Source organism: Halobellus sp. EA9, from assembly GCF_051195055.1.
In the GTDB taxonomy this organism is placed as follows: domain Archaea; phylum Halobacteriota; class Halobacteria; order Halobacteriales; family Haloferacaceae; genus Haloquadratum; species Haloquadratum rubicundus.
In genome coordinates this window covers 220,183-275,196 of the sequence record NZ_JBNTJW010000003.1, presented here as the reverse complement: position 1 = coordinate 275,196, position 55,014 = coordinate 220,183, and the positions used below count along the sequence as shown (strand labels likewise).

Sequence of the window (55,014 nt, the reverse complement as noted above, 5' to 3'; positions counted from 1 at the left end):
ACAGGTTCGCGGCTCGACGCTCCGAGACGAACGTCTTGACTGGGAACATCGTTCGTCGGGTGACGCGGTCGCGTCACCCTTGCCCGCTGTGACTTCCAGCTACTGCTGAGATCTGACCAACAATCGTTTACCCAAGAGCGTGAAGGAAATTGTACAGTTACATTTCGACGAAGAAGACGGTGCTCCGTTCTGGATCGAAAAGAAATCTGAACTATCATTTAATCCTATAGAAGACGTTGAAGAAGTACCTGACTTGCAATTATTTGCCGATGACCCGTCCTACAGTTCTTTCCCCGTAGATAAACTTCGATCTTCTCCCCGTGACCTCATTCCGAAAAAATACGATCCTTCCGAGTACGGCATATACAGCACTGGTGGACGAACTGGTACCCCAAAATGGACTGTCTGGGTAGATGATGGTGTCACCAGTAGAATCCACAGAAAAATGAATCAGATTCTTGATGAACACGGTGTCTCACGGGGTCGAGATCTATTTTATATTGGGCCAACCGGACCCCACGTATTCGGTCACTCAATGAAATCTATTGCAAACGAACGAAATGGATCCTTCCTAACGATTGATCTCGATCCTCGTTGGATCCGTCAAACAAAAACAGATCCAGACTTGCAGGATACCCCTGCAAGTGAAAAATATCTCGACCACTTGCAAAACCAGTCACAGGACGTACTGAGGCAACACGGGGAAGAAATCGGGATTCTCGTCTCAACCCCAACCATCATTCAAATGCTATATCAATCTGATGTGCTGAGTCGACTCCAGCTAGACGCTGTCATCTTTGCAGGACAAGCCATCAAACCCGAAAATTATCAACATCTCTCGCAGGAATTGGACGCCTTCTTCCAAGGGTGGTACGGAAACACCCTCATCGGTGCTCAACCACAGGTGGATTACTCTGCTGAACACGATGCTGTCGTGTATCAACCGCAAGAGGGTCACGTTATCTTCGAGGTTATTGATCCGAAAGCTGCCAACAACGACGAATACACGCAGGTCGAATACGGTGAAACAGGTCGTACAATGGCTCACGTCGTTCGTGAGGGGCTCCTTGCACCGTATTTAATAGAAGACGACGCCGCTATCAGACTCCCACCTAAATCGGATCATATCTCAGATTGTCTCGGCAACCCCGACATCCCACAAAACAAAGCAGATGACATCGAATCCGGCGTCTACTGAGGACAACCGAGTGATTCAGTCAGTTACCGGTGAGTCCCGAGAGCCATACGTCACAGAGCCCGTGACCGACTATCGTGAACAAGCAATCGCAGAAGTCGAACGCTTCCCAAGTATTCAACTTTCGTCTGTCATCGAAGGGAATCGGACGGCTGGACACCAAGAACTCAACAGCGTTAGTATTCACGAACTGACGGCTACGTTACAACGTGCAGGTCAGTATTTTGCCGAAGGGGATGTCGGTCCGAGCAATACTGGCCCAGAAGAATACATCAGGAACGTCGTAAGAGTCACCGGACTACCGATTACGACAGTACGATCTGCCGTTGAAACGATTCGCCAGACGTTCGAGAACGTCGAAAGCGCAATCCGAGCCCAGACTCCCTCGACCAATCTCCGCATTCTCGACGATCTGTACTACGAGTCGCCTGAGAAGACCACTATTGGCTATGTACCGAAAGGGCACAACCTTGGATTACTGGCCCCGAGTAACCACCCAGCAGTTCTCTCGTTAGCTTTGGTTGCGTACGCGATGAAGTATCCGCTGGCTATCCGTCCGTCGGATGGGGATCCTTTCACACCCGCTCGTATCGTTCACGCGCTTCATGAAGCGGGAGTACCAGAGGAATCGGCCATTCTGCTCCCCGGTGACCGAGAGGTCGGTACAAAGATCTTGGAGCAATCGGACCTGGCAATGGGATTCGGTGGTGAGCAGCTTCAACGGAAATACGCTTCGTCGCCCGGGGTGAAAATCCACGGCCCCGGAAACAGCAAAGTGTTCGTCGACGCCGACTACGCGGAACAGGTGGAGACCATCGATCGGCTCGAAGAGGCGATGATGGCAGACGGCGGTCGCGGTTGCATCAATATGAGCCAGATCGTTACCACTGGGGATGCAGAGACCATCGCCAACCGCCTTGCACAGCGGATTAAGGACGTTCCAGTTCGATCCCCACTTGATGAGGACTCCAGAATTCCAGCACTCTCAGATCCAGATCAGGCACACCGACTCGACCAGCTGCTCACGACGAACCTCTCCTCTCCTGGTGCAGAGGACGTTACTGAACTATACGATTCACGGCCTCGCGTAATCGAACAGGATGGGGCGACGTTTTTGCGACCCACGGTTGTTCTGCTCGATTGGAGCGAGTTCGAAAACGGAACGCACGACCTATTCCAAGAGTTCCCTTTCCAGTACGCTAGCGTCGTTGCCGTACCAGAAAGCGAGGTTGTGACCGCTCTCTCGGATTCGCTGGCTGTGACACTCCTATCAGATAGTCGTGATTTAGAACGGAGAGCCTTGAAAGAGCCGTCTATAGAGAAGTTGTATGCTAACGGTGAATTGACGTGCGACATCGATCTCTTGGAACCACACCAAGGGTATATCTCCGACTTTCTGTACAAGAAGCAAGCCTACCGACCCTCGGTATGATCAACGGTGCTTCAGACATCCACTGTCGCAATATGAGGACGTGTTAGTCCAATCATCCAACTCTTATATTATTTGCAAATAATATCCATAGCATACATAAAATGTACGCCCGGAACACTAACGACCGGCCTCATCCCGTGGCGGCACGCCGCGTCGGCCGGGAAACCCTCGTGTCGGGCGGTCCGTCTGTGGGGCGCGGACGGTCCCTGTGTCGCACACCCGGGTTCGCCGCCGTGTCATCGCTCCCGTGACGGGAGTACTCGGGCGGGGACTGAGGGTGCGCACTCGGGGGAAGGCGGTCGAGGGCAAAGGCCGTTCCGACTCACCGGCCCGATCCGCTACACCGTGTAGTCGGACTCGCCGATCTGGACGTACTTCCCGTTCCGGAAGGAGAACTTCGTCCGCTTGTAGGTCGTGACGAGCTTCGCGGCGCCGAACCCGGCCCTGAGGTTGCTCGTGTCGAAGAGCCCGTAGCCATCGCTGTTTTCGAGGAGCTTGCGGGCCGTAGCGAACGCCCAGTCCCAGTCGTCGGGCTCGTAGTCGTGGACGATGTCGGCCATCGCGACGTTGCGGAGGATCTCGTCGCCGATGGCGTCCTTCCAGCGGGCGTTGTAGGGTGCGAGGTCACCGTCGGCGGCGAGTTCGCCAGCGATCGCGCCCGTGCGGACGGCCGTGTGGTCGCCGCCCTCGTGGAACGCCGAGGTCGCGCCCATCGCGCCGCCGACGACGGCGACGCCCGCGCCCGTGGGAGAGTCGATCGGCCGCGTCGAGGAGATGGCGTAGGTCTCGGTTCCCTTCGACTTCCCGCGGTCCTCCACGAGCGGGAAGTCGTCCTCGATGTCGTACTCGTCGCCGTACTCCTGTTCGAGCAGCCGGCGGATGTACTCCGTCCCCTGGGGGATCCGCTCGTCGTCGGGCCGCAGGAGCGGGTAGTCCTCGCGGTTCTCGACGGCGTCGATGTCCATCCCGATCGGCATCGTCAGCCCGATCCGGGCGACGTTGTCGTCGTTCGGGAAGATCCACGGGTAGGCGGTGTGACCGGGCATATGTCCCCACCAGAACTTGATCGCGCCCGCGACCTCCTCGAAGACCTCCTCGGGGAGCCGGCGGTGCTCCTGGTAGGCGATGTGGTTCGTCTCGCGGGTCGAGAGCCGCTCCGTGACGTCGAACGGGAGGCACTCGTCGAGGACGCGGTTCGTCACCTGGCGCTGGGGGCCGTCCGCGAGGATCAGGAACTCCGCGCCGAGTTCGTCGCCGCTCGCGAGTTCGAGTCGGTGTCGCGGGCCGTCGCCGTCGCGGTCGGTCTCGACGCTTCGGACCGAGACCCCGGCGCGGTACTCGGCGCCGGCCTCTTCCGCGCGGTCGCGGAGGAAGTCGTCGAAGCGGGCCCGCTGCATACAGAACCCGAAGTTGTCGTACGAGGACTCGATCCCCGTCGACCGCAGCGTGAGCGACTCCGAGGGGCCGATGAACTCCGCGCGGTCGAGCGTGCCGAGGACGACGCCCTCGGGCATCTCGTCGGGGTGGATCCCCATGATGTCGACCCAGTAGTCGAGGATGCCCGCGGCGTCCGTCGAGTCCGGTCCCAATCGATCGGGGCGGTCCGCCCGCGGCACCCCTTTCTCCAGGACGACCGCCGACGCGCCGCGGGACGCGGCCGCGTGGCCGGCCGACGAGCCCGCGGGGCCGCCGCCGACGACTGCTACGTCGAATCGCTCCATACCCGTAGGCGATGCCGGCCGAGTATTATACTGTCGCTGTCGGTCACTCGGCGATCCGGTCGGTGTCGGCGGCGGCGACGGAGCCCCCTCGATGCCCTCGCCGTCGGTCTGCGGCCCGAACGCTTCTTGCGGCGGAGAGCCTAACAACGGGTATGTGGCCATCCTCCCGGCTCCGCGACGTCGCCGACGCGGTGCGGCCGCCGACGCGGCTCGTCGACTGGTCGCTCCTCGCGCTCGTCGTCGTCGAGGCCGCTTCGGGACTGCGTTCCTTCACGGTGGGGTCGCCCTCGGGCTGGCCGCTGTTCTGGCTCCACCGGATCGTCGGGCTGACGATCGTCGCGCTCCTCGGATTCAAGCTCGCGCGGGTCCGCCACCGGCTCACGGACCGCTCACGGTGGCGCCCCACGACCGCACTCTCGGTGGCGACGCTCGTCGCGGCCGTCGGCGCGCTCGCGACGGGGATCGCGTGGGTCCTCGGCCTCGACGCCCGGCTGTGGCTCTGGACGCTCCTGAGCGTCCACGTCGGCTTCGGCCTCGTGCTCGTCCCGCTCGTCGCCGCCCACCTCGCGACGCGCTTTCGCCTCCCGCGGCGTCGGGATTTCCACCGTCGGCGGACGACGCTGAAGTACGCGGCGCTCCTCCTCGGCGGGGCCGTCGTCTACCGAGCGCAGGAAGTCGCGAACGACGTCCTGGAGACGCCGGGCGCGGACCGCCGCTTCACCGGGTCACAGCCGCGTCAGGGCGACGGCAACAGCGCGTTTCCGGTGACCTCGTGGGTCGCCGACGACCCCGACCCAATCGACCCCGGCGAGTGGTCGCTGGCGGTTCGCGGCGCGGTCGAGACGCCGCTGTCGCTCGCGTACGACGAGGTCGTCGTCGACGGCGAGGCTCTCAGCGAGCGCGAAGCCCTCCTGGACTGCACGAGCGGCTGGTACACGGTCCAGCGGTGGCGCGGGATCCGCGTCGGCGATCTGCTGGACGCCGCGGGCGTCGACGAAGGCGCGCGGTTCGTCCGCTTCGTCTCCGTCACCGGCTACCGGTGGTCGCTCCCGGTCGAGGAGGCTCGCGACGCGCTCTTGGCCACGCACGTCGCCGACGAGGGGCTGAGCCACGGCCACGGCGGCCCGATGCGGCTCGTCGCGCCCGGCCGGCGCGGCTTCCAGTGGGTCAAGTGGGTCGAGCGCGTCGAGGTCCGTCGCCGCGACGACCCCGCGCAGTGGCTCGCGACTCTCGTCAGCGGGTTCGAGTGACCGCCCGGGACCGACGCCCGGCGGCACCCCGACCGCAGTGAACTTCCCTGTCCGGTCGTAACGGCCGATAATGGCGGATGGCATCCGCGCCAAACTGGCGGTAGACGTAACAGCCGGCTGTCCGATCGCCGAACTATCGGCGCTCGAGGACGGCGATGACAGCGAGCGGCCGCCCGTCCGGGACGTGATCTGGACCCGGGCGACGGACGGATCGGTCACGGAGGAATTCCGCGTCGACGCGGCCGTCGCAGCCGACAATCCGGAAGCCGTGACGAATGCCGAGTCGGTGATGGAGATCGGCGACGACCGCGTCTACCAGTTCACGCGTGACACGTCCTGTGCCTGTGAGGTGGTCGAACGGTTGGGCTGTCCGATCTCGGACGTGTACGCGACCGAGGGCACCCTTATGCTCACGTTGTGTCTGCCCGACACGGACCGGCTCCGGGAGATCGTCGCGGCCCTCGACGACCTCGCCGAGCGCGTCGCCGTCCGGTACTTGGTCCGGTCCACAGCCGAGGGAGACGAGGGACGGGATCCGACCGTCGTCGATCGCGGGTCGCTGACCGAACGGCAGCGCGAGGTGCTCAGGACGGCGCACCGACTGGGCTACTTCGAGTACCGCAGCGGGGCGAACGCGGGCGAGGTGGCCGACTCGCTGGGAATCAACGACTCCACGTTCGCGGAACACCTCTCGAAGGCGCAGTCGAAACTCCTCGAAGAGGTGCTTCGGGCGTCGGGGTGAGGCCGTCGGATCGCACCGTGCGCACGGTTTCCACACTCCCTGGTGCCGAGCTGTACCGCGGACTCCTGTCCGACAGTACGAGGTCCGACTGATCCGGATCGGCGTCCGGACGCCTGTTACGCCGGTTCGACGCTGACCGGCGTGTGCTTGTACTCGGGAATCTTGGCCGTCGGGTCAAGCGCGTCGCCGGTGATGCGGTTGACCGGCGCATCCTCGAAGTGGAATGTCAAGAAAACCGTTCCGGGGCGGACGGCGGGGGTCACATCCGCCGGCACGGTCACTTCTCCGCGCTCGCTCGCGACGCGGACCTCGTCGCCGTCGTCGATCCCGCGCTCGGCGGCGGCGTCGGGATGGATCCGCAGCGCGTCCTGGTCGGCCATCCGGGAGAGCGTCTCCGACCGTCGCGTGAGCGCGCCGCTGTTGAAGTGGGTGATGATGCGGCCGGTGATGAGCGTCAACTCGTCGTCGGCCGTGTCCTCGGCGGGCGGGACGTGCTCGACGGGGACGAGCGGGGCCGTCCGCTCGCCGCTGGCGAACCGGTCTCTGTGGAGGATCTGCGTCCCGGAATCGGCCCCGGCGGGGAAAGGCCAGCGCTGGCCGCCCTCTTCGACGCCGGCGTACGACATCCCACCGTGGATCGGCGAGACGCGCGTCAGTTCGTCGAAAACGGCCTCGGGAGCAGTGCGGAACGAGCGGTCGGTCAGGCGCTCGCCGAGAGCGGTGACGATGTTGAGGTCGCGGCGAGCCTCCCCCGGCGGGTCGGTCATCGGGCGCATCCGGAGGACCTGCCGATCGGTGTTAGTGACGGTGCCACTCTTCTCGGCCCACGCACTACCCGGCAGGACCACGTCCGCGTACTGCGCCGTCTCGGTTTCGAATAGGTCGATGACGACGAGGAAGTCCAGCTCCTCGAACTTCGCGCCCACGCTGTTGCCGTCGGGTTCCGTGAGCGCCGGGTTCTCGCCCAGCACGACGGCCCCACGGATCTCGTCGCCGAAGGCGTGTGTCATCTCCACCTCCGTGAGCCCGGGTTCGGCCGGGGGTTCGACGCCCCACTCGTCGGCGATCGCCTGTCGGTCCTCGGGGTCGGTCACGTCGCGGTAGCCCGGGAGGACGCTCGGGAGCGTCCCCACGTCGGAGGCGCCCTGGACGTTGTTCTGTCCCCGGAGCGGATTGACGCCGGTCCCGCGGCGCCCGACGTTGCCCGTCAGGAGCGCGAGGTTCACGAGCGCGTGGACGTTCTGCGTCCCGCAGCGGTGCTGACTTATGCCCATCCCGGTGAAGGCCGCGGCGCGGTCCGCCTCGCCGTAGGCCCGCGCCGCTTCGCGCAGATCGCTCTCGTCGACGCCCGCGAGGTCGGCGTTCTCGGCGACGTCGACTTCGTCCAGGAAGGTCCGGAGGTCCTCGACACCGGTCGTCCGCCGATCGACGAATCCCTCGTCGACGAGCCCCTCCTCGACGATCACCGCGGCCATCGCGTTGAGCAGCGGAATGTCGTGCCCCGGCCGGACCGGCAGGTGGACGTCCGCGGCGTCGGTGGTGTCGTTGGCCCGCGGATCGATGTGGATCAGCGTCGCGCCGTCGCGGACGGCGGGGAGGAGGTACGACCGGAACGCGACCGGGTGTTGCTCGGCCGGGTTGGCCCCCGTCACGAGGAACGCGTCGGCCTCTCCGAGGTCCGAGAGGGAATTCGTCATCGCGCCCGCCCCGAACCGGTCCTGCATCGCGGCGACGGTCGAGGAGTGGCACAACCGCGCGCAGTTGTCGACGTTGTTGGTCCCGAGGACCCGCGCCAGCTTCTGGAGTACGTAGTTCTCCTCGTTGGTACAGTTCGAAGACGCGAAGAAGCCGACGGCGTCGGGGCCGTGCGCCGACACGATCGTGCCGAGTCGGTCCTCGATCCGCCCCAGGGCCTCCTCCCACGACACCGGGGCGAAGCCGTCGCCATCGCGGAGCAGCGGTTCCGTGAGTCGGTCGTCGTGCTCGACCACGTCGAACGCGGCCGCGCCCTTGGGACAGATCTCTCCCTTCGTATTGATTGGCCCTTCGACACCGGTCGATTTCCCGCTCTGTGCAACGTAGGAGAGACTACACCCGACACCGCAGAACGGGCAGACGCTCTCCCGCGGTTCGACAGCGTGTTCCGCATCACTCATCGTCGGTCGTCACCGACCCAGCCTACGTCGCCGACTCGCCCGAGAGTTACCCCGAACTTTGCGGCGTTTTATCCAACCCGGATCTGTCTCCCAGGGCTGACGGTCGCGAGGCAGGGCGTTCCCGAGCCTCACACTGTCGGACAGGACTATGTGACTCTGATCGGTACCACGGGGCACGTGATGGTTCACCGACTTCTGTCCGACAGTATCACGATCGCGATACTGCACTCCCCCGCCGCGCCGGACGACCGTTCACCGGCATCGAGCCGCCGTCCGGCACCCGGCAGTATATAAAGGGGCACGACATTACGGGGAGGACACACCCGGTGTCCGGGAATATGTAGACCCGTATGCGAACCGCCGTCCGAGGAATCGGACTCCTCCCGCTCAGCATCGCACCCGCAGCATTGCTCGTCGCAGCCGCCTTCGGAGTCACCGGATCCACCGCGTCGATTCCGGCCGCCCTCCCGTGGGTCGCGGCCCTCCTGGCTATCACCTGCATCGGCTACGTCGCGGGCCTGGAAGCGGACTCGGTCCTCCGCCGCGGGACCGAGGAGCCGGAGACGCTCGATCGGACCGACGCGGCGACGGTGCTCGCGGTGGCGGCCGGTGCGCCCCTCACTCGCGTCCTAGCGGTCGACGTCGGGCTGAGCGTCATCGTCGCCGCGGCGCTGATCGGGCTCCTCGCTGACCGCCTGGTCCCGTCGTACGGTGCGGCCGTCTACTGCGGGACGTTCGTCGGGATGGCCTCGCCGGTACTGTTCGCGGACGTGACGACCGTGACGGCTGCGGGGGTCGTCGCCGGGATGGTATTCGTCGCCGCTGACCGGGCCTTCGACGGCTTCGGCGGCAAACTCGGGACCACCGCGTTCGTCGGGTGCGTCGCGCTCGCCGCGGCGACCGGCGCCAGCGGCAGCGCCGGGGGTGCCGTTCCGCTCTCGACCGCGATCGGGTACGTGTTCGCCGGCGCGGCCGCGGCGGGTATGACGTACGTCAGCTCGGTCCACCTGGGTCACGGGCCCGTCCAGGCGTCCGCGCTCGTCGGCCTCGTCGGCGGCCTCGTCTGTCCGCCGCTGTTGCCCGCGGGCGAGGGCCTCGCTGCGGTCGTCTTCTGTGCGTCCTTCGCGGGGATGGCCCAACCGGCGCGAGTCCCTGATGAGTGGACGATGACCGTCACGGGCGCGCTCTGTGGCCTGCTCGTTGCCGCCACCAGCACCGTCTTCGTCGGGTTCGGCGGCAAACTCGGGACGATCGCGTTTGCCGCCTGCTTGATCGTGCGCGCCCTGCTCGCCGCCGGCACGGACGCGGCCCCGATCTCCCTCCCGACGCCGGCCGACGGCCTGCGTTCGTGATGCGTTCGGACGGAAGTTAGTGAACTCCTCGGCTCCCATCGGGCGCCGACGAGAGAAACCGTCCGATGGTGCGAGCCGATCGAGAGGATCGGACCGCCGGCGACGGACGCAGATGACGTCGATCCGCCTCACCAACGCCTGTGACGGTGAAGTAGCTGTGTCGAAGTAACGACTGAGATATAAGTTGCCGAGACTGGTATACCGGGACGATGGAAGGAAGTGACAGATTTATGTTCTATGCATCGTTACTGCTGGGGGCGATCCTCCTGCTCGGAGCCGTTATTGCACTCGTCTTGGGCTAACACTATCGGACAGAACGATGTGAATAGTAGCGTCACCGTGGTGCCGAGACGTTTCACGCAGTTCCGTCCGACAGTATCACTCCCTCTTCGTGAGACGGGACCACTCGTCCCGGCGTCTCCTGGAGGTCGTTTTGGGTCGACGGACCCCACCGTCGCACACACGTCTGTGAAGAATTCCGCCACTAGAGCCGGCGAATATCCTGCAATCGCCGTATTCGGTGGTATCGAATTCGGAGTCTTCGTCCGGTGGACGGCACTCGCCTCCGTAGACACTGTTCCGCCTCTCCATTCGGACTTCGTGACCGTGCTCTCCGTTCTGAAGCGTCATGAGCAGCGACTCCACACGGCCCGTTCGACCGACGGCGCGTCGGGATCCGCACGCTCGTTGCTCGCGGAACTCACGACGCGCTAGTGCCTGACAGTAGATAGTGTGAAGCCTGGTGACGCGACGTCACCACCCGCCTAAGACTCGCTCGTATCGCTTCCGACGGTGAATCCACGGAGGGTTGGAAGTGGGACCGCTGAGAGTCGAACTCAGGTCCTACCGACCCCATCGGCAGAGGATACCACTACCCCACGGTCCCAGGGTGCATTCGGAAGGAGGCAACTGCAACCGTTAAGTCCTTCGTTTCGCCGCGCGGGCCGCCAGTCGATAGCACAGTCGAGCGCCCGACAGAGCGGGTGTCAGACCAGCACGCGTTCGAGCGCGACGACCTCGCCGCGCTCGGCGTCGGGGTCGCCGACGAGCCGCCCCAGACACACCGCGGCGTCGTCGGGGGTGAAGCAGGCCACGAGGGGCGCCTCGTCGCTTTGCCCCACTGCGTCGAGGTCCGAGTCGGCGTCGACGACGCCCGGCGCGTACACCGGCGCGCCCTCCGCGATCTGTTCGGCCGCCGAGACGGCGACGGTCAGCCGCGGGAGGTGCGACAGCGCCCGCTCCGCGGGCGCGACGACGGCTCTGAGTGGCTCTTCGTCGCCCTCCTCGGCGAACGCGAGCGCGTCGGTCAGATCGGCGGTCGAGACGAGGTCCCGGTCGTCGAACGGATCGGTCGCGGTCCGCCTGAGGTCGCCCATATGCGCGCCGGTCCCCGCCGCGAGGCCCAGGTCGTGGCAGAGCTTCCGGATGTAGGTACCGCTCTCACAGCGGATCCGGAGGAGCGCCCGCCGCTCTTCGACCTCCAGGACGTCGAGGTCGTAGATCTCTCGCGTCCGGAGGCGGCGCGCGACGGCGCTCTTGCGCGGCGGCTTCTGGTAGATCTCGCCTTCGAACTCCGCGGCGACGGCCTCCAGGTCGCCGGGCGCGGGCCCGTGGAGTTCCAGGACGGCGACGTACTCCTTCGCGCCCTCCAGGAACACCGGCGCGAGGCGGGTCGCATCGCCCAGGAGGATCGGCAGACAGCCGGTCACCTTCGGGTCGAGCGTCCCGGCGTGGGCGGCGCGGTCGACGCCGGCGGCGTCCCGCGCCCACGCCGACACCTGGTGGGCCGACGGGCCGGCGGGCTTGTCGAGGTTCACGACGCCGAAGGACAGCAGTTCCTCGACGGTGCGGTCCGCCGGAGGCGCGCGAAGTTCAGTCATTGGTCTGTCATCCCGTTCTGCTCAGAAGTCGTAGCTGACGCCCTCGACGGCGTACTTCCCCTCGTCGTCGCCGTGGTCGTACGCCGCGACCGCCGTCGTCAGGATCTCCGGGACGTCCTCCTGGCTCCAGCGGGCGGTGTTCAGCGCGATGTCGTAGATCGAGAGGTCCGAGATGTCGATGCCGTAGTACTCCCGGTAGCGGAGGGCCTCGCTGTCCTCGCGGGTGCGGGTCTCTTCGAGCGCCTGCTCGGCGGACTTGCCCTCGCGCTCGGCGATCCGCGCGGCGCGGACCTCGATCGGGGCGTCGAGCCACAGGCGGAGGTCGGCGGCGTCGCCGGCGAGCCACCCCGCGAGGCGCGATTCGAGCAGGACGTCGTCGCGTTCGAGGGCGATCGTCCGCAGGCGGCGGTCGAGGTCGCGGTCAATCTGGTCGTCGTCCTCGGCGAGCTGATTGAACTCCACGGCGGTCATCCCGCGCTCGGCGGCGAGTTCGCGGAAGATGTCGCCGCCGCTCACGTGCTCCAGATCGAAGGCCTCCGCGAGCGCCGTGACGGTCGTGCTCTTGCCGGCGCCCGGAGGGCCGGAGACGGTTAGCAACATACCTATGCTGGGAGAAGGCGCGTAAAAGAGGTTGTCTTTGCGCCCGACTGGCGGGAGGGGCAGGCCGCTTCGGTCGTCTCAGGCGCTCGTCGGCGAGATGTCGATGTTGAGGCTCTTGCGGATGATCTGGGTGAAGCCCATCGAGCAGAGGAAGTACCAGACGATCCACGCCTGGATCGGCCCGATGACGGACTCGGTCCAGGCGACCTGCCCGCGCAGGGGGAGCACGAGCGGCTCCAAGTCGTGGTGAGCGGTGGCGTTGCCGCCGACGCCGATGGTCCAGTACATCCAGAGGAACACCGGGATGGTGAGGAACATGATCCACACCATCGGCCGGAACTGCTCTTTGAACATCCCGAGCTGGTCGCCCATCGCGTCCATCTGCTCTTCCTGGATGGCGTCCAGCGCCTCGTCGTCGCCGGCCTCTTTGGCCTCTTTCCGGCGCTCCTGGATCTCCTTCATCTTCTCCTGGTACTGCGCCATCTTCTCGGTGTCCATCAGGTTCGCCTGCAACAGCGTCGAGTACAGGCCGGTCGCGAGCGCGAGCACCATCACGACAGCGTAGAACGGCAGGAGCTCCTGAAGCGGGCTCAGCGGGACGTCCATCACGGTGCCGATGACGTCCCGGAGCGGCTTCCAGGAGTAGCCGACGAAGAGCCCGAGCGTGACGACCGCCGCGCCCTTGTCGTAGGTCGACCACGACGAGTCGTCGTCGCTACTGCTCCCGGACGAGGTCGCCGACGCCGAGGCGGAGGCGGGTTCGAGGCCCTCGCGCGTCGCGTCGGCGTCGGCCAGCTCGAACCCCTCCTCGCCCTCGACGAGGACTCCCTTCTCGATGAGGCGGCCCCACTGGCCCGAGGAGATGTCGCCCTTCACGTCGAGCCATTTGACCTCGCCGTCGTCGGCCCGCTCTAAGACCGTCTCGACGGCCGCACGCATCTCGTCGTCGTCGGAGACGAGCGTGCGGACCTTCGATTCGATTCGTGGCATCTACCTACGCGTACCGCCCCATCGGTTATGAACCTTTTACTCTGCGCGCGTCGGGACGCGCCGCTCGCGGCTCGACGCTTCGAGAACGGTCCTCGGTCCTCGGCCCTCGACGGGAGATTACGCGTCGACGACGTCGACGAGCGCCTCGAAGACCTCGTCCGGCGAGCCCTCGCCGTCGACCTCGACGAGGACGCCCTCCTCGCGGTAGTGCTCGACGACCGGCGCGGTGTTCTCCTCGTAGACGCGGAGGCGCTCGCGGACGGTCTCTTCGGTGTCGTCGTCGCGCTGTTCGAGGTCGGCGCCGCACTCGTCGCAGACGCCTTCTTCCTCCGGCGGAGCGAACTCGACGTGGTAGCTCGCGCCGCAGTCCGGACAGACCCGGCGGCCGGTCAGGCGGTCGACGAGCTCCTCGTCGTCGACCGAGAGGTAGATCACGGCGTCTAAGTCCGTGATGTCGGTGAGGAACTCCGCCTGTTCGAGGTTCCGTGGGTAGCCGTCGAGGACGTAGCCGTCGGCGCTCGTGAGCGCCTCCTCGACGATGGCGTTGACGACCTCGTCGGGGACGAGTTCGCCGGCGTCCATGTACTCGCCCGGCGTGTCGTACTCGGTGTCCATGTCGCTGATGTCCATCCCCTTGTTGGACCGGAGCGCGTCGCCGGTCGTCACGTGTTCGAGGTCGAACTCCTCGGCGAGGCGCTTCGACTGCGTGCCCTTGCCGGCCCCCGGCGGGCCCAGAAGCAGGATGTGCTTACCCATACCTGCCAAGATTGGACCCGCCCGTATAACGTTGAAGAAACGCGTCCGAGCGTATGCGCCGTCATATCACGTCGCACGGACGCTCCCGTCGCGTCCTAGTCGGTGCCGATTTGGGGACCGGACGCGTGTGCTCGCCTATGAGTCGCTTCGACGCCGACGACCCCCGCGAGCGGAGGAAACTGTTCGCCGACGCCATCGCCGCCCACCGGACGCGGGCGAGCGCGTTCCTGACGCTGGAGGCCGACCACGACCCCGAGATCGACGGCGAGGACTCGCCCGCGCCGTGGGTCCAGTTCGCCGAGAGTACCTTCAACCTCGACGTCGACGACGAGGAACTGACGGCCCTGAACGACCTCGTCGACGACTTCCCCGCCTTTCGGATCGACCAGCTGGAGTCGCCCGAGGAGGCCGAGGGGACGAACGTCCGGATCACGGCCCGCTCCGACGCCAACCGCCTGGCGGCGTTCGCCGACCGCGTGTTCCTGGAGGTCTACGGTCGCGACGACGGCTACCGGGCGTGGGTGACGGCGATCTGAACCCCGGGAGAGCGTCGCACGCCGTCGTTCGCAGTGGGAACCCCTATACGGGACGGCGCCGTATGCGGGGTGTATGAGTGAACACCGGACCGACGGCGTCTCTCTGTCGGTCGCGCGTCCCGATCGGCGAACCGCACACGCGGCACGGACCGTCGACGGACGTCGTCGCCGCGGTCAGCCCTCGCGAAACCGATCTCCGACACCGCACGCGAATGAGTGAGGTCGACCCCTTGTTCGCCCGCCCGCTGTTTCCCGTCGCCAACGAGGACGACGCCGACCGAACGCTCGCTTCGACCCTCCCGTACGTGCGGGCGGCCGGCGGCCGGGCGACAGTCCTCCACGTGATCGAGAAGGCCGGCGGCGCGCCGGACAAGGCGCCGCTCGAAGCCCGCGAGGAGGCCGCCGAGGAGATCTTCGACCGCGCGCGCGAGGCGGCCGACGCGGCCGACGTCGCGGTCGAGACCGAACTGCGCTACGGCACCGACGTCGCCGAGGCGATCGTCGCGGCCGCACACGAGATCGACGCGACCGCGATCGTGTTCTCGCCCCGCGGCGGCCGGTCGTGGTGGGACCTCTTCAGCGGCGACGTCCGCGAGGCGCTCACCACCGGGAGCGACCTCCCCGTGGTCGTGTTCCCCGAGGCGGAGGCGGAGCCGGAATCGGAATCGGAATCGGAGCCGGAATCGGCTTCCGAATCGGCGGCCGACTCTCCCGACGAACCGACGGACGAGTCGCCCGACGGGAAGGGCGACCCGCCCGGAGGTGACGGCGCGTGAGCGGCCAGGAGGAAGAGCTCGCGAAGGACCTCGGCCCGCTCGCCGCGCTCACCATCGGCGTCGGGACGATGATCGGCGCGGGGATCTTCGTCCTCCCCGGCGACGCGGTCCTCCGAGCCGGCTCCTTCGCCGCGGTCGCGTTCGTGCTCGGCGGCGTCATCGCGATGTTCACGGCGCTGTCGGCCAGCGAACTCGGCACGGCGATGCCCCGGTCCGGCGGGGCGTACTACTACGTCAACCACGCGCTCGGCCCGCTCTTGGGCTCGGTCGCGGGCTGGGCGAACTGGCTCGGGCTGGCGTTCGCCAGCGCGTTCTATATGGTCGGCTTCGGCCGCTACATCTCCCGGATCTTCGGCGTCAGCGGCCGGATCGGGATCGGTCCCGTCGGCCTCGACGCGGTGACGCTCGCGGCCGTCGTCGGCGGCGCGTTCTTCGTGTTCGTCAACTACGTCGGCGCGAAGGAGACCGGCCGCCTCCAGAACGCCATCGTCATCCTGCTCGTCGGCATCCTCGCCGTGTTCACGCTGCTCGGGACGTTCCAGGCCGATCTGGCGAACCTCCCCGACCCCAGTACGGTGGGGGAGACGCTCGGCACGACCGGGTTCATCTTCGTCTCGTACCTGGGCTTCGTCCAGATCACGAGCGTCGCCGAGGAGATCCAGGACCCCGGCAAGAACCTCCCGCGGGCGGTCATCGGAAGCGTCGTCCTCGTGACGGCGATCTACGCGCTGGTGCTCCTCGTGATGAGCGCGGCCGTCCCTCAGGGGTTCATCGCGGACCTCGTCACGAACGTCGCGCCGGGCGAGACCCAACCGATCGCGGTCGTCGAGGTCGGCCGGCGAGTGCAGGGCACGGCGATGGCCGGTGCGCTCCTGCTCGGCGGACTGCTCGCGACCGCCTCCAGCGCGAACGCGTCGATCCTCGCCTCCTCGCGCATCAACTTCGCGATGGGTCGCGATCGGATCGTCACGCCGGCGCTGAACGAGATCCACCCCCGCTTCGGGACGCCGTACCGCTCGATCGGCATCACCGGCGGGCTCATTCTCGTGTTCATTCTGCTCGGCGATATCGGCCTGCTCTCGGGTGCGGCCTCGGGGCTCCACCTCATCATCTACGGCCTGCTGAACATTGCGCTCATCACGATGCGCTATGTGGATCCCGAGGAGTACCAGCCGGAGTTCACGGTGCCGCTGTTCCCGCTGCTCCCGGTCGTCGGAACCGTGCTCTCCTTCGCCCTCCTGGCGTACGTCGAGCCCGACGCGCGGCTGCTCTCGTTCGGCATCGCCGCCGCGGCCGTCGTCTGGTACCTCGCGTACGCTCGCTCGCGGGCGACGAAACAGGGCATCCTCGGGCAGTACGTCCTCAGCCGCTCCGACGAGATGCCCGACGCCGCGGTCTCGGCCGCGTCGTCGGTTCAGCCCGACGGCGGCGACTACCGCGTGCTGGTGCCGCTCGCGAACCCCGCCCACGAGACGGACCTCATCTCGCTCGCCAGTACCGTCGCGAAACAGCGGGACGGCACGCTCGTGGCCGTCCACATCGAGCAGGTGCCCGACCAGACGGCCCTGGAGTTCGCCCGCGAGGAGATGGACCTCTCCGAGTCCCACGAACTCCTCGAACGGGCCCGAGAGGACGCCGAGGAGTTCGGGGTCCCGGTCGAGACCCACACGGTCCTCTCCCACCAGAGCTTCCAGGGCGTCTTCGACGCCGCGAAGACCTACGACGCCGACCTGACGGTGATGGGCTGGGGGCCGGGCTCCCACGGCGCCCCGGGTCGCGCCGAAGGGGCGATCGACGAGCTCGCGTCGTCGCTGCCGTGTGACTTCCTCGTGATGAAGGACCGCGGGTTCGACCCCTCGCGGATCCTGCTGCCCACCGCGGGCGGTCCCGACTCGGAACTGTCCGCGCGGATCGCCGACGCGCTCGGCCGCGAGTACGACGCCGAGGTATCGCTCCTCCACGTCGCGGACGACGAAGGCGAGGGGCGGGCGTTCCTCGAAACGTGGGCCGAGGACAACGGCCTCGGCGACGCCGAACTCATCGTGGAGACCGGCGACGTCGAGGCGGCGATCGAGCGCCACGCCCGCGACGCGACGATGCTCGTCGTTGGCGCGACCGAACGCGGGCTCCTGTCGCGGATCGTGCGGGGGACGCTCGTCCTCGACGTCCTCGACGACGTCGAGTGCTCCGTCCTTCTGGCCGAGCGCAAGCGCAAGCGGTCGCTCTGGCAGCGGCTCTTCGGTCGCCGGTAGCGGAAAACCGATCCGAACCGAAAATCGGGGGATCGCTTCTCTCGCCTTACGCCTCGCCGTCGACGAACTGATCCGCGCCCTCGTAGAACCAGTAGCCGTTCTCGCGCATCGCCCTTCCCACCGCCTTGTGGAAGTCGACGAAGTCCTCGAACTCGGACTGTTCGACGCCCTCGAAGATCTCCCGCAGCGAGACGACGCGGTCGTAGTCCAGTCGGACCGGGTCGTCACCGTACTCCTCGACGAACTCGTCGCGGTCGAGCGGGAAGTCCGATTCCTCGTCGACCTTCTTCGCGATCACGGCGTGGCCGTACTTGCGCCGTCCCTCGGAGCCCTCCTCGCCGTCGGGGTCGTGTGGCCAGTCCATACCCGCGTGTTGGGAGGCCGCGCCAAAGCCGTTACGCATCCGCCGTCGGCGACGTGGATGTGCGCTCCCTGATTCAAATCCCAGGTGGCCGCTTCGCTCGCTCAGCGGGGTGGCGGAGACGAAACTCCGGCACGGGTACGCTCGCAGAAGACGGTGGGACTGGGATTTGAACCCAGGAGGCCTGACGGCCACCTGCTCTCAAGGCAGGCGCAATAGTCCGCTCTGCCATCCCACCACAGTCGACCTTTTCCGACGGCGCGTCTAAGAGTTGTCGGTCACGGACGACTACGCGGTCACTCCCGGATGAGCTCCAGGTCGCCGTCGTCGCCTTCGACCGCGGCCAGTCCTTTCTCGACGACGAACTCCGCGGTGTGGGCGGGCACGACCCGTTCGGCCTGCCAGCGCGAGCGGATCATCGGAACGACCGTCGCGAGGTCGGCACCGGTCCTGACGGTCGGCTGCATCTCGATGAAGCCGACGTCGCGGTCGGCGTCGTTCGCGCGGTCGACGAGCGTCTCGGCCTCGGGCGCCGCGAAGGCCCCCTCGAAGTCGACCGGCTCGCGGAAGCCCGCGAAGTACACGCGCCCGTCGGTCGACGGTCCCAGCACGACCGCGTTGGAGCGGAGCTTCATCGCCGCCGAGTCGATCGTCGAGCGGAGCAGGAACGGGGCGTCGCCGCGGACGACCGCCGCCGACTGGACCCCCTCCTCTCGGAGGAGGTGGGTGAGCGTGTTGCCGGCGCGCGCCGACAGCGACGAGCCGACCTGCACCTCGAAGCGCGCCTCCCCGGGGTCGTCGAGCGCGTCCTCGGCGACGCCGCGGACCGCCGCCTCGGCCGGCTCCTCGGGGTCGACGTGGGACTCGGGAAGCAGGTCGTCGGGTCGGTAGTTCACGAGCAGGTCGCCCCCGGAGCGCTCGACGGCCTGGAGCGTGTCCTTGAGCATCGCTTCGGCGAGCGCGGCGGTCTCGGACTCCGAGAGCGGGCTCGTCTCCGCGAGCCGCGGCAGTGCGAGTCCGGGTCGCGGCGGGTCGGCCAGGACGGCGACGACGGTCATACTCGCGTCTCGGCCGCCGGCGGTCTTGAACCCGACGCTCCGCGGCCGACGCCGCTCCCGACGTGCTATCGGCCGCGACGCCCCTTCGTCTGCCGGTAGTCGCGAGAGAAGACGTTCTCCAGCAGATGCTCGACGAACGCCTCGGTCTGGGCGTCGGTCTGGGACTCCAGATCGACCATCGGCACCAGCTCGAAGCCCCGGCCGCGGATCGTCGTCGCGTGCGCCTCTCGGGCGTCGATATCGCCGGGGCGGTTCGTCGTGTAGTCCGTCGCGAGCGCGTCGAGGACGCGCTGGCCGATCGGGACGATGATCTCGGGGTTGATCATCCGCACCTCGGCGTTGAGGTAGGGCTCGCAGGTGCGGACTTCCTCGTCGGTTGGCGCGCGCTCGGGGTGGCGACAGCGCGTGAGATACGTGAGAAAAACGTTCTGGAGGTCCGGCTCCTCGCTGTCGGGTTCCGAACGGGCGAAGCCGAGTTCGCCGAGGATCGACTGGAGGCGCCGACCGGCCGCATCGCCCGTGAAGGGGACGCCGGTCCGGTCCGCGCCGGCGTGGGGGCGCTCGGCCACGAAGAGGAACTCCGCGCCGACGTCGCCGTAGCCGTGGACGACGTTCGACCGGGCCTCACAGAGGCTATCGCAGTTCCGGCAGTCGGCGTCCATGCTGAACGGGTTCGCGAGGGAGTCCTGTTCGGCGTCCACACTCCCCGTACCGGTTCGGCGGGCAAAAACCGTCGCATCCGCGGTTGCCGTCTCGGCCGCCGTCGCGGACCGTCAGCGACTCCGCCGGGACGCCTCGCGCCGCCGCACCACGCCGGTCATATCGGCCACGTTCTCGGTCATCACCCGGAACGCGTCGGCGGTCTCGCCGTCCTCCAGGACGACCGGCTCGCCGCCGTCGCCGCCTGTCCGGACCGCGGGGTCCAGCGGGAGCGCGCCCAGGAACGGCAGTTCGTGCTCCGCGGCGAAGGCCTCGCCGCCGCCCGTCCCGAAGATGTCGTGGGTCGACCCGCAGTCGGGACACCGGAACGTCGACATGTTCTCGACGATCCCGAGGACGTTGGTGTCGTGCTTGCCGAACATCTCCAGGCCCTTGCGGGCGTCGTCGACGGCGACGTCCTGGGGTGTCGTGACGATCACGGCGCCCGTCAGGGGGAGGGTCTGGAGGACGGTCAGCTGCGTGTCGCCGGTGCCCGGCGGGAGGTCCAAGACGAGGTAGTCGAGCTCGCCCCACTGGACGTCCTCGACGAGCTGGGTGAGGAGCTGGTGGACCATCGGGCCGCGCCAGATCACCGGGTCGTCGTCGCCGACGAGGAAGGCCATCGACATCAGCTTCATCCCGTAGCGCTCCGGGGGGACGATGGTGTCGTCGCCGGTCGCGCGGGGCGCCTCGTCGGCGGCGACCATCCGCGGGACGTTCGGGCCGTAGACGTCGGCGTCGAACAGCCCGACGTCCGCGCCGAGCTTCGAGAGCCCGGCCGCGAGGTTCACCGCGACGGTGGACTTGCCGACGCCGCCCTTCCCCGAGGCGACGGCGATGATGTTCTCCACGCCGGGGAGGACGTCCTCGTCGGCCGCGACGTCCGAGGCGATGCTCGCAGAGAGGTCGACCTCGTAGTCGGTGTCCGAGAGCGCCTCGCGGACGTCGCGGGCGATCTGCGTCTCCGTCGGCGAGTACGGGGCGCCGAGCGCCAGCGAGATCCGCACGACGCCGGCGTCGTCGTCGACGTCGACGGCGTTCACAAGGCCGAGTGAAACGATATCGTCGCCGAGGTCGGGATCCGAGACCGAGGCGAGTCGGTCCCGGACGGCATCGACGTTCATACCCCGTCGTCGGGCGGAGCGGCCGATAAGCGTTGTGTCCGTCGGGCATCGGCTCGATCGGCTACGGACGGGGAATATGTAACCACGACACGTTACGCACACCCCGCGGACGACGGCGAATTTATGAGCGTCCCCACGAAGTGTCCGACGATGCTCGAAGACGACTTCGGGCGCGAGGTGTCGGGCGTTCGCGTCTCCCTGACGGACCGGTGCAACTTCGACTGCGTCTACTGTCACAACGAGGGGCTCGGCGACACTCGCGGCCCGATGGACCCACAGGACGACGAGATGACCGCTGACGAGGTCGTGCGCTTCCTCGAGGTCGTCTCGGAGTTCGGCGTCGAGAAGGTGAAGTTCACCGGGGGCGAGCCGATGCTCCGCGGCGACCTCGAAGAGATCATCCGGCGCACGCCCGACTCGATGGAGGTCTCGATGACGACGAACGGCTCGTTCCTCCCCGGTCGCGCCGAGGCGCTCAAGGAGGCGGGCCTCGAACGCGTCAACGTCTCTCAGGACGCCATCGACCCCGAGGCGTTCGCGGAGATCACCAAGTCGGGCGCCTACGAGAAGGTGATCGAAGGCGTCGAGGCCGCCCTCGATGCCGGGCTCGACCCCGTGAAACTGAATATGGTCGTGTTCGAGCACACTGCGGGATACGTCGAGGGGATGGTCGACCACGTCGCCGAGAACGACGGCCTCCAGCTTCAGCTCATCGAGTACATGCCGGAGCTGACGGGCCACCCCGAGTGGAACATCGACATCCAGCGGGTCCACGACTGGCTCGAAGAGACGGCCGACCGCGTCGAGACTCGGGAGATGCACAACCGCCGGCGCTACTACGTCGGCGAGGACGGCGACGGCGAGGGCGGGATGGTCGAGATCGTCGACCCCGTCGAGAACCCGCATTTCTGTGCGAACTGTCACCGGGTCCGCGTCACCCACGAGGGCTATCTCAAGGGCTGTCTCAACCGCAACGACGACCTGCGCTCGATGGGCGAGATGAGCAGAGACGAGATCAGGGAGACCTTCCGCGAGACCGTCGCAAACCGCGTGCCGTACTACGGCGAGTATATGGTCAGAGAGGACGGCGAGTGGGTCGTCAACGACGACTACATCGACGCCGCGGTCACCCACTGACGCGACGCGCCTCCGCCCGACATTCTCGTTCTCGGAATATTTTACGTCCGTTCTCGGCCTCGCTCTCGACCTCGTTTTCGCTCCGATTCTCGCTCCGATTCGGTTGTGCGACTATATGACTATTCTACACAATATTAAACCGGACGCGCGTCGTAGCGGAGCGTATGAGCGCACCCGACATCGCCCTGCTCGACGCTTCGGTGGGCGAGACGCCCGCCGAGCGCAACTTCCGACGCGAACTCGACGCCCCCGTCACGACGTACAAGGTGAGCGAGCGCGACTTCCCCGAGTGGCCCGGCGCCGACGGCTCGTGGCCCTACGACGGCGTCGTCATCTCGGGTTCGCAGACGTCGGTCTACGACGACGAGCCGTGGATGAGCACCCTCGAAGAGCTGGTCACGGACCTCCACGAACTCGGCGTGCCGATGCTCGGCGTCTGCTGGGGCCACCAGTTCCTCGCGCGGGCGCTCGGTGGGCGCGTCGCGGCGATGGGCGACTACGAACTCGGGTACCAGTATATCGAGCGCTACGACGACTCGCCGCTGTTCGCCGGCTTCCCGGGCGAGTTCGTCGCCTTCGAGACGCACTCCGACGAGGTGGTCGAACTGCCCCCCGGCGCGGTCGAACTCGCCGGCAGCGACCGGTCGTGCCAGGCGTTCTCGCTGGGGCCGACGTTCGGCGTGCAGTTCCACCCCGAGTACGATCTGGAGACGGTCCGCACCGTCACGGATCGAAAGCGCGAGGAGGGCGTCCCGGCCGAGAAGGTCGACGCCGTGCTGGCGGCGGCGACGCCGGAGCGACACGCCGAGACCGAACTCGCGAAGGGAGTCTTCGAGAACTTTCTGACCGTCATTGCGGACGTGCGCGAGCGGCGCGTGCAGTCCGCCGGGACGGACTGAGCTACTGGGGGTCGTCGAGGAACGCGTCGATCGCGTCGCCGCCCTGGAAGCCGTCGGCGAGCCGGCCGACCTCCTCGCCGTCTTCGAAGAGCACGAGCGTCGGAGCGCTCGTGATCCGGAAGCGCTCGATCAGCGGCGGGTCGTCGCGCGGATTGATCGTCGCCACCGCGAGGTCCTCGTGCGCGCGGGCGACGTTGCCGACGACGGGCTCGATGCTCGCACACAGCGTACACCCCTCGGTGTAGAAGTCCACGAGCACGCGGTCGTGGGCGGCGAGCAGTTCGTCGAGGTCGGCCTCGCTGTCGAGGGCGACGGGGCGGTCCGGCGTCGCGTCGGTACGGGTGGCGGTCGTCACGGTCGTGCGTAGGACGCCCACGCCTATATATCGACCGCGCGGATACCTCGCGGGCGCACACCCGGCACGTCATAGCGTGACGGGATTCGACGCGGAGCCGGCGGCTGGTGGCGGTATGCGGACCGCTCGCACCCGACCACCCTATCGTGATGTTTAAGTACCGATCCCGACTTGTTCCGACTGCGATACGCTGTAGGGGGGTCGGCTCCCGAGTCCGAGAGGGCGACAGTACCAGACCGAGTGTGTTGCGGTAGCCAAGCCTGGCCCAAGGCGCAGGGTTGCTAACTCTGTGGCGTCAAGCCTCCGGGGTTCGAATCCCCGCCGCAACGCTCACCGGACATCCAGCAAGATATGAGTGCAGAAGAACCACAGGACGACGCTCCCGAGGAGGACGAAGACCTCCGATACTTCGTCAGGATCGGCCAGACCGATCTGGACGGGACGAAGACGGTAGAGCGGAGTCTCACCGACATGAAAGGTATCGGCAAGCGCACGGCGCGCATCGTTGCCGAGGCCGCGGACGTGGACCGACACGCGACGTTCGGTCTGCTCGACGAGGACGACATCGACAGCGTCGTCGACGTCGTCGAGAACATCGACGACTACGTCCCCGAGTGGATGGCCAACCGGCGAAGCGACTTCTTCACCGGCGAGACCACCCACGTCACCGGCTCGGACCTCGAAGAGAAGCGCCGTCACGACATCAACCGTATGAAGATGATCGACTCCTACAAGGGCGTCCGGCACAAGCGCGGACAGAAGGTCCGCGGCCAGCGCACGAAGTCCACCGGGCGTACCGAGGGGACGATCGGCGTCAACGTCGAGGAGATCAGAGAAGAGGCCGAAGAGGAGGCCGCCGCCGAGGGCGGCGAGGAAGAGTAACCGATGGCAACCGGAAACAACACCAAGCGTTACGAGACCCCGAACCACCCGTTCCAGGGCGAGCGCATCGCCCAGGAGGGCGACCTGCTCGGACGCTACGGCCTGAAGAACAAAGAGGAGCTCTGGCGCGCGCAGTCCGAGCTCCGGAACTACCGACGCGAGGCGCGGCGCCTCATCGGCGAGGCCCAGGGCGACCTGGAGGCCGCCGAGGCGGCAGGCGCGGAGTTCCTCGACCGGCTCCGCCGCTACGGCATCCTCTCAGAGGAGGACGACATCAGCCGCGTCCTGGGACTCGACGTCACCGACATCCTCGAGCGTCGGCTCCAGACCGTCGTGTACCGCCAGGGCCTCGCGAGCACGCCCGAGCAGGCGCGACAGTTCATCGTCCACGGGCACGTCGTCGTCGACGGCGCTCGCGTCACCCGTCCCTCGAAGACCGTCGAGGTCGCAGAGGAGGGCGCGATCGACTTCGACGAGACGAGCCCGCTCGCGGACGAACTGCACCCCGAACGCGCGGAGGGACAGGAGTAACTCATGAGCGAATCAGAGACCGAGAGAGACAAGTGGGGAATCGCCCACGTCCACGCGTCGTTCAACAACACGCTCATCACGGTGACGGACCTGACCGGCGCCGAGACGATCGTGAAGTCCTCGGGCGGCGCCGTGGTGAAGCAGAACCGCGACGAGGCGTCGCCGTACGCGGCGATGCAGATGGCCGAGTCCGTCGCAGAAGAGATCAAGGCGGCGGGCATCGAGGGCCTGCACGTCCGCGTCCGCGGCCCCGGCGGCAACGGCAACAAGAGCCCCGGCCCCGGCGCCCAGGCGACGATCCGCGCGCTGGCTCGCGCCGGCCTGGAGATCGGTCGCATCGAAGACGTCACGCCGATCCCGCACGACGGGACCCGCGCGCCCAAAAACAGCCGACTATAACAGATGACGAAGGATTTCGAGGTCGAGTTCATCGAACGCGGCGACCGGGAGGCTCGCTTCCTGGTGCGCGGCGCGTCGCCGGCGGTCGCCAACGGCATCCGCCGGGCGATGATCGCCGACGTGCCCACGTTCAGTATCGACACCGTCCGGTTCGTCGAGAACTCCTCTGTGATGTTCGACGAGATGATCGGCCTCCGACTGGGGCTCGTGCCGCTGACGACGCCGATCGACGACTTCGAGGAGGGTGAGGTCGTCACCCTCTCGCTCGACGTCGAGGGGCCGGCGACGGCGTACTCCGGGGACCTCCAGTCTTCGGACAGCCTCGTCCAGCCCGCCGACGAGAACGTCCCGATCGTCGAGCTGAAGGAGAATCAGCGGCTCGAACTCGAAGCCGACGCGGTGCTCGACACCGGCAAGGAGCACGCCAAACACCAGGGCGGCGTCTCCGTGGGATACCGGCACCTCCAGCGCGTGGAGGTCGTCGGCGACGCCGGCGAGTTCGAGTCCCAGGAGCCGCAGATCCTCCGGGGCGTCATCGAGGAAGGGGCCGCAGAACACGCGGCCGACGAGGGCGCCACCGACGGCGACCTCGTCCCCACCGACGCCTTCGACAACGACCTCACGAACCGGTATCCGGGGAAGGAGGTCCAGGTCACGGACGTCCCCGAGGCCTTCGTCTTCCACGTGGAGACCGACGGCTCGTTCGACGTCGAGGAACTGGTCCTGCGCGCCGCCGAGTCGATCGGCGACCGCGCGGCCGAGCTCGAAGAGAAAGTCGCGATTTAACAGCACGATGTCTGTCCCTTCACCCACCACCCGACGCACGCCCGCCGCGCCGAAAGCGACGGCAGCGGTCGCCGAACCCGTCGGCGTCGAGCGTCGCCAGACCGAAAGGGGTTTGAAGGGACACGCAGTACATCGGAGTGCGAGCAGGGATAGCCAAGTCTGGCCAACGGCGCAGCGTTCAGGGCGCTGTCCCATAGGGGTCCGCAGGTTCAAATCCTGCTCCCTGCACTTCTCAGCTCGACCGAACGGGAGAGCTGTGCGTGCAGCACGGAGATTTGAACCTCGGGGGGCGCGGTGCGTCTCCCGGCGGTTCAAATCCTGCTCCCTGCACTTTTCGACTCGACGCACCCGTCGAGCGGCGCACTCCATCTTTTCACAGGAGGTAGACAATGAGTAAGACGAATCCGAGACTCAACAGTCTCATCGCCGAGCTGAAGGCGGTCTCCCGCGAGTCCGGCGCCAATGTCTGGCAGGACGTCGCAGACCGCCTGGAGAAGCCACGGCGCACCCACGCGGAGGTCAACCTCGGGCGCATCGAGCGGTACGCGCGCGAGGACGAGACCGTCGTCGTCCCCGGCAAGGTGCTGGGGAGCGGGGCGCTGCAGAAGAACGTAACCGTCGCCGCGGTCGACTTCTCGTCGTCCGCGCGAAAGAAGATCGAACAGGTCGGGGACACGGTGGCGCTCGAACGCGCCATCGAGGAGAACCCCGAAGGAAGCAACGTCCGGGTGATTCGATGAGCCTCGCAGAGTTCGACGCAGACGTCGTCGTCGACGCGCGGAACTGCATCGTCGGCCGCGTCGCCAGCGAGGTCGCCCAGCGCGCCCTCGACGGCGAGACGGTCGCGATCGTCAACGCCGAGGACGCCGTGATCACCGGCTCCGAGGAGGACGTGATGTCCACCTACCGCAAGCGCGCGAACGTCGGCTCCGACCGGGGGCCGCACTACCCGACGCGCCCGGACGGGATGTTCAAGCGCTCGGTCCGCGGGATGCTCCCGACGGACAAGGACCGCGGCCGCGAGGCGCTCTCGAACGTCCGCGTCTACGTCGGCAATCCGTTCGACGAGGACGGCGACGCCATCGAGGGCACCACGCTCGATCGACTCTCGAACATCAAGTTCCTCTCGCTCGGAGAGATCTCCGAGAACCTGGGGGCGAAAGTCACATGGTAACGAACACATCCGGTAAGAAGAAGACGGCCATCGCCCGCGCCACCGTGCGCGACGGCGAGGGCCGCGTCCGCATCGATTCCCAGCCGGTCGAACTGGTCGAGCCGGAGATGGCCCGCCTGAAGATGCTGGAGCCGTTCCGCATCGCCGGCGAGGACCTCCGCTCGCAGGTCGACATCGACGTCAGCGTCTCCGGAGGCGGCTTCTCCGGGCAGGCCGACGCCGCGCGGACGGCGATCGCCCGCGGGCTGGTGCAGCACCTCAACGACGCCGAACTCCGCGACGCGTACATGGACTTCGACCGTTCGCTGCTCGTCAACGACGTGCGTCAGTCCGAGCCCAAAAAGTGGGGCGGACCGGGCGCCCGAGCGCGCTACCAGAAGTCCTACCGCTGAGGTGATCCATCTATGATGATACCCGTCCGGTGTTTCACGTGCGGTAACGTCATCGGCGAACACTGGGACGAGTTCAAGGAGCGCGCCCGCGAGGGAGACGAAGACCCGGCCGAGGTGCTCGACGATCTCGGGATCGACCGCCACTGCTGCCGGCGGATGATGGTCTCGCACAAGGACCTCGTCGACGTCGTCGCCCCCTACCAGTAAGATGAGCGGACGCACCCAGTACAACCGATACGAGAAGGCCCGCATCCTCGGCGCGCGAGCCCTGCAGGTGTCCTACGGGGCGCCCGTGCTCGTCGACACCGACCAGTCCGAACCGATCCTGGTCGCCGCCGAGGAGTACGACGCCGGTGTTCTCCCCTTCACGGTGAACCGGGAGGGCGAGTGAGATGACGCTGATCGCGAACGTCGCGCTCCGTCGCGTCCTCGACTCCCGGGGCAACCCCACCGTCGAGGCCGACGTCCTGACCGAGTCCGGCGGCTTCGGCCGCGCCGCCGCCCCCAGCGGGGCGTCCACTGGCGAGTACGAGGCCATCGAACTCGATCCGGCGAAGGCTATCGCCGCAGCGCGCGAGCACGCCATCCCCCGGCTGGTCGGCGACGCCCACGCCGGCAATCAGCGGGAAGTCGACGCCGCACTGCGCGCCGCAGACGGCACCGACGACTTCTCGGGGATCGGCGCCAACAGCGCGGTCGCCATCTCGATGGCCGCCGCGAAGGCCGGCGCCGACGTCCTCGGCGCGCCGCTGTACCAGCACCTCGGCGGGACCTTCCGCGGCGAGTCGTTCCCGACGCCGCTCGGCAACGTCGTCGGCGGCGGCGAGCACGCCAAGGAGGCGACCCACATCCAGGAGTTCCTCGCCGCGCCGGTCGGCGCGCCGAGCGTCTCCGAGGCGGTGTTCGCGAACGCCGCCGTCCACGCGCGGATCTCCGAGCTCCTCGACGAGCGGGGCGTCCCCGCCGCGAAGGGCGACGAGGGCGCGTGGGCGCCGCCGATCTCCGACGCCGAAGCCTTCGAGGTCGTCGACGAGGCCGTCTCCGACACGGAGTCGGAACTCGGCTTCGAGATCCGGTTCGGCCTGGATATGGCCGCCGCCGAGCTCTACGACGAGGACGCGGGCGGCTACGTCTACGGCGACGAGGTGAAGTCGACCGCCGAACAGGTCGACTACGTCGCCGAGATGGTCGCGGAGTACGACCTCGTCTACGTCGAGGACCCACTCGACGAGGACGACTACGAGGGCTTCGCCGAGCTGACCGACAGGGTCGGCGACCGGACGCTGATCTGCGGCGACGACCTCTTCGTGACGAACGTCGGCCGTCTGCGGGACGGCATCGACGCCGGCGCGGCCAACTCGATCCTCATCAAGCCCAACCAGATCGGGACGCTCTCGGACGCCTTCGACGCGATCGAACTGGCGCGCGAGAACGGCTACGAGACGGTCGTCTCCCACCGGTCGGGCGAGACCGAAGACACCACGATCGCACACCTCGCCGTCGCCACCGACGCCGGCTTCATCAAGACCGGCACGGTGGGCGGCGAGCGAACCGCCAAACTCAACGAACTCATCCGCATCGCGGACGACGCAGTATGACAGACAACGACAACGACGCGGTCGAAGTCGTCGACGAGCCCGAGGCCGACGCGGCCGACGCGGACGTCGAGACGACCGAGGCCGACGCCGAGCCGACCGAACCGGTCGCCGAGACCGCCGACGCGGAGGCCGACGCCGACGAGAGCGCGGCCGCCGACGAGGCGGACGAGGCAGAGACAGCGCCCACGTTCGACGAGGACGTGATGCCCGACGAGGAGGCGGACCTCCTCATCCCCGTCGAGGACTACCTCTCGGCGGGGGTCCACATCGGGACCCAGCAGAAGACCGAGGACATAGAGCGGTTCATCCACCGCGTCCGCGACGACGGGCTGTACGTGCTGGACGTCAGCCAGACCGACTCGCGGATCCGGACGGCCGCGGACTTCCTCGCGAACTACGACCCCGAGCAGATCCTGGTCACGAGCTCGCGCCAGTACGGCCGCTTCCCGGCGACGAAGTTCGCCGACGCCGTCGGCGCGCGCGCCCGCACCGGCCGCTTCATCCCGGGCACTCTCACCAACCCCGACTACGACGGCTACATCGAGCCCGACGTGGTCGTCGTCACCGACCCGATCGGCGACGCGCAGGCGGTCAAGGAGGCCATCACGGTCGGCATCCCGGTCATCGCGATGTGCGACTCAAACAACCAGACGAGCAACGTCGACCTCGTCGTTCCCACGAACAACAAGGGTCGACGCGCGCTGTCGGTCGTCTACTGGCTGCTCGCCAACGAGACGCTCGACCGCCGCGGTAGCGACACGGTCTACGCCCTCGAAGACTTCGAGGACGAGATCTAACCGGGCTTCGCTGCTTTCACTCGCGTACTCGCGTCAGTCGATCCGGCGCTCCGACGCTTCGGACTCGCCGCGCTCGAAGTACGGAGAACCGCATCCGGAGCCGCGCCGCCGTCGCGAAGACCCCGGGACGGACGATGCGATCCGCGACGGTGTCGACGCACTTTACCGGACCGACTCAGTAGTGGCGGTCGAGTCTCCGCGACACACACGATGACTTCACGATCGGCTGCCCACGACCTCCCGGCGTACCTGGCGCCGCTGCCCGAGCGGCTCGAAGAGCTGGCGCTCCGGCTCGTCTGGGTGATCGTCGCCGTCAATCTCGCCGGCACCGTCTTCGGTTTCTGGCACTACCGCTTCCAGCTGATGAACAGCCGGCTCGTGATCTGGCCCGCCGTGGCCGACAGCCCGCTGGCGACGCTGTGTATGGCCGCGAGCCTCGTCTCGTGGAAGGTCGGGCGGAACCGCGACTGGATCCACGCGCTGGCGTTCCTCGGGAACCTGAAGTACGGCTTCTGGGTGGTGTTCGTCCAGCTCGCGATCAACGACGTGCTCGCCACCGGCGACCCGTACCACTGGTTCCTGCTCGTCAGCCACTTCGGGATGGGGATCCAGGCGCTCGTGGTCTACCGGTACGCCGAGTTCACGGTCCCGGCCGTCAGCGCCGCCACGCTCTGGTTCGGCTTCAACGACCTGGTCGATTACTTCGTCCCCATCGTGGGCGACTACCACCACACCTACTTCGGGCCGCGGCTCGTCAGCGCGGGCGACCACGGCGTCCGCGCGCACGACCTCGCCGCGGCCGCGGCGGTCGGGCTGACGATCCTCGGCGCGGTCCTCGCGCTCGCGATCCGCATCAGGCGTCTGGAGAACCGGCTCGACGCGGAGTAACTCGCTCGACTCGACGCTCTCCGAGCGACGACTCGCCGGCGGAGCCGCCACGCGGCCACGGCACCGAGCTTTATTCGCCGCCGGCGCCTATCGGTTGGTATGCCGGACCTCCTCGCTCAGCGCACCGTCGACGACCTGGCGAGGGCGATCGACGCCGACGAGCCCCTCACCGTCGTCGACACGCGGCCGCCCGACAGCTTCGAGGCGTGGCACGTCCCCGGCGCGGTCAACGTCCCCTACCACCCCGTCGACGGCCTCGGCGCGGGCTTCACCTGGGACGACGTCGCGGCCGTCGTCGACGGCCAGCCGGTGGCGGTCGTTTGCGCCCGGGGCCTCGCGTCGACCGCCTTCGGCTTCGAGCTGTCGAGGCGGGGCTACGAGAACGTCAGCGTCGTCAAGGGCGGAATGGTGGACTGGAGCAAGCTCTACGACGTCGTCGAGATCGAGGCCGGCGACGACCTGTGCCTCGCGCAGATCCAGCGCCGGGCGAAGGGCTGTCTGGGCTACGTCGTCGGCGATCCCGCGGCCCGGGAGGCGCTCGTCGTCGACCCGACGCGCCAGCACCACGAGCACGAACTCGTCGCGGCCGACGCCGGCCTCGTGGTTACGGGCGTCCTCGACACCCACGTCCACGCGGACCACCTCTCGGGCGGCCGCGACCTGGCCGAGCGGCTCTCGGTCCCGTACTACCTGAGCGCCGACGCGACCGCCCGCGATCTGAAGTACGACTTCGATCCGATCTCCGACGGCGAGACGCTCTCGGTCGGAAGCGTCGACGTCGCGGTCCGCGCGGCGCCCGGCCACACGACCGAGCACGTGAGCCTCCTCGTCGGCGGCGAGTACCTCCTCTCGGGGGACGCGCTCTTCGTCGAGTCGGTCGGCCGGACCGAACTGGAGCTCGGCGAGGAGGGCGCCGAGACCGGCGCGGAGATGCTCTACGAGACGATCCACGAGCGCTACGGCGACCTCGCCGACGACGTGGTGGTGCTCCCCGGCCACGTCTCGGTCGGCGCCGACGGGACGTTCGCCGTCGGACGTCCGGGCGACGTCGTCGCCGGCCGGCTCGGCGACCTCCGCGCGGACCTGGAGCTGTTCTCGCTCGACCGCGAGGCGTTCGTCGAGCGGGTCGCCGCCGACGCCGGGGGCGACCAGCCGGCGAACTACCGGGCGATCATCGACGCGAACCGCGGCGTCTTCGAGCTGGAGCCCGACGAGGGCGAGGAACTGGAACTGGGACCGAACAACTGCGCCGTTTGAATGCTCATAGTGGTTACTCTCGTCTCTTATCGCTGAACGCTGTCACCGAGTGTGGCGTTCGGTGGTAAACGGTGAGAGTAATCACGATCAGGCCGCGGCCGTCGACTCCCGCCGCCGGCGGTCGTCGGCGACGGCGATCTCCTCGTCCTCCAGGTTCGACTTCAGCTGTTCGAGTTCGCCCGTCATCTCGCGCGTCGCGAGCCAGCGGACCAGCGGCGGCGCGACGGCGGTAAGCAGCGCGAGCCCGCGGCCCGTGACCGTCGCGTCGATGGCGTTGGTGACGCGAGTGCCCCCGTCGATCGCCTCGAGCGTGATCTCGCTCGTGAACGCCAGCGAGCCCTCGGGGACGCCGATCACGAGCCTGGTGGGCCGCTCGACCGCCTCGACTGTCATCTCCATCGATCGGGTCGTCCCGGCCGACCGATACCGGTACGCGTAGGTCGCCCCGACTTCGCCCGGCGTCCCGTCCGTGTGTCGGGTCTCCGAGACTCCCTTCACCCAGTCGTCCATCGTCGTGACCGCCGCGAGGTAGGCGAAGACGTCCTCGATGTCCCGTTCCACCGTCACCGTCGCCGCCGCACGGAATGTTCGTGCCATAGGACCGACACGCGTCACTCGGTATTAAATACATACTAAAAGATAATTACGAATGCGTTCGGCGACCGGAACAAGGGTTTTGCGCGCCCGACCCTTCGGATCGGTATGGACCTCTTTCGGAGCGTGCGGGCGGTCGCGAACGCGGGCGACGGCGACGGCAGCGGCCGGATCGACTGGGACGCCGTCGCGACGGCCGCGAAGGGCGCGACCGACCCCGGCGGGCTCGACCTCTCCGACGCGGAGCGGGAGGGCTACGCCGCGGACGTCCGCGACGCCCGCGAGCGACTCCGCTCGGTCGGCGGTCTCGACTTCGACGTCCCGGAGACGATCGAGGTCCAGAACCGCCACCACTGGATCGACGCCAACGTCGCGACCTTCCGCCGGGTGATGCGGCCGGTCGAGACGGAGGTGAGCGTCGCGTTCCCGAACGCGACCCGGGTGGTAAACACCGGGTCGATGGCGCTCGTCCTCTCGTTTCTCGGCTCGCACGTTCTCGGCCAGTACGACCCGCTCCTGCTCGCGGAGGGCGACGACGAGGCCCACGGACTCTACTTCGTCCACCCAAACATCGTCGCGGCCGCGGCGGATCTCGACGTCGACCACCCGCGATTCCGCCGCTGGATCGCCTTCCACGAGGTCACCCACGCCGCGGAGTTCGGCGCCGCGCCGTGGCTCTCCGAACACCTCGAATCGCGGCTGGAAGACGGCCTCGAAACCCTCGCGAGCGGCGGCTTCGACCGGGAGGCGTTCCACGACCTGGACGTCGCGATGACGGCCGTCGAGGGCTACGCCGAGCTGTTGATGGACCGCGCCTTCGACGCGGAGTACGCCGACCTCCGGGCGAAACTGGACGCCCGACGGCGCGGCGGCAGTCCGCTCACGCGCCTGATGCGACGCCTACTCGGCCTCGGCCTGAAGCGCCGGCAGTACGAGCGCGGCGCGTCGTTCTTCGAGACCGTCGCCGACCGGCGGGGCGTCGCGGCCGCCGCGGCCGTCTGGAACCGCCCCGAGAATCTGCCGACCGACGAGGAACTCGACACGCCGGCGCGGTGGCTCGCGCGCGTCGATCCGTGAGAGCGCGACGCGGCAGGAGAACCGCGTACTATCCGTCGCCGTCGAGGACGTCGCCGATGCGTTCTACCGGCGCGTAGTATCCCCGTTCCTCGCGCCAAGTTTCGAGCCAGGCGTCCGCCGTCTCCCGAGTAATCTCACCCCGGTCGACGCCGACGACGAGGAGACCGATCGATCCGACTACCGGAATCGAAAGTTCCTCGGCCAGGCGGCGAGCAGCGAGATCGTCTGTCGCGATTGTCCCGCCGCGCTCGGCCGCGGCACGCAAGGTTTCCGCCTCCCCGGCGTCGAGTCGGTTTCGTACGCCTCTTTCGACGGATCCGTCCGGTGGGTCCGCGACTCCGATTCCCTCGTCGTCGAACGCCTCGACAGCAGACGCGAGATACTCGTGGCCGAGGTTCTGTCCGCGCTCGATCTCCTCCCGGACTGCCGGTGTGACGAGCGGCGAACCGAGCACCGCGACGAGGAAACCGATCGCGTCCGTGCTCGCAAAGTTGCTGACGACGGTCGCATCGAGAAGGACGGGCGGCGGATATCGGTCTCCCATCTACTCTCCGAGATCGTGCGCGACGTCGAGTTCGGCCTGCAACTGCTCTTCGGTTCGAGGACCGTACAGCGCGGCGAAGCCGGCGTCACGGAGCACCTCCTCGAACTCCCAGCGAGAGAGCCCCGCTTCCTCGGCCGCCCGTCCGAGTGAGATATCTCCCAGGACGTACCGGCCGATCGCGGTGGCCAGTTCCTCGCTCGGGTCGTGGCTGGTAGACGCCATCGCTGGTATGTTCCGTCGCTTTGGGCAATAAACTGTCGCGAATTGGCCCGACACCCACCGCACCAGCCGTAATCGTCATACTCTTTCTGCGGGGGATCGAAGGCGCAGTATGCGCGTTAGAGACTGGCAGGACATCCTCGCGGACGTGACCGACGCCGACGTCGACCCCGACGGCTGGCGGGCGGTCGCCGGCGACCGCCGCGGCGGCCTCGGCGAGGACCTCTACCTCGGGCACCCCGACGCCGGCGTGTACGCGCTGAAGACGTACACGAAGAACCCGACCGAACTCCGCGGCGTCGGCGGGCGCGTCGCCCGGCGGATCGACGAGGACCTCGAACCCCTGCTTCCCTCCCAGGACCGCGGCGAGGCGGGGCGGTTCGCCGTCCAGTCGCCGCCCGAGGACGAAGACCACGCCGAGACGATGGCAAAGCGCCTCGAAGAGACGGTGAAGGTCCACTCCGAGGCGCCGACCGGCCCCAAGGACTTCTTCGAGGACGTGATGGACGCGCTCGACAGCCCGGCGTTCGGCCCGATGGACTACGAGTTCGACGGGCGACCGGACCGCCTCGACCGACTGCGGGAGGAGTTCGAAGACGCCGAGGAACTGCTCTCGAAGGACCTCGACGACCTCGTGGAGGAAGACGGCGTCGGCCGCGGGTTCCAGTGATGGCGCCGACGGCGATCCTCGAACGGCCCGTGGGGGCGACCTGAGATGGTCGGCCCCAGTATGTCCGACGCCGAGCGCGACCTCGCCAGCCGACGGCTCAAGCTCGGCTTCGTGGGGCTCGTGGCGGCCTCCGGCGGACTGATCGCGCTCCAGGCCGGCGGGTCGCTGCCGATCGTCGCTGCGGGCGTCGTCGGTGGACTCGCGCTCGGGAGCGCGCTGCTTTGGTTCCTCCTGCGGTGGTGGGCGGAGTTCCTGCCGAACCCCGGCCCCGGACGCGGGCGCCGGTAGCCGGCGGACCAGGGCGGACGTCCCGCCGCCGTCGGCCGACTTATTACCGTTTCCCGCCGACCGATAGCGTCTTACCCCGCGACCCGCAGGTACGCCACGTGCAACTGCGCGGTCGACTCGTCGACGTGGGCGACGAGCGCGAGGTCGAGACCTCCTACGGAACGCGGTCGCTCGCGGAGGTGACGCTGCGGACGGCGGACGGCTCCGGTACCGCGAACGCCGCGGGCGAGGAGTCGGCCGAGGGCGTCGACCGCGACGTCGTCCGGCTCACGCTCTGGGGCAAGTGGACCGAGACGGCCGAGTACGCAGCGCCCGGAATGGAACTGCTGGCGACGGACGTCGAGCCCTCGGAGTTCCGCGGCGAGACGACCTACGGAACGACCGGCGACTCGCGCGTCGTCCTCGAACCCGGGTTCCTCGTCGACGTGACGGACATCCGCTCGTGGGTCCAGTGCCCGCGGATGTACTACCTGAACAAGCTCTCGGGGATCCCGCTCAACTATCCGGTCGTCAAGGGGACGATCGTCCACGAGGTGTTCGGCGACCTCCTGCGCGACCGCGACCTGGACTCTGCGATCGACGAGCGCGTCGGCGAGGCGGGCCTCGAACTCGGCCTGCTCGGCCGCGACGCCGACGAGGTCCGCGACGAAGTGCGGCGGAACGCCGCGGCGATCGAAGGCTGGCTGGCGCAGGGAACGCTCACCGAGGAGGACGCCTGGCGCTCGGAGTACACGCTGATCTCGCCCACGTTCGGGATCAAGGGGCGCGCGGACGCCCTGCGCCGGGGGATGCCGGTCGAGCTCAAGACGGGGAAGAACACGAAGCGGGAACCGCGCTTTCACGACAAGATCCAGGCGGCCGCCTACGCGCTCATTTTGGCCGAACGCGGCGTCCCCGCCGACACGGGAACGCTCCTGTACACGAAGAACACGGCCCTGGAGCGCCACGAGGAGAGCGGCGACCTCTCGCCGGCCAAGGAGTTCTCGATCGGCGACGGCCTGCTCGACTTCGTCGTCCGAACCAGAAACGAGATCGCCGCGATGGAGTACGACGCCTCGGTCCCGACGGGCTACGAGGCCGACGCGAAATGCGAGTACTGCTTCGAGCAGGACGCGTGTATGGTCGTCTCCGGCCGCCTGGACCAGGAGTCGAAGGCGGGCCAGATCGGCAGTGCCGTGCCCGCCGATGAGCGCGAGTACTTCGAGCGCTTCTACCAGGCGATAGAGGCCGAGCGCCGCGCGGTCCACGCCGAATATCGAAAGCTCTGGGAGCAGTCCGCCGAAGAGCGCGCCGAAGACGACCGGGCGCTGATCGGCCTCGAACCGCTCGGGAGAACCGAACTCGACGACGGCCGGTGGGAACTGCGAGCCGAAAAGCCGGGCGGCGCCGTCTCGAAGCTCCGCGAGGGCGACGTCGCACTCGCCAGCGACGGCGACCCCGTCTCGGGACACGCCGAACTCTGTCGCATCGTCGCCGTCGACGACGAGGTCGTCATCCGCGCCGACGAGCCGCTTTCGGTCCGCCGGCTCGACGTCTACCCCTCCGAGATCGGCGTCGACCGGATGCTCACCGCGCTCCACGACTTCGTGCTGAAGGGCGACCCGGAGATGAAAGACGTGCTCTTCGGGCGGCGCGAGCCCGCGTTCGCGGACCGATCGGGGGCGCTCGGCACCTACGTCGACAACAACGAGGCCCAGGACGAGGCCGTCCGCCGCGCGGTCGACGCCGAGGACTTCGCGCTCGTCCACGGGCCGCCGGGAACGGGCAAGACCCACACCATCGCGCGGATCGTCCGCACGCTCGTCGAGTCGGGCGAACGCGTCCTCCTGTCGGCGTTCACGAACCGAGCGGTCGACAACGCCCTCGAAGCCGTCCGCGACGCCGGCGTCGGCGACGTCGTCCGCGTGGGCACCGAAAACGGCGTCCGCGAGGATATGCTGGACGTGCGGCTCGAACGCGGCGGCGAGCCGAACGAGCGCGCGGCGGCGCTCCGGGAGGCGCCGGTCGTGGCCGCGACGACGGCCGCCTGCGGGTCGCGGGTGCTGCGCGAGCAGGACTTCGACGTCGCGCTCGTCGACGAAGCCTCCCAGCTCACCGAGCCGGGGACGCTCGCGGCCGTGAACCGCGCCGACCGGTTCGTGCTCGTCGGCGACCACCAGCAGCTTCCGCCGGTCGTGCAGTCGGGCGGCTCCGGCGGCGCGAGCGGACCCGGCGGGTCCAGCGGGTCCGACGAGGCCGACGGCGGGGGAGTCGGCAACGGAAGCGACCTCCAAACCTCGCTGTTCGAGCGCCTCATCGAGGCTCGCCCGGAGGCGTCGGTCCTGCTGGACCGCCAGTACCGGATGGCCCAGCGCATCCAGGCCTTTTCTTCCACCGAGTTCTACGACGGCGCGCTCCGCCCGGCGAACGGCGCGGTCGCGGCGCAGCGGCTCTCTGACCTCGGCGTCGACGAGGCCGACCTCCCGCCCAGCCTCCGCGACCCGGTCGCGTTCGTCGACCCCGACGGCGACCGCGTCGGCAACACCAACCCCACCGAGGCGGATCGCGTGGCCGAGTTCGTCGACGCCTACGTCGATGCGGGCGTCGACCCCGACGACGTCGGCGTCATCGCGCCCTTCCGCGCCCAGGTCGCCGAGATCGCGAAGCGGACGGACGTCACCGTCGACACCGTCGACCGCTTCCAGGGGTCGGCGAAGGAGGTGATCGTGGTCTCGTTCGTCGCGACTGACTCGCTTGAGGGCCCGCTCTTCGAGGACTACCGGCGGGTGAACGTCGCCCTCACCCGCGCGAAGAAGGCGCTCGCGCTCGTCGGCGACGCCGACGCCCTCGGGTCGGAGCCGTTCTACGCGCGCCTACTCGACTGGGCGCGACGATGAGGCCGAGCCGTCCGCGGGTGTGGCGGCCTCGTCGCCCTCGGACTCCTCGCCGATTTCGGCCTGCACCCGCGCGTGGAACTCCTGGAGGACGGCGCTCTCGTCTTCGGCGAGGACGACGTCGCTCGCGAGCAGCGTCGCCAGCCCGAACGCCCGCGGCGTGGGCGAGTCGACGCTGATCGACGACACCTCGAGTTTCCCTGCCCGGACGTCGCGGAGGACCTCCTCGATCGCGGCGACGTTGAGCTTGTCCTCGATGATCTCGCGGTAGGTCTCTTCCATCACCGCGAAGTCCTCTAAATCGTCGGCGAACGACAGCAACATCTCCGCGGAGACCTGCTGTTCGGCCGCGGACTTCTCGTAGCCCTTGTAGCGCTTGAGGATCATCAGCGAGCGCGTCGCGTCGATCCGGAAGTACCGCTTCAGGAGGTCGGTCCCGTCGATGGCGTCACGCAGCTCCGCCCGGACGGCGTCGGGGTCGAGGTCGCGGATGACGGCCTCGACGTCGACCTTCCTGTTGAGCGGCATCGATAGCGAAAAGCCGTTGTCGGCGACGGCGATCTGGACGTTCGCGTTCGCCCTGTTGGCGCACCTCGCGGCCACGAGACGGGAGAGCCCGTCGTTGAACCGCCGGCCGTACGTCGAGTGGACGTAGAAGTGCCGGCGGTAGTCCTGCCGGTCGAGTTCCTCCTCGACGACGAGCCGCCCGTCGGTGGCGACGCTCTCTTCGCCGGCGTAGCGGCGCTGTTCGTCGAACAGGCGGGCGATCGCGCGGACGGCGTTCTCGTCGATCGGGAACTCGCGGAGCCACTCGCGGACCGCGGGGGAGCCACCGGCGCGGAGCCGTTCCAGGAGGGCGCCCTGGAACGCGGCGATCTCGCGGCCGAGGTCGTACGAGAGGGGCAGGCGCTCGGAGAACCACGACGGCACCGTCGGCTGTGCGGTCGTCCGGTCGACGTAGACCTTCGACCCGCGGCGGTAACGGTAGGCGAAGCGGTCGCCGCCGAGGACGAAGACGTCGCCCTTCTCAAGGGTGTCGAGGTAGTCCTCGTCGAGGGTGCCGACCCACTCGTCGCTCTCTCTGAGCCGAACCTCGCAGGTGAACGAATCCGGGATCGTCCCGATGTTCGTCATGTAGATGACGCGGGCCATCCGGCCGCGCTTGCCGACGAGCGGCTCGCCGACGTCGAACTCCTCGTAGTGGTGCTCGCCCGCGGGCGGGTCATTGGTGTCGCGCCAGATCTTCGCGTAGACGTTCTTGTCCTCCAATCCTCGATAGTCGGCGGTGAGGTACCGACAGAGCCGCTCCCAGTCGTCGTCCGTGTAGTTCCGGTACGGATACGCCCGCCGGAGCGTCGCGAGGACGTCGGCCTCCCTGCGGACGCCGTTGATCGCCATCCCGTAGACGTGCTGGGCGGCGACGTCGTGGGGCTTCTCGGGGACGAACACGCGGTCGACGAAGCCCGATTCCGCCTTCCGCAGCATCACCGCGCACTCGACGAGCTCGTCGCGGTCGAGCGCCAGCACGCGCCCCTCGACGGTCTGGCCGAGGCTGTGGCCCGCGCGGCCGACCCGCTGGAGGAGCGCCGCGACCGACTTGGGCGAGCCCACCTGGACCACGAGATCGAGGTGCGGCATATCGATTCCCAACTCCAGGCTCGTCGAGGTCGTCACGACGTCGAGCGAGCCGGACTTCAGCCCCTCCTCGACCGCCTGGCGCTTCTCCTTCGAGAGACTTCCGTGGTGGCAGCCGGAGTTTCCGTCGTCGTAGCCGTCGAAGCGCTCGCGGAGGTTTTCCAGCACCCGCTCGGCGCCCGAGCGCGTGTTCGTGAACACCAGGGTGTTTTCGTGGGCGCCGATGAGTTCGTGCAGCCGGTCGTAGAACCCCGACTGGATCTCCGCGCGCGGCGTGTGGATCAGGTCGTCGGTCGGACACTCCAGGCGGAGGTCGAAGTCGCGGACGAAGCGCGTGTCGACGATCTCGTGGTCCCGCACGACGCCCCGGTCGTCGCGCCCGACCAGGTACTCCGCCATCGTCGAGAGCGGCTCGACCGTCGCCGAACAGCCGATCCGCGTCGGCGACGCGTCCGCGAGGTCCTCCAGCCGTTCCAGGGAGACCGACAGGTGCGTCCCGCGCTTGTTCTCCGCGAGGCTGTGGATCTCGTCGACGATCACGTACTCGACAGACCTGAGTTTCTCCCTGAATTTGGGCGCGTTGAGCAGGATCGCGAGGGTCTCCGGCGTCGTGTTGAGGATGTGCGGCGTCTCCTCCAGCATCCGCTGGCGCGCCGCGGAGTCGGTGTCGCCGTGGCGGATCGCGTGTCTGACCTCGACGTCGCCGCCCTTCGCTTCCATCCGCTCGCGGATCCCCTCCAGCGGCACGGTGAGATTGCGGTGGATGTCGTTCGCGAGCGACTTCAGCGGCGAGACGTACAGGCAGTACACGGAGTTGTCGAGGCCGTCCTCGCGCTCGCGGCCCCCCCGGAAGAGGTCGTTCAAGATCGCGGTGAACGACGCGAGCGTCTTGCCCGACCCCGTGGGCGCACAGACCAGGGCGTTCGTCCCGTCGTCGACGAGCGGGATCGCCTCGCGCTGCGGCGGCGTGAAGAAGCCGCCGTTCTGCGCGACGTATGGGCCGAACTGATCGACCCACCACTCCCGCACCGCGGGCTCCAGCCGGTCGAGGACGTCCCCGTCGCCGATCTCGACCGCGTCGGGATCGAAGTCCAGTTCGACTCCGTCCGAGGGTTCGGCCGCGTCGCCGCGTTCGCTCTCGGGCCCGCGCCCCTCGTCGGCGAGGCGTCGGAGCAGGTCGCGCCCGGTGGTCGCCATCGTGTACGGCTTGGCCCGCACGGGTAAGTGGGTTCTGTCCGTTCGCCGACGTTCGCTCTCCGGCGCCGAAGGTTTATCTTCGAGACCGGGACCAGCCACCCCGTGCGCTGAGGTCTGCCCCGCGTCGAGCAGCGGTTGCCCGACACGTCGACGCGGGCCGAGCGAAACCGCCGTGTCGGCTGCTCGCCACGACCGGAAATCCGCCGCCGCGGAGCCGTCGGCTCGGCCTCCAGAACCCCTATCCGTGGGCCGGTCGTACCGCCGCCGATGCGACTGACCTTCCTCGGGACCGGGAGCGCGATGGCCGTTCCCGACCGCGCGCAGACGGGACTGCTCTTGGAGTCCGACGACCGCGCGCTCCTCGTCGACTGCGGGAGCGGCGTCCTCCAGCGGCTCTCCGGCACCGACGTCGGCTACGAGGGCGTCTCGACGGTGCTTCTGACCCACCACCACCTGGACCACGTCGCGGACCTCCTCCCGCTCCTGAAGGCGCGCTGGCTGGCCGGCGAGGAACACCTCGAAGTCGTCGGGCCCGCGGGCACGAAGTCGCTGCTCGACGGCCTGCTCGACGTCCACGACTACCTCGACGGCCGCGTCGACCTGAGCGTCCGCGAGATCGGCCCGACGGAGTTCTCCGTCGCGGGCTTCGACGTCGCCGCGACCGAGATGCGGCACTCGATGGACTGCCTCGCGTACCGCTTCGCCGGCGACGGGAACGGCGACGTCGTGTTCTCGGGCGACGGCGAGGCCGCCGCGAGTACCGCGCGCTTCGCCGACGGTGCCGCCGTCCTGGCGCACGACTGCTCGTTCCCCGACGACGTCGACGTCTCGAACCACCCGACGCCGTCGCTGCTGGGCGAGGCTCTCGCGGGGCACGACATCGGCCGCGTCTACCTGACGCACCTGTACCCGCACACCAGAGGCCGGCACGAGGAGATGCTCGATTCCGTGACCGCCCGCTACGACGGCGACGTCCGGTTCGCGAGCGACGGCCTCCGAATCGAAGTCTGATAGTGATTACTCTCACTGTTTACCGCCGAACGCCACCCCCGGTGACGGCGTTCGGCGATAAGAGACGAGAGTAATCACTATGAGGGCGGTCGGGCGCGCCGGCGTCGTCGTGTCGGGGATCGAACGACCCGGCCGGCGGAGCGCCGCACCGCGGCAACTGTTTACTCCCCCGGCGTGGAACCCCCGTGTATGAACGACGTCATCTCCGGCCTGGAAGGGGAGCTCCGCTCCAACGGGATCAGCGTCGAGTCGCTCGACACGAGCGGCGAGACGGTCGAGTTGGTCTACCTGACAGCGTTCCCGGACGTCTCGGTGAACCACCAGGAGATGGGCCGCGCGCTCAACACCTTCATCGACGCGCTCGAAGCCGACGAGTGGGAGCCGAAGCGCGTCGAGGCGACGGTGCTCCGACACGACGACGACGTCCAGGGCACGTGGTACGCCGAGCCCGAGTGGTTCCGGGCGTACGTCGGCTACGACATCAGCGGCGAGGAGTTCTCCGAGCGCGTCATCGACACGCTCGCGGAGGACGAGCCGTGACCCGGAGCGCGGTGGGGGACGAGGGCGATTCAGGACCGAAGAGCCGACGCCGCGATCGGCCCTCGCGCTACGACTTCTCGACTGGTCGGATGACGTTCCGGAGCGGCGGCGAGCGCTGCGTCGGCCGGCTGTACCGCCCCGACCGGCCCGCCGATCCGGCGCTCGTCGTGCTGTCGGGCGGGCTCGTCGGCGCGAGCGCGTTCGGACTCGACGAGTACGCCGAGCGGCTCGCGTCGGCGGGCTACGCCGCGTTCCACTTCGACCTGCGACACACGGGCGACAGCGACGGGCAGCCGCGAAATCTCGTCGACCCCGCCCGGCAGCGGGAGGACTGGGAGGCGGCGCTTTCGGGGCTTCGCGGCCGGGCGGACGTCGCGAGCGATCGGACCGTCCTCTGGGGCGCGGGTCTCGCGGGCGGGACCGTTCTCGACGTCGCCGCCGACGATCCGCGCATACGCGGCGTCGTCTCACAGGCGCCGATCCTCTCGGGCCGGGCGTTCCTGCGTGCCCGCGGCCTCGGATTCCTCGCCAGGGGCGTTCTGGCTGGCGTCCGCGACCGCCTCCAGTCGCCGCTGTTCGGAGTCCACTCCGTCTCCGTCGCCGCCGACCGCGCGGAGAAGCGCGGACTCGCACTCGTGTCGACGCCGGGAGCGCACCGCCGCTATCGCGAGGTCGTCCCCGACGACGCCGACTGGGAGAACCGCCTGCCCGCGCGGTCGCTGCTCGCGCTCGCGCGGCACGCCCCGGACGACCCGCCGCGTCCGTCCTGTCCAGTCCTGTTCGTCGGTGGAACGCGCGACGACATCGTCCCAATCGACGCAGTGGAGGAGGCGGCCGACGGGGTCCCGGAGTCGACGCTGGTCAGCCTGCCGGTCGATCACTTCGAGTTCTACTCCGGGGAGGGCAGGGCGCGCGCGGTCGGCCACGGGCTCGCGTTCCTCGACGGCGCCGTCGGCGAGTGACTACTCGACCTCGACGAGGGGGACGACCGCGACGGGGCGATTCGAGTGGAGGAGAATCCGCTGGGCGGTGCTTCCGAAGACCACCTTCGCGGTCGGGTTCCGCTTGCGGATGCCGATGACGATCTCGTCGGCGTCGACGTCGTCGGCGTGCTCCAGCACGTCGGTGTGGGGGTCATTGCCGCGGACGAACTGATGGGTCTCGACGGTCGTGACGCCGGCGAGCCGGGCGGAGATGACGTTGAGGGCCTCCTCGCCGTCCCGGACGTCCTGGCTCGAGGTGTCGTCGCCGCCGGGGAGGGAGTTGACGGCGTGGACCTCGTCGCTGCGGGAGACCCGATCGAGGAGGTAGTCGCACAGCCGTGCGCTCGTGTCGACGTGGTTCGTCGCGAGTACGTAGGTCGCCATACCACGATGGCCGCGTGGATCCCATAAAAAGACACCCGTACAGGGAAGTCCGTCGGCCCCCTGGTGCCGGTATGGAGACTCGACGCTTCCTCTTCGTGTCCGCCGACGCCGCCCTGATCACGGACCTCGCGTGGCAGATCCACCGCGAGGGCCACGACGTGAAGTACTACATCGAGGCCGAATCCGACAGGGAGATCGGCGACGGCTTCGTCCCGAAGACCGACGACTGGCGGGCGGAAGTGGACTGGGCCGACGTCGTCGTCTTCGACGACATCTGGGTCGGGTCCGATATCGGCACCGGTGCGCTCGCTCAGGAGCTCCGCGAGCGAGGGAAGGCGGTCGTCGGCGGCACGCCGAACACCGATCGGCTCGAGGAGGACCGCGGCTACGCGATGGACGTCCTCGAAGCCCACGGCGTCACCACGATCGAGCACCACGTCTTCGAGGAATTCGACGCCGGCATCCAGCACGTCCAGGAGAACCCCGCCCCGTACGTGATCAAGCCGCTCGGCGAGGTCCAGAACGTCAAGCGCCTCCTCTATGTCGGCAACGAGGACGACGGCAGCGACGTCGTCGACGTCCTCCGCGCCTACAAGAAAGCCTGGGGACACCGGATGAAGGGCTTCCAGCTCCAGCGGAAAGTCGAGGGCGTCGAAATCGCCATCTGTGGGTTCTTCGACGGCGAGCGGTTCGTCGATCGGGTCAACTTCAACTTCGAGCACAAGAAGCTGTTTCCCGGAAACATCGGCCCCTCGACCGGAGAGATGGGGACGTCGATGTTCTGGGCGGGCCGAAACGGGCTGTTCGAGGAGACCCTCGGGCGACTCGAAGGGTGGCTCGCCGAGGAGGGCTACGTCGGGAGCATCGACCTGAACTGCATCGTCAACGAGAACGGGGTCTACCCGCTGGAGTTCACGCCCCGGTTCGGGTATCCGACCATCGCCCTCCAGGAGGAGTCGTTCGAGTCCCCGACGGGGCAGTTCTTCTACGACCTCGCACACGGGAACGACCCCGAACTGGAGGTCCACAACGGCTATCAGATCGCGGTGCGCGTCGTCCTCCCGCCGTTCCCGTTCGACGACGAGACGACCTACGACGAGAACTCCCGGAACGCCGCGGTCGTCTTCGACACCGAGGGCCGCGAGGGGATCCACCTGGAGGACACGAAACGGGTCGACGGGCAGTGGCGCGTCGCCGGCGAGAGCGGTATGCCGCTCGTCGTCACTGGGAAAGGCGACACGATGCAGCGCGCGCGAGAACGGGCCTACGAGCGCGTCGACGACGTCGTCATCCCGAACCTCTACTACCGCGACGACATCGGCGAGCGCTGGATCGACGGCGACGGCGACCGCCTCCTGTCGTGGGGATACCTCGGACCGGGGGGCGAGTAGCGCCGCCGCGGGCGGAGCGGCGTTCGCTCGGTTCCCGCGGGGCTACCCTCGGAGCAGATTCATCACCTCGTCGGCGACGTCGGGATCGACGGCGACGACGTAGCGTTTGCCGGGCTCTATGACCGTCTCCGGCTGGGCGATCTGCTCGCCCTCCTCGCCGGAGACGACGAGCGCGCCCGCGGGGAAGCGGACCTCAGAGAGCGTCTTGCCCGCGGCCGGCGCGCCCTCCTGGGCCCGGATCTGCATCACGTCGATCCGCCCGGTCACGTCCGCGAGGGTCTGCACGTCGCTGCCGACGATCTCGTTCGCGGCCACGCGGGCGCCGGCGTGTTCGGGAAACACCACGCCGTCGACGAACTCCGCGTAGGCCTCGCCGGTCGCCTCCTCGATCCGGGTCACCGTCCTGATCTCGGGGTTGAGCTCCTTCGCGACCAGGCAGATCGCGAGGTTCAGCCCCGCGTGGCCCGTGAGCGCGGCGATGGCGTCGGCCCCCTCGACGCCCGCCTGCTTCTGGATGTCCGGCGTCGACGCGTCCCCGCGGATCACGGTCGCGATCCACTCGTCGGCGATTTCGTCGACGACGTCCGGATCGGGTTCGATGATCGATACGTCGTTGTCGCGGTCGGCGAGCAGTCGGGCGGTCTGGAGTCCGACGCGCCCGCCGCCGGCGACGATGATGTCCTGTTTGCTCGTCATTGGTTTGGTTTCAGGTTCGGATTCGGGTTCGAGTTTGGGTTCGGGGGTGCGATCTTCAGCATCCGCGCGTCAGTCCTCCGCGATCGGTTCGCCGTCGGCGGTCGGTTCCGCGTCCGTCTCGGTCCCCCGCGCCCGGTATCGGTCCAGGGCGACGTAGACGACCGCGCCGAGCAGGATCCACGCGACGCTGAGGACCAGCGCCGTCGGATCGGTCCGGATCAGGTACTCCACGAGCACGCCGGTCAGCACCAGATTCAGCACGATTCCCAGGATCGGCGGCACGGGGTAGTACGGCATCTCGTACGGTCGGTTCAGGTTCGGCCGCTCCCGCCGGAGCTTGATCACCGCGCCGTTGACCACGACGAAGGAGAGCAGGAAGAACAGGCTCGACATATTGCCGGCGCTCTTCGTCGGCAGCGCGACCGAGCCGAGCATCACCACCGCGCTCGCGAGGATGGCGACGAAGGGCGTCCCGAAGCGGTGGTGGATCTGCCCGAACGACGGGAGCAGCTGGCCCTCGCGGCCCATCGAGAACGCGACGCGCGAGGAGGCGATCACGACCGCGTTCAGCGCGGTCAGCGTCGAGAAGACCGCGCCGAAGACGATCACCGCGCCGCCGTTCTTGATCACGGGGATCCCGGTCGGCATGAACTCCGTCGCGGCCGCCGCGATGCCGGCCTCGCCGGCCGCCGCGAGCCCGTCGGCGCCGAGCGTCCCGATGGCGACCGTGACGACGGCCATGTATACCACGACGGTCGCCGCGAGGCTAACGAAGATCGCCTTCGGGATGTTCTCCCTCGGGTTCTTGACCTCCTCGGTCACGGTCGTGATGAGGTCGTACCCCTCGAAGGCGATGAACGTCAGACCCATCGCCGGGAGGATCGCGAACGCGCCCGAGGCCTCGGGGAAGAGCGGCTGGAACTCCGCGGACGAGAACATCGGCGAGGCGACACCGAAGCCGACGAAGATCAGGAGGATCGTCACCTTCGTCGCGGTGAAGATCGTCTCGACGCTCCCGCTGGCGGCGGTCGAGACGGCGTTGAGGCCGACGAACAGCGCGACCGCGACGAGCGCGAGCCCGAAGCCGAGCGGGACGGCGGCGTCCAGGATCGGGAGGGCGACGGCGCCGACCTGGTCCGGCGGCGGGACGATGCCGTAGACGTGCAGGAGCTCGATAAAGTTCGGCGCGAACCCCAGCGCGTAGAGCGCGCCGGCGATCATGTACGCGAACCAGAGCATCCAGCCCATCAGGAAGGAGGGCAGCGCCTCGAAGGTCTCGTTGACGAAGGCGTACCCGCCGCCGCTCTTCGGGATCGCGCTCGCCAGCTCGGCGTAGGAGAGCCCGGTGAACGCGGTGACGACGCCGTTGAGGACGAACACCAGGATCGCGGCGGGGCCGGCGATCTCGGCGGCCAGGCCCGTCAGGACGAAGATCCCCGCGCCGATCATCGCGCCCATCCCGATCATCGTCGCGTCCAGCAGGCCGAGTTCGGCCTCCGGCGCGCGCTCGTCGTGGCTACTCATCGGTCACCGGTGGGTCGTCGGCTGTTCGTCCGCGCTGTTCTGTCGTCGTCCGGTTCGGGACGCGAGCACGCGCCGCCGTCGACGGACGCCCGGCCGCCGTCGGTCGGCCCCGTGTCCGCGCCGGATCGGAACACACACAGCTACGGTACAGACAATTCACATTGTATTTTTCGGCGGCTCCGGACACCTCGGAAGCGCCCGCCGGTATCTTCCCGGCCCCGCCGCCTTCGGTCTCTACTGGCTCACTCGACGAGCGCGGCGTCGAGCAGTTCCAGCGGGTGTCTGATCTCGTAGCCGGTCCCGTGTTCCATCTGCATCGCGCACGTCGGGCACTCGGTCATCCCGGTCTCGCCCTCTGTGGCCTCCATGTGCTCGAACATCTCCTCGCCGATCGCCATCGACTTCTCGTACTTCTCGTCCTTCCAGCCGTAGGTGCCGGAGATGCCCGAACAGGAGTCGCCGACGTCCGCGACGTCGACGCCGTCGAGGTCGCGGAAGAGCTCGACCGCCTGGCGTTCGAGCCCCTGATTCCGCGCGTGACACGGCGCGTGGTAGGCGAACTCCCGCGCGAGGTCGCCGTCGACGTCCGCCTCTCGGAGTTCCTCGCGGAGGTCCTCGTGGATCCGGAGGTACTCCACGGACTCGAAGGTGTGTCTCGCGACGTCGTCGATGCCGTCGATGTCGAACAGTTCGGGGTACTCCTGGCGGAGCGCCATCGAACAGGAGGTACAGGAGGCGATGGCGTCGTAGCCCTGGTCGACGAGGTCCGCGAACGACGAGACGTTGACCTCGGCGTGGCGGCGGGCGTCGGAGAGCATCCCGTTGGCGAACATCGGCGTGCCCGAACAGCCCTGCTCGGGGACGACGACCTCGTAGCCGAAGTGCTCGAAGACCCTGACCATCGACTTGCCCACCTCGGGGGTGTTGTAGTTGGAGTAACAGCCGTGGAAGTACGCGACCCGCTTGTCGGCGTCGCGGGGCTCGCCGCGGCGCTCGCGGTGCTCCTGTGCGCGCTCGCGGGAGCCGGCCGCGGCGCCCCGGCGCTCCCACCACTCTCGGAAGGTCTCCGTGGCGAACGCGGGGAAGTCGCGCTCGCTCGTGATTCCCATAGCCTTCTCCATCAGCCACCGCGCGGGCCCGAAGTTCATCGCGACGTTCGCCAGTCGCGGGGCCTTGCTCGCCAGCCACGCCGACGTGCGGTAGTTCGCGAGGACGCGGTTGCGCCAGTACTCGACGGAGAGCCTGGACATCTCCTCTTCGACGTACTCCCCGCGTGCGGTGTTGTGCATCTGCGAGAGCGGGACGCCGGAGGGGCAGGCGCTGTCGCAGCGCATACAGTTCGAGCAGTCCATCACGGACTCGTCGACGCCGTAGTCGTCGTCCTGCTGCTTGAGCCGCCACTGCTCGGGGCCCTGGAACTTCGGCCCGGGGAAGTCGTCGTCGACCTCCGCGACCGGGCAGTTCGTATCGCAGACCGAGCACTTGTAGCAGGAGTCCGCGCCGGGGCGGAGGTCGAAGTCGGTGCTGTCGGGGAAGACGTCGACCGGCTCGAAGTCCTCGCCCGCGTTCGGTTCGATGGGTTCGAAGTCTGCTGGAGATTCTGCGTCGCTCATCGTGATCGTGCCCTCCGCGCCGCGTTTCGGCCCGCGGCGTAGCCCGTCGCGATCGACACCCCGCTCCCGGATTTCTCGGCCGCGAAGTCGTGGCCGCCGAGCACCGCGCCGGCGGCCCCGAGGTTCTCGAACTCCGGCGCGCCGTCGCCATCCAGCGGCCGCAGGTCGCCGTCGGTGCGCACGCCGAACCGCGCGAAGGCGTGGTCGCCGAACACGTCGAAGTCCGACCACTCGTAGCGGTCCTCGGGGTGGGAGACGTTGCAGTCGAAGATCGGCTCGTAGACGCGGTCGCGCTCGGACTCGACGCCCTTGCCGACGAGCCCGCCGGTCGCGAGGACGTACTCGTCGGCCGCGTAGGGGATCTCGGCGCCGTTCTTCTCGACGGAGACGCTGGCGACGCTGTCGCCGTCGGCGTCGTAGCCGACGACGGGATTTCCGGTCTCGAAGCGCGCGCCCGCGGCGTCGAGCGCGTCGAAGAGCGCGTCTTCGAGCCGGAGCCCCGGCAGCGACGGCGGCCCCATCGGGACCTCGAAGACGTCGGCGCCGAGGCGATCGGCGAGCGACTCCCGGACGTCTCGGGCCGCGTCGTCGCCGAGGACCGCCGGGAAGCCGACGCGCGCCTCGCCCTCCAGTTCGGTGTTCACGCGCTCGGCGAGCGCGTCGCGGGCGGGCCGCTCGCGGCCGCGGACGGTCACCGACCCGTCGGTGTCGAGCAGTTTCGCGTAGCGCGTGACCTTCGCGTCGGCGTTGAGGTCGCCGGGGAAGCGGACCGTGACGCCGCGGACGTCGAAGGGGACGCCGGCCGCGCGGAGGTGGGCGGCGACGTGCGGCGCGTCGAGGTCCGAGAGCGACTCGAAGCCGACGAGCAGGACGTCGCGGTCGTCGCTCGCGAGGCCGGCGGCCGCGCTCGCGGGGTAGCGCGCGGTCGGCTTGACCGTGCCGCCGTGGGTGGGAACGAGCGCGTTGGCGTCGGTGTGGCCGCCCCGATAGTCCCCGGCGACGTCGTCGAAGAGCGCCATCGCCTCTCGCACCCCGTCGACGCCGACGGTCCGGTACGGGTGCGATTCGGGGAGCCTCGGAATCGCCGCGTAGGGATCGGCGAGCGGGCCCTCGCCGTCGGGCGCGTAGCCCAGGAGGTCGACGAGTCCGGAGGCGTGTCGGAGCGTGCTCTGCTTGTAGGAGACGAGGCGAACGTCGGCGCCCGCGCGGGCGGCCGAGAGCGCGCTGGTGATCCCGGCGAGGCCGCCGCCGATCACCAGAACCTCGGAGTCAATAGCCACGCTCGTTCCCCCCGTCGGCGACGGCGCTTTCGCCGTCCGTGCCGCCGGCCCGAGCGTCGTCGGACTCCCCGGCGTCGAACGCGCCGTAGTCGATTTCGGCCTCGCCCCCGCTTTCGCCGCGGTCGGCCGGGTCGCGGTCGCGGTTCTGCGTCGCCGCGTGCAGCGCGTAGTTCAGCATCGCCTGAGAGAGCTGTTCGCCCCACAGCGCGTGGCGCTGGCCCTTCCAGCGCTCCTGCAACAGCTCGTCCCACGCCTGCCGGGTCGTGGGCTCGTCGTAGTCGCCGTGGAGTTCGCTCGCCAGCCGGTGGGAACAGAAGCCGCCCTGGCAGTTGCCCATCGACGCTCGCGTCCGGATCCGGACGGCGTTGAGATCGGTGCCGGACTGGGAGATGGCGTCCTGAACCTCGGCGCGCGTGACGCCCTCGCAGGCGCAGATCGTGGGATTCGGCCCCGAGACGTCGAGCACCTCCTCGGCGCACGAGCCGAGGCGTTCGACGCTCCGCCGCCCGATCGGCGAGCGGAGGCCGAACTCGTCCATGTAGTCCCGGAGGACCGAGAAGTCCTCGCTGCCCGGGAGGGGCACCTCGGCGGTCCGGCAGTCGGCGTCGACGCCGAACTTCCCGCAGACGTGGTCTGCGATCTCCTCGGCCATCATCCGGTAGGTGGTGAACTTCCCGCCGACGATGCTGGTCAGCCCGCCCAGGTCGTCGCGCTCCTCGTGGTCGAGGAGGAAGTAGTCCCGCGTGATGTCGGTGGGGTCGTCGCTGCCGACGTCCGGGGGCTCGTACAGCGGGCGGACCCCCCAGAAGGAGCGGATCGTCCGCGCGGCCTCCAGCATCGGGACCAGCTCCGAGAGCGTCTCGATCATCAGGTCGACCTCCCAGCCCTCCTCGGGGTAGTCCTCGGGGTCGTCGACCTCCTCGTCCGTCGTCCCGAGGATGCAGGTCGTCTCGTGGGGGACGACGATGTCGGCGTCGCCCTTCGGCCGACAGCGGTTGATGACGGTGTCGACCTGCCGGACGTTCATGATCGTCATCACGCCCTTGGAGGGCCGGACCTCGATGTCGACGCCGGCCATCTCGCCGATCTGGCCCGCCCACGCGCCCGTCGCGTTCACGACGTAGTCGGCGCGGATCTCCTCGGTGCCGCCCGCGGTGCCGTGGACGCGCTTCCCGGAGCCGGAGGCGTGTTCGACCTCGACGCCGACCACCTCGCCGTCCTCGACGAGCAGGTCCGTCACCTCCGAGTGGGTCTCGATGCGCGCGCCGTGCTCCTGGGCGCTGGCGGCGTTGGCGACGACGAGCCTGAAGGGATCGACCGCGCCGTCGGGGACCGAGATCGCCTTGTCGATGTCGGGCGCGAGGTGCGGTTCCAGCTCGCGGGCCTCCTCGCCGGTGAGCACCTCCGCGGGGATGCCGCAGGTCTCGCAGCCCTCCAGTTTCTCCTGGAAGTACTCTTCTGTGTCCTCGGGACGCTTGACGAACAGCCCGCCGGTCAGCTCGACGCAGTGGCTGGCGATGTCGCGGAGGACCCGGTTCTCCTCGATGCACTCTTCGGCGCTCGCCTGGTCGGAGACCGCGTACCGTCCGCCGCTGTGGAGCAGCCCGTGCATCCGGCCCGTCGTGCCGTGCGTCAGATTCCCCTGCTCGACGAGCGTCACGTCGAGCCCTCGCATCGCGAGGTCGCGCGTGATGCCCGTCCCGGTCGACCCGCCGCCGATGACGACGATGTGTGGTGCCGATGCCATTCGTACTCACACGGTTTGGGGTCGCCCTACTTTATTTCATCGATGAATAGCATCCTATAGTAAAAATAAATGTTTTCCCTGGGAGACGCGCTGCGTCGAACGCGGACGCCGTGGAAAGGCCGATCTCATCGAGGCTCCGGAGCGAATCGCCGGCCCTTCCGTCGGTCTGATTGATACGATCCGGCGGGATAATCGCCCGCCGGCGTCGCGGTCGGATATCGCTCTTCGGTCTATTTTGTCGGATTTTGGCCGCTCTAAATCATCTTTACTACCAATATGCCGCCTTGGATAACTTTTATTAGGTCTTGGTATATTGTTCATTATTAAGGCGGCAACGGCAGTCAAAATGTCGCCGGACGGTGAGTGAAACAATGGCAGACACATACGTGGGCGCGATCGATCAGGGGACCACTGGCACGCGGTTCATGGTCTTCGACCACAGTGGACGGGTCGTCGCCAACGACTACGAGAAGCACGAACAGATCTACCCCAATCCCGGTTGGGTCGAACACGACCCGGTCGAGATCTGGGAGAACACCAAAGAGGTCGTCACGAACGGGCTCAAGCAGGCGGGCATCGACGCCTCTCAATTGGAGGCGCTCGGGATCACGAACCAGCGCGAGACGACGATCGTCTGGGACCGCGAGACCGGAAAGCCAGTCCACAACGCCCTGGTGTGGCAGGACCGCCGGACCACAGACCGCGTCGAGGAACTGGAGGCCGAGGACAAGATCGAGTGGATCCGCGGCAAGACCGGACTCGAAGCGGACGCGTACTTCTCGGCGACCAAGACCGAGTGGCTCCTCGACAACGCTGAACCGCTGAAGCTCGACCACGTCCGTTCGGACGATCCGCGCGCTCGCGCGTCCGACGGCGAGCTCCTGATGGGCACGATCGACACTTGGCTCATCTACAACCTCACCGGCAACCACATCACGGACGTGACGAACGCCTCGCGGACGATGCTGTACAACATCCACGACCTCGAATGGGACGACGACCTCCTCGAGGAGTTCGGCGTCCCTGAGACGATGCTCCCCGAGGTCCGGCCGTCGTCGGACACCGACTACTACGGCCACACCGACCCGGAGGGCTTCCTCGGCGAGGAGGTTCCCGTCGCCGGCGCGCTCGGCGACCAGCAGGCGGCGCTATTCGGCCAGACCTGTTTCGACGCGGGCGACGCGAAGAACACCTACGGCACGGGCTCGTTCTACCTGATGAACACCGGCAACGAGGCCGTCGAGTCCAACCACGGCCTCCTGACGACGATCGGGTTCCAACGATCGGGCGAGCCGGTCCAGTACGCCCTGGAGGGATCGATCTTCGTCACCGGCGCGGCCATCGAGTGGCTCGAAGACGTCGATCTCATCAACAACGCGGCCCAGACGGCCGAACTCGCGCGCTCTGTCGACTCCACCGACGGGGTCTACATGGTCCCGGCGTTCACGGGCCTGGGCGCGCCGCACTGGGACGGCCGCGCACGCGGGACGATCGTCGGGATGACCCGCGGCACGGAGAAGGCGCACCTCGTCCGCGCGACCCTGGAGTCGATCGCCTACCAGACCCGCGACATCGCGGAGGCGATGGAGGCCGACTCCGGCGTCGAGATGACGAGCCTCCGCGTCGACGGCGGCGCGGTCAAGAACAACTTCCTCTGCCAGCTCCAGTCGGACATCATCCAGACCGAGATCGCCCGGCCGGAGGTCGACGAGACGACCGCGCTTGGCTCGGCGTACGCTGCGGGTCTCGCGGTCGGCTACTGGGACAACCTCGACCAGCTCCGGTCGAACTGGCAGGTCGACAAGGAGTTCGCCCCCGAGATGAGCGAGGACGAGGCCGACGGGCTGTACAGCCGGTGGGACGACGCGGTCGAGCGCTCGCTCGACTGGGCCCAGGACGAGGGGAGTGACTGACGATGGTGACGCTCCAGTTGCTATTCGGAATGGGGCTACAGGACTGGATCGCGCTCGCGATCGCCGCCTTCGCGGGCGGCGCGTTCGGCGCGGCGCTCGGCGCGCTCCCGGCGTTCATCTTCACCGGCTTCATGGTGATCGCCGGCGAGGCCGTCAACACGCTCGCGAGCGACCTCACCGGCGAGCTCTCCGGGCAGGTCGGGACCGGAATCACCGGCTTCGTCGCGTTCGGCCCGGTCTTCGGCCCGCACGTCTCCTTCGCCGGCGGCGCGGCCGCCGCGGCCTACGCCGCTCGGAAGGGGTATATGGACACCGGCTTCGACTTCCACGAGGCGAAGAACATCGCCCACGCGCTCGGGACCAAGCCCGACGTTCTCGCGGTCGGCGGGCTCTTCGGCATCCTCGGGATGATCATCCGCCAGGTCTCCGGCGGGCTCGGCCTGCCGTGGGACCCCATCGCGATGGGCGTCGTCCTCTCGGCGGTCTTCCACCGGCTCGTGCTGAACTACCCGCTCGTCGGCGACGCACACGGACGCTCGCTGTTCGATATGTCGCCGTTCGAGCGCGAGGAGATGGTCCAGACCGCCGAAGGCGGTGAAGCCATCGCCGACGGCGGCGAGGTCGCCGACGGGGGTGCCGTCGCAGAGCGGCTCGCGGTCGAGCCGTGGCTGCCCCACCAGTACGAGTGGCCCAACGTCGCGATGATCGGCCTCGTCACCGGGATCCTCGCCGCGTACACGACGGTCCAGACGGGGAGCATCTTCCTCGGCTTCGGGATCAGCGCGGCGTCGCTCGTCTTCCTCAACTGCGGCGTCGAACAGATCCCCGTCACCCACCATATGACGCTGCCGGGCGCGACC

The 55,014-nt window shown here is 68.1% G+C and carries 53 protein-coding genes, 4 tRNA genes and 1 pseudogene (1 of these 58 only partly in view); 35 read left to right on the top strand and 23 right to left on the bottom strand.

Annotated features, from left to right (window positions below):
• Positions 1-139: 139 nt before the first annotated feature.
• On the top strand, positions 140-1,198 hold the full coding sequence (locus ACQUQ0_RS06125; RefSeq protein ID WP_435183827.1) for a hypothetical protein: 1,059 nt from the start codon (positions 140-142) through the stop codon (positions 1,196-1,198).
• Complete coding sequence (locus tag ACQUQ0_RS06120; protein WP_435183825.1) at positions 1,173-2,627, top strand: aldehyde dehydrogenase family protein; 1,455 nt, start codon at positions 1,173-1,175, stop codon at positions 2,625-2,627. The genes ACQUQ0_RS06125 and ACQUQ0_RS06120 overlap by 26 nt, the downstream gene beginning before the upstream one ends.
• A gap of 338 nt (positions 2,628-2,965) precedes the next feature.
• Here the strand turns inward: ACQUQ0_RS06120 and ACQUQ0_RS06115 are convergent, their stop codons facing one another.
• Complete coding sequence (locus ACQUQ0_RS06115) at positions 2,966-4,348, bottom strand: NAD(P)/FAD-dependent oxidoreductase (protein ID WP_435183824.1); 1,383 nt, start codon at positions 4,346-4,348, stop codon at positions 2,966-2,968.
• A 152-nt stretch (positions 4,349-4,500) separates the two neighbouring features.
• On the opposite strand from ACQUQ0_RS06115, the gene ACQUQ0_RS06110 reads away from it, so the two are divergent.
• Together ACQUQ0_RS06110 and ACQUQ0_RS06105 are read left to right on the top strand one after the other, a co-directional pair.
• The gene (locus ACQUQ0_RS06110) at positions 4,501-5,598 is read left to right on the top strand and encodes a molybdopterin-dependent oxidoreductase (RefSeq protein WP_435183822.1); all 1,098 of its coding nucleotides are present in this window, start codon (positions 4,501-4,503) and stop codon (positions 5,596-5,598) included.
• A gap of 70 nt (positions 5,599-5,668) precedes the next feature.
• Positions 5,669-6,340, top strand: coding sequence for a helix-turn-helix domain-containing protein (locus ACQUQ0_RS06105; RefSeq protein ID WP_435183820.1), 672 nt, complete (start codon positions 5,669-5,671; stop codon positions 6,338-6,340).
• Positions 6,341-6,456: 116 nt separating this feature from the next.
• Here ACQUQ0_RS06105 and fdhF read toward each other — a convergent pair whose 3' ends face one another.
• Positions 6,457-8,496: a formate dehydrogenase subunit alpha gene (fdhF, locus tag ACQUQ0_RS06100; RefSeq protein WP_435183819.1), complete on the bottom strand. Its 2,040-nt coding sequence runs from the start codon at positions 8,494-8,496 to the stop codon at positions 6,457-6,459.
• 350 nt (positions 8,497-8,846) lie between these two features.
• Here fdhF and ACQUQ0_RS06095 point away from each other — a divergent pair, with 350 nt between their 5' ends.
• Positions 8,847-9,848: a hypothetical protein gene (locus ACQUQ0_RS06095; RefSeq protein WP_435183817.1), complete on the top strand. Its 1,002-nt coding sequence runs from the start codon at positions 8,847-8,849 to the stop codon at positions 9,846-9,848.
• Between the two features lie 815 nt (positions 9,849-10,663).
• Here ACQUQ0_RS06095 and ACQUQ0_RS06090 read toward each other — a convergent pair.
• From ACQUQ0_RS06090 to ACQUQ0_RS06070, 5 genes are all read right to left on the bottom strand, one after another.
• Positions 10,664-10,734 (bottom strand) — tRNA-Pro (locus ACQUQ0_RS06090).
• Positions 10,735-10,834: 100 nt separating this feature from the next.
• Positions 10,835-11,728, bottom strand: coding sequence for an RNA-guided pseudouridylation complex pseudouridine synthase subunit Cbf5 (locus ACQUQ0_RS06085; RefSeq protein WP_435183816.1), 894 nt, complete (start codon positions 11,726-11,728; stop codon positions 10,835-10,837).
• Between the two features lie 21 nt (positions 11,729-11,749).
• Positions 11,750-12,328, bottom strand: a complete 579-nt coding sequence (gene cmk / locus ACQUQ0_RS06080; RefSeq protein ID WP_435183814.1) for a (d)CMP kinase — start codon at positions 12,326-12,328, stop codon at positions 11,750-11,752.
• Positions 12,329-12,406: 78 nt separating this feature from the next.
• On the bottom strand, positions 12,407-13,318 hold the full coding sequence (locus ACQUQ0_RS06075; protein WP_435183813.1) for a DUF106 domain-containing protein: 912 nt from the start codon (positions 13,316-13,318) through the stop codon (positions 12,407-12,409).
• Positions 13,319-13,435: 117 nt separating this feature from the next.
• A complete protein-coding gene (locus tag ACQUQ0_RS06070) occupies positions 13,436-14,074 on the bottom strand; it encodes an adenylate kinase (protein WP_435183812.1) in 639 nt (212 codons plus the stop codon).
• Between the two features lie 137 nt (positions 14,075-14,211).
• On the opposite strand from ACQUQ0_RS06070, the gene ACQUQ0_RS06065 reads away from it, so the two are divergent.
• The 3 genes and pseudogenes from ACQUQ0_RS06065 (at position 14,212) to ACQUQ0_RS06055 (ending at position 17,638) form a co-directional block, all read left to right on the top strand.
• The gene (locus tag ACQUQ0_RS06065; RefSeq protein ID WP_435183811.1) at positions 14,212-14,610 is read left to right on the top strand and encodes a hypothetical protein; all 399 of its coding nucleotides are present in this window, start codon (positions 14,212-14,214) and stop codon (positions 14,608-14,610) included.
• 212 nt (positions 14,611-14,822) lie between these two features.
• Positions 14,823-15,248: pseudogene (locus ACQUQ0_RS06060) on the top strand (universal stress protein); the annotation flags it as partial.
• A gap of 134 nt (positions 15,249-15,382) precedes the next feature.
• Positions 15,383-17,638 carry an amino acid permease gene (locus ACQUQ0_RS06055; protein ID WP_435183810.1) on the top strand — a complete coding sequence of 752 codons (2,256 nt, stop codon included), beginning with the start codon at positions 15,383-15,385 and terminating at the stop codon, positions 17,636-17,638.
• Positions 17,639-17,684: 46 nt separating this feature from the next.
• Here the strand turns inward: ACQUQ0_RS06055 and ACQUQ0_RS06050 are convergent, their stop codons facing one another.
• The 5 genes from ACQUQ0_RS06050 to ACQUQ0_RS06030 form a co-directional block, all read right to left on the bottom strand.
• On the bottom strand, positions 17,685-18,002 hold the full coding sequence (locus ACQUQ0_RS06050) for a DUF5785 family protein (RefSeq protein WP_372390356.1): 318 nt from the start codon (positions 18,000-18,002) through the stop codon (positions 17,685-17,687).
• A 151-nt stretch (positions 18,003-18,153) separates the two neighbouring features.
• A tRNA-Ser gene (locus ACQUQ0_RS06045) sits at positions 18,154-18,237 on the bottom strand.
• 58 nt (positions 18,238-18,295) lie between these two features.
• The gene (locus ACQUQ0_RS06040; RefSeq protein ID WP_435183808.1) at positions 18,296-19,057 is read right to left on the bottom strand and encodes a TIGR04282 family arsenosugar biosynthesis glycosyltransferase; all 762 of its coding nucleotides are present in this window, start codon (positions 19,055-19,057) and stop codon (positions 18,296-18,298) included.
• A 65-nt stretch (positions 19,058-19,122) separates the two neighbouring features.
• Positions 19,123-19,758, bottom strand: coding sequence for a uracil-DNA glycosylase (locus ACQUQ0_RS06035; RefSeq protein WP_435183806.1), 636 nt, complete (start codon positions 19,756-19,758; stop codon positions 19,123-19,125).
• 72 nt (positions 19,759-19,830) lie between these two features.
• Positions 19,831-20,880, bottom strand: coding sequence for a P-loop NTPase (locus tag ACQUQ0_RS06030; protein WP_372390349.1), 1,050 nt, complete (start codon positions 20,878-20,880; stop codon positions 19,831-19,833).
• Between the two features lie 150 nt (positions 20,881-21,030).
• On the opposite strand from ACQUQ0_RS06030, the gene moaA reads away from it, so the two are divergent.
• Both moaA and ACQUQ0_RS06020 read left to right on the top strand, forming a co-directional pair.
• Positions 21,031-22,017 (top strand): GTP 3',8-cyclase MoaA, encoded by a 987-nt coding sequence (moaA, locus tag ACQUQ0_RS06025; RefSeq protein ID WP_435183836.1) that lies wholly within the window; start codon positions 21,031-21,033, stop codon positions 22,015-22,017.
• A 164-nt stretch (positions 22,018-22,181) separates the two neighbouring features.
• Complete coding sequence (locus tag ACQUQ0_RS06020) at positions 22,182-22,916, top strand: type 1 glutamine amidotransferase (RefSeq protein ID WP_435183804.1); 735 nt, start codon at positions 22,182-22,184, stop codon at positions 22,914-22,916.
• A gap of 1 nt (position 22,917) precedes the next feature.
• Here the strand turns inward: ACQUQ0_RS06020 and ACQUQ0_RS06015 are convergent, their stop codons facing one another.
• Positions 22,918-23,271, bottom strand: a complete 354-nt coding sequence (locus ACQUQ0_RS06015; RefSeq protein ID WP_435183803.1) for a thioredoxin family protein — start codon at positions 23,269-23,271, stop codon at positions 22,918-22,920.
• 244 nt (positions 23,272-23,515) lie between these two features.
• Between ACQUQ0_RS06015 and ACQUQ0_RS06010 the strand changes: the two genes are divergently transcribed.
• From ACQUQ0_RS06010 to ACQUQ0_RS05940, 15 genes are all read left to right on the top strand, one after another.
• Positions 23,516-23,600, top strand: a tRNA-Ser gene (locus ACQUQ0_RS06010).
• Positions 23,601-23,622: 22 nt separating this feature from the next.
• Positions 23,623-24,153, top strand: coding sequence for a 30S ribosomal protein S13 (locus ACQUQ0_RS06005; RefSeq protein WP_435183802.1), 531 nt, complete (start codon positions 23,623-23,625; stop codon positions 24,151-24,153).
• 3 nt (positions 24,154-24,156) lie between these two features.
• Positions 24,157-24,684: a 30S ribosomal protein S4 gene (locus ACQUQ0_RS06000; protein ID WP_435183801.1), complete on the top strand. Its 528-nt coding sequence runs from the start codon at positions 24,157-24,159 to the stop codon at positions 24,682-24,684.
• 3 nt (positions 24,685-24,687) lie between these two features.
• Positions 24,688-25,083, top strand: coding sequence for a 30S ribosomal protein S11 (locus ACQUQ0_RS05995; RefSeq protein ID WP_372390339.1), 396 nt, complete (start codon positions 24,688-24,690; stop codon positions 25,081-25,083).
• 3 nt (positions 25,084-25,086) lie between these two features.
• Complete coding sequence (locus ACQUQ0_RS05990; RefSeq protein WP_435183800.1) at positions 25,087-25,869, top strand: DNA-directed RNA polymerase subunit D; 783 nt, start codon at positions 25,087-25,089, stop codon at positions 25,867-25,869.
• A 143-nt stretch (positions 25,870-26,012) separates the two neighbouring features.
• Positions 26,013-26,097, top strand: a tRNA-Leu gene (locus tag ACQUQ0_RS05985).
• 161 nt (positions 26,098-26,258) lie between these two features.
• Positions 26,259-26,609 carry a 50S ribosomal protein L18e gene (locus tag ACQUQ0_RS05980; RefSeq protein ID WP_372390335.1) on the top strand — a complete coding sequence of 117 codons (351 nt, stop codon included), beginning with the start codon at positions 26,259-26,261 and terminating at the stop codon, positions 26,607-26,609.
• Positions 26,606-27,043, top strand: a complete 438-nt coding sequence (locus ACQUQ0_RS05975) for a 50S ribosomal protein L13 (RefSeq protein ID WP_372390333.1) — start codon at positions 26,606-26,608, stop codon at positions 27,041-27,043. Before ACQUQ0_RS05980 ends, ACQUQ0_RS05975 begins: the two co-directional genes overlap by 4 nt.
• Positions 27,037-27,435: a 30S ribosomal protein S9 gene (locus ACQUQ0_RS05970; RefSeq protein ID WP_435183798.1), complete on the top strand. Its 399-nt coding sequence runs from the start codon at positions 27,037-27,039 to the stop codon at positions 27,433-27,435. The genes ACQUQ0_RS05975 and ACQUQ0_RS05970 overlap by 7 nt, the downstream gene beginning before the upstream one ends.
• A 12-nt stretch (positions 27,436-27,447) precedes the next feature.
• On the top strand, positions 27,448-27,642 hold the full coding sequence (locus tag ACQUQ0_RS05965) for a DNA-directed RNA polymerase subunit N (protein WP_372390331.1): 195 nt from the start codon (positions 27,448-27,450) through the stop codon (positions 27,640-27,642).
• Between the two features lies 1 nt (position 27,643).
• The gene (locus tag ACQUQ0_RS05960) at positions 27,644-27,826 is read left to right on the top strand and encodes a DNA-directed RNA polymerase subunit K (RefSeq protein WP_372390328.1); all 183 of its coding nucleotides are present in this window, start codon (positions 27,644-27,646) and stop codon (positions 27,824-27,826) included.
• Between the two features lies 1 nt (position 27,827).
• Positions 27,828-29,033, top strand: coding sequence for a phosphopyruvate hydratase (gene eno, locus ACQUQ0_RS05955; RefSeq protein WP_435183797.1), 1,206 nt, complete (start codon positions 27,828-27,830; stop codon positions 29,031-29,033).
• Positions 29,030-29,830 carry a 30S ribosomal protein S2 gene (gene rpsB, locus ACQUQ0_RS05950; RefSeq protein WP_435183796.1) on the top strand — a complete coding sequence of 267 codons (801 nt, stop codon included), beginning with the start codon at positions 29,030-29,032 and terminating at the stop codon, positions 29,828-29,830. Before eno ends, rpsB begins: the two co-directional genes overlap by 4 nt.
• 210 nt (positions 29,831-30,040) lie before the next feature.
• Positions 30,041-30,718 (top strand): DUF1405 domain-containing protein, encoded by a 678-nt coding sequence (locus tag ACQUQ0_RS05945; protein WP_435183795.1) that lies wholly within the window; start codon positions 30,041-30,043, stop codon positions 30,716-30,718.
• 99 nt (positions 30,719-30,817) lie between these two features.
• Complete coding sequence (locus ACQUQ0_RS05940) at positions 30,818-31,975, top strand: MBL fold metallo-hydrolase (protein ID WP_435183793.1); 1,158 nt, start codon at positions 30,818-30,820, stop codon at positions 31,973-31,975.
• A gap of 87 nt (positions 31,976-32,062) precedes the next feature.
• Here the strand turns inward: ACQUQ0_RS05940 and ACQUQ0_RS05935 are convergent, their stop codons facing one another.
• Entirely contained in the window at positions 32,063-32,572 is a 510-nt protein-coding gene (locus ACQUQ0_RS05935) for an SRPBCC family protein (protein ID WP_435183792.1), read from the bottom strand.
• A gap of 105 nt (positions 32,573-32,677) precedes the next feature.
• On the opposite strand from ACQUQ0_RS05935, the gene ACQUQ0_RS05930 reads away from it, so the two are divergent.
• Positions 32,678-33,646: a zinc-dependent metalloprotease gene (locus ACQUQ0_RS05930; protein ID WP_435183791.1), complete on the top strand. Its 969-nt coding sequence runs from the start codon at positions 32,678-32,680 to the stop codon at positions 33,644-33,646.
• A 28-nt stretch (positions 33,647-33,674) separates the two neighbouring features.
• Here the strand turns inward: ACQUQ0_RS05930 and ACQUQ0_RS05925 are convergent, their stop codons facing one another.
• On the bottom strand, positions 33,675-34,190 hold the full coding sequence (locus ACQUQ0_RS05925; RefSeq protein WP_435183789.1) for a hypothetical protein: 516 nt from the start codon (positions 34,188-34,190) through the stop codon (positions 33,675-33,677).
• Positions 34,191-34,412, bottom strand: coding sequence for a UPF0175 family protein (locus ACQUQ0_RS05920; RefSeq protein ID WP_435183787.1), 222 nt, complete (start codon positions 34,410-34,412; stop codon positions 34,191-34,193). It lies immediately after the preceding gene.
• A gap of 109 nt (positions 34,413-34,521) precedes the next feature.
• Between ACQUQ0_RS05920 and ACQUQ0_RS05915 the strand changes: the two genes are divergently transcribed.
• The 3 genes from ACQUQ0_RS05915 to ACQUQ0_RS05905 all read left to right on the top strand — a co-directional run bounded on the left by ACQUQ0_RS05915 (position 34,522) and on the right by ACQUQ0_RS05905 (position 38,243).
• Positions 34,522-35,079, top strand: coding sequence for a hypothetical protein (locus ACQUQ0_RS05915; protein WP_435183786.1), 558 nt, complete (start codon positions 34,522-34,524; stop codon positions 35,077-35,079).
• A 45-nt stretch (positions 35,080-35,124) separates the two neighbouring features.
• Complete coding sequence (locus ACQUQ0_RS05910; protein ID WP_372390306.1) at positions 35,125-35,367, top strand: hypothetical protein; 243 nt, start codon at positions 35,125-35,127, stop codon at positions 35,365-35,367.
• A 98-nt stretch (positions 35,368-35,465) separates the two neighbouring features.
• Positions 35,466-38,243 (top strand): AAA domain-containing protein, encoded by a 2,778-nt coding sequence (locus ACQUQ0_RS05905; protein WP_435183784.1) that lies wholly within the window; start codon positions 35,466-35,468, stop codon positions 38,241-38,243.
• Here ACQUQ0_RS05905 and ACQUQ0_RS05900 read toward each other — a convergent pair.
• A complete protein-coding gene (locus tag ACQUQ0_RS05900) occupies positions 38,220-41,072 on the bottom strand; it encodes an ATP-dependent helicase (protein ID WP_435183782.1) in 2,853 nt (950 codons plus the stop codon). The genes ACQUQ0_RS05905 and ACQUQ0_RS05900 overlap by 24 nt on opposite strands.
• A 267-nt stretch (positions 41,073-41,339) precedes the next feature.
• On the opposite strand from ACQUQ0_RS05900, the gene ACQUQ0_RS05895 reads away from it, so the two are divergent.
• The 3 genes from ACQUQ0_RS05895 to ACQUQ0_RS05885 all read left to right on the top strand — a co-directional run bounded on the left by ACQUQ0_RS05895 (position 41,340) and on the right by ACQUQ0_RS05885 (position 43,585).
• Positions 41,340-42,083, top strand: coding sequence for an MBL fold metallo-hydrolase (locus tag ACQUQ0_RS05895; protein WP_435183780.1), 744 nt, complete (start codon positions 41,340-41,342; stop codon positions 42,081-42,083).
• Positions 42,084-42,272: 189 nt separating this feature from the next.
• Positions 42,273-42,623 (top strand): hypothetical protein, encoded by a 351-nt coding sequence (locus ACQUQ0_RS05890; RefSeq protein WP_435183778.1) that lies wholly within the window; start codon positions 42,273-42,275, stop codon positions 42,621-42,623.
• Positions 42,620-43,585, top strand: a complete 966-nt coding sequence (locus tag ACQUQ0_RS05885; RefSeq protein WP_435183776.1) for an alpha/beta hydrolase — start codon at positions 42,620-42,622, stop codon at positions 43,583-43,585. Before ACQUQ0_RS05890 ends, ACQUQ0_RS05885 begins: the two co-directional genes overlap by 4 nt.
• On the opposite strand, the gene ACQUQ0_RS05880 is transcribed toward ACQUQ0_RS05885, so the two are convergent.
• Positions 43,586-43,990, bottom strand: coding sequence for a universal stress protein (locus tag ACQUQ0_RS05880; RefSeq protein ID WP_435183774.1), 405 nt, complete (start codon positions 43,988-43,990; stop codon positions 43,586-43,588).
• Positions 43,991-44,061: 71 nt separating this feature from the next.
• Between ACQUQ0_RS05880 and ACQUQ0_RS05875 the strand changes: the two genes are divergently transcribed.
• Entirely contained in the window at positions 44,062-45,381 is a 1,320-nt protein-coding gene (locus ACQUQ0_RS05875) for a phosphoribosylamine--glycine ligase (RefSeq protein WP_435183772.1), read from the top strand.
• Positions 45,382-45,423: 42 nt separating this feature from the next.
• Here ACQUQ0_RS05875 and ACQUQ0_RS05870 read toward each other — a convergent pair whose 3' ends face one another.
• The 5 genes from ACQUQ0_RS05870 to glpA form a co-directional block, all read right to left on the bottom strand.
• Positions 45,424-46,077, bottom strand: coding sequence for a potassium channel family protein (locus ACQUQ0_RS05870; RefSeq protein WP_435183771.1), 654 nt, complete (start codon positions 46,075-46,077; stop codon positions 45,424-45,426).
• Between the two features lie 69 nt (positions 46,078-46,146).
• Positions 46,147-47,601, bottom strand: a complete 1,455-nt coding sequence (locus tag ACQUQ0_RS05865; protein ID WP_435183770.1) for an APC family permease — start codon at positions 47,599-47,601, stop codon at positions 46,147-46,149.
• A 242-nt stretch (positions 47,602-47,843) separates the two neighbouring features.
• The gene (locus ACQUQ0_RS05860) at positions 47,844-49,214 is read right to left on the bottom strand and encodes an anaerobic glycerol-3-phosphate dehydrogenase subunit C (protein ID WP_435183769.1); all 1,371 of its coding nucleotides are present in this window, start codon (positions 49,212-49,214) and stop codon (positions 47,844-47,846) included.
• Positions 49,211-50,494, bottom strand: coding sequence for a glycerol-3-phosphate dehydrogenase subunit GlpB (glpB, locus tag ACQUQ0_RS05855; protein ID WP_435183768.1), 1,284 nt, complete (start codon positions 50,492-50,494; stop codon positions 49,211-49,213). The genes ACQUQ0_RS05860 and glpB overlap by 4 nt, the downstream gene beginning before the upstream one ends.
• Complete coding sequence (gene glpA, locus ACQUQ0_RS05850; RefSeq protein ID WP_435183766.1) at positions 50,484-52,241, bottom strand: anaerobic glycerol-3-phosphate dehydrogenase subunit GlpA; 1,758 nt, start codon at positions 52,239-52,241, stop codon at positions 50,484-50,486. The genes glpB and glpA overlap by 11 nt, the downstream gene beginning before the upstream one ends.
• Positions 52,242-52,612: 371 nt before the next feature.
• Between glpA and glpK the strand changes: the two genes are divergently transcribed.
• Complete coding sequence (gene glpK / locus ACQUQ0_RS05845; protein ID WP_435183765.1) at positions 52,613-54,154, top strand: glycerol kinase GlpK; 1,542 nt, start codon at positions 52,613-52,615, stop codon at positions 54,152-54,154.
• Between the two features lie 2 nt (positions 54,155-54,156).
• Positions 54,157-55,014 carry the 5' portion of a hypothetical protein gene (locus ACQUQ0_RS05840; protein WP_435183764.1) on the top strand. 240 nt of this gene lie beyond the right edge of the window, so the window shows 858 of its 1,098 coding nt (coding positions 1-858); its start codon is at positions 54,157-54,159; the stop codon falls past the right edge of the window.

Bases quoted from the DNA above. Each gene is read 5' to 3' on its own strand.
- ACQUQ0_RS06120 (WP_435183825.1), top strand. From the start codon at position 1,173: ATGACATCGAATCCGGCGTCTACTGAGGACAACCGAGTGATTCAGTCA.
- ACQUQ0_RS06115 (WP_435183824.1), bottom strand. From the start codon at position 4,348: ATGGAGCGATTCGACGTAGCAGTCGTCGGCGGCGGCCCCGCGGGCTCG.
- ACQUQ0_RS06110 (WP_435183822.1), top strand. From the start codon at position 4,501: ATGTGGCCATCCTCCCGGCTCCGCGACGTCGCCGACGCGGTGCGGCCG.
- ACQUQ0_RS06105 (WP_435183820.1), top strand. From the start codon at position 5,669: ATGGCGGATGGCATCCGCGCCAAACTGGCGGTAGACGTAACAGCCGGC.
- fdhF (WP_435183819.1), bottom strand. From the start codon at position 8,496: ATGAGTGATGCGGAACACGCTGTCGAACCGCGGGAGAGCGTCTGCCCG.
- ACQUQ0_RS06095 (WP_435183817.1), top strand. From the start codon at position 8,847: ATGCGAACCGCCGTCCGAGGAATCGGACTCCTCCCGCTCAGCATCGCA.
- ACQUQ0_RS06085 (WP_435183816.1), bottom strand. From the start codon at position 11,728: ATGACTGAACTTCGCGCGCCTCCGGCGGACCGCACCGTCGAGGAACTG.
- cmk (WP_435183814.1), bottom strand. From the start codon at position 12,328: ATGTTGCTAACCGTCTCCGGCCCTCCGGGCGCCGGCAAGAGCACGACC.
- ACQUQ0_RS06075 (WP_435183813.1), bottom strand. From the start codon at position 13,318: ATGCCACGAATCGAATCGAAGGTCCGCACGCTCGTCTCCGACGACGAC.
- ACQUQ0_RS06070 (WP_435183812.1), bottom strand. From the start codon at position 14,074: ATGGGTAAGCACATCCTGCTTCTGGGCCCGCCGGGGGCCGGCAAGGGC.
- ACQUQ0_RS06065 (WP_435183811.1), top strand. From the start codon at position 14,212: ATGAGTCGCTTCGACGCCGACGACCCCCGCGAGCGGAGGAAACTGTTC.
- ACQUQ0_RS06050 (WP_372390356.1), bottom strand. From the start codon at position 18,002: ATGGACTGGCCACACGACCCCGACGGCGAGGAGGGCTCCGAGGGACGG.
- ACQUQ0_RS06040 (WP_435183808.1), bottom strand. From the start codon at position 19,057: ATGACCGTCGTCGCCGTCCTGGCCGACCCGCCGCGACCCGGACTCGCA.
- ACQUQ0_RS06030 (WP_372390349.1), bottom strand. From the start codon at position 20,880: ATGAACGTCGATGCCGTCCGGGACCGACTCGCCTCGGTCTCGGATCCC.
- moaA (WP_435183836.1), top strand. From the start codon at position 21,031: ATGCTCGAAGACGACTTCGGGCGCGAGGTGTCGGGCGTTCGCGTCTCC.
- ACQUQ0_RS06020 (WP_435183804.1), top strand. From the start codon at position 22,182: ATGAGCGCACCCGACATCGCCCTGCTCGACGCTTCGGTGGGCGAGACG.
- ACQUQ0_RS06005 (WP_435183802.1), top strand. From the start codon at position 23,623: ATGAGTGCAGAAGAACCACAGGACGACGCTCCCGAGGAGGACGAAGAC.
- ACQUQ0_RS06000 (WP_435183801.1), top strand. From the start codon at position 24,157: ATGGCAACCGGAAACAACACCAAGCGTTACGAGACCCCGAACCACCCG.
- ACQUQ0_RS05995 (WP_372390339.1), top strand. From the start codon at position 24,688: ATGAGCGAATCAGAGACCGAGAGAGACAAGTGGGGAATCGCCCACGTC.
- ACQUQ0_RS05990 (WP_435183800.1), top strand. From the start codon at position 25,087: ATGACGAAGGATTTCGAGGTCGAGTTCATCGAACGCGGCGACCGGGAG.
- ACQUQ0_RS05980 (WP_372390335.1), top strand. From the start codon at position 26,259: ATGAGTAAGACGAATCCGAGACTCAACAGTCTCATCGCCGAGCTGAAG.
- ACQUQ0_RS05975 (WP_372390333.1), top strand. From the start codon at position 26,606: ATGAGCCTCGCAGAGTTCGACGCAGACGTCGTCGTCGACGCGCGGAAC.
- ACQUQ0_RS05970 (WP_435183798.1), top strand. From the start codon at position 27,037: ATGGTAACGAACACATCCGGTAAGAAGAAGACGGCCATCGCCCGCGCC.
- ACQUQ0_RS05965 (WP_372390331.1), top strand. From the start codon at position 27,448: ATGATGATACCCGTCCGGTGTTTCACGTGCGGTAACGTCATCGGCGAA.
- ACQUQ0_RS05960 (WP_372390328.1), top strand. From the start codon at position 27,644: ATGAGCGGACGCACCCAGTACAACCGATACGAGAAGGCCCGCATCCTC.
- eno (WP_435183797.1), top strand. From the start codon at position 27,828: ATGACGCTGATCGCGAACGTCGCGCTCCGTCGCGTCCTCGACTCCCGG.
- rpsB (WP_435183796.1), top strand. From the start codon at position 29,030: ATGACAGACAACGACAACGACGCGGTCGAAGTCGTCGACGAGCCCGAG.
- ACQUQ0_RS05945 (WP_435183795.1), top strand. From the start codon at position 30,041: ATGACTTCACGATCGGCTGCCCACGACCTCCCGGCGTACCTGGCGCCG.
- ACQUQ0_RS05940 (WP_435183793.1), top strand. From the start codon at position 30,818: ATGCCGGACCTCCTCGCTCAGCGCACCGTCGACGACCTGGCGAGGGCG.
- ACQUQ0_RS05935 (WP_435183792.1), bottom strand. From the start codon at position 32,572: ATGGCACGAACATTCCGTGCGGCGGCGACGGTGACGGTGGAACGGGAC.
- ACQUQ0_RS05930 (WP_435183791.1), top strand. From the start codon at position 32,678: ATGGACCTCTTTCGGAGCGTGCGGGCGGTCGCGAACGCGGGCGACGGC.
- ACQUQ0_RS05925 (WP_435183789.1), bottom strand. From the start codon at position 34,190: ATGGGAGACCGATATCCGCCGCCCGTCCTTCTCGATGCGACCGTCGTC.
- ACQUQ0_RS05920 (WP_435183787.1), bottom strand. From the start codon at position 34,412: ATGGCGTCTACCAGCCACGACCCGAGCGAGGAACTGGCCACCGCGATC.
- ACQUQ0_RS05915 (WP_435183786.1), top strand. From the start codon at position 34,522: ATGCGCGTTAGAGACTGGCAGGACATCCTCGCGGACGTGACCGACGCC.
- ACQUQ0_RS05910 (WP_372390306.1), top strand. From the start codon at position 35,125: ATGGTCGGCCCCAGTATGTCCGACGCCGAGCGCGACCTCGCCAGCCGA.
- ACQUQ0_RS05900 (WP_435183782.1), bottom strand. From the start codon at position 41,072: ATGGCGACCACCGGGCGCGACCTGCTCCGACGCCTCGCCGACGAGGGG.
- ACQUQ0_RS05895 (WP_435183780.1), top strand. From the start codon at position 41,340: ATGCGACTGACCTTCCTCGGGACCGGGAGCGCGATGGCCGTTCCCGAC.
- ACQUQ0_RS05890 (WP_435183778.1), top strand. From the start codon at position 42,273: ATGAACGACGTCATCTCCGGCCTGGAAGGGGAGCTCCGCTCCAACGGG.
- ACQUQ0_RS05880 (WP_435183774.1), bottom strand. From the start codon at position 43,990: ATGGCGACCTACGTACTCGCGACGAACCACGTCGACACGAGCGCACGG.
- ACQUQ0_RS05875 (WP_435183772.1), top strand. From the start codon at position 44,062: ATGGAGACTCGACGCTTCCTCTTCGTGTCCGCCGACGCCGCCCTGATC.
- ACQUQ0_RS05870 (WP_435183771.1), bottom strand. From the start codon at position 46,077: ATGACGAGCAAACAGGACATCATCGTCGCCGGCGGCGGGCGCGTCGGA.
- ACQUQ0_RS05865 (WP_435183770.1), bottom strand. From the start codon at position 47,601: ATGAGTAGCCACGACGAGCGCGCGCCGGAGGCCGAACTCGGCCTGCTG.
- ACQUQ0_RS05860 (WP_435183769.1), bottom strand. From the start codon at position 49,214: ATGAGCGACGCAGAATCTCCAGCAGACTTCGAACCCATCGAACCGAAC.
- glpA (WP_435183766.1), bottom strand. From the start codon at position 52,241: ATGGCATCGGCACCACACATCGTCGTCATCGGCGGCGGGTCGACCGGG.
- glpK (WP_435183765.1), top strand. From the start codon at position 52,613: ATGGCAGACACATACGTGGGCGCGATCGATCAGGGGACCACTGGCACG.